At 46.2% G+C, this 57,671-nt stretch carries 54 protein-coding genes (2 of these 54 only partly in view); 1 reads left to right on the forward strand and 53 read right to left on the reverse strand.

What is annotated here, in order from left to right; translation table 11 throughout:
- The 7 genes from MHH56_RS30865 to MHH56_RS30895 all read right to left on the reverse strand — a co-directional run.
- On the reverse strand, positions 1-723 hold the 5' portion of the coding sequence (locus MHH56_RS30865) for an MraY family glycosyltransferase (protein ID WP_339205378.1). The gene continues 420 nt to the left of window position 1, outside the view; only the first 723 of its 1,143 coding nucleotides appear in the window; it begins with the start codon at positions 721-723; the stop codon falls past the left edge of the window.
- 103 nt (positions 724-826) lie between these two features.
- Positions 827-1,531, reverse strand: coding sequence for a WecB/TagA/CpsF family glycosyltransferase (locus tag MHH56_RS30870; protein WP_339209776.1), 705 nt, complete (start codon positions 1,529-1,531; stop codon positions 827-829).
- Between the two features lie 64 nt (positions 1,532-1,595).
- Positions 1,596-2,744 carry a polysaccharide pyruvyl transferase CsaB gene (gene csaB / locus MHH56_RS30875; RefSeq protein WP_339205379.1) on the reverse strand — a complete coding sequence of 383 codons (1,149 nt, stop codon included), beginning with the start codon at positions 2,742-2,744 and terminating at the stop codon, positions 1,596-1,598.
- The gene (locus MHH56_RS30880; RefSeq protein WP_339205380.1) at positions 2,708-4,852 is read right to left on the reverse strand and encodes a DUF5693 family protein; all 2,145 of its coding nucleotides are present in this window, start codon (positions 4,850-4,852) and stop codon (positions 2,708-2,710) included. Before MHH56_RS30880 ends, csaB begins: the two co-directional genes overlap by 37 nt.
- Before the next feature lie 35 nt (positions 4,853-4,887).
- A complete protein-coding gene (locus MHH56_RS30885; RefSeq protein WP_339205381.1) occupies positions 4,888-6,615 on the reverse strand; it encodes a phospho-sugar mutase in 1,728 nt (575 codons plus the stop codon).
- Between the two features lie 33 nt (positions 6,616-6,648).
- Positions 6,649-7,080 (reverse strand): 3-hydroxyacyl-ACP dehydratase FabZ, encoded by a 432-nt coding sequence (fabZ, locus tag MHH56_RS30890; protein ID WP_056631018.1) that lies wholly within the window; start codon positions 7,078-7,080, stop codon positions 6,649-6,651.
- 175 nt (positions 7,081-7,255) lie between these two features.
- Complete coding sequence (locus MHH56_RS30895; RefSeq protein ID WP_339205382.1) at positions 7,256-7,789, reverse strand: CDP-alcohol phosphatidyltransferase family protein; 534 nt, start codon at positions 7,787-7,789, stop codon at positions 7,256-7,258.
- A gap of 262 nt (positions 7,790-8,051) precedes the next feature.
- Between MHH56_RS30895 and MHH56_RS30900 the strand changes: the two genes are divergently transcribed.
- The gene (locus MHH56_RS30900; protein ID WP_339205383.1) at positions 8,052-10,238 is read left to right on the forward strand and encodes an Ig-like domain-containing protein; all 2,187 of its coding nucleotides are present in this window, start codon (positions 8,052-8,054) and stop codon (positions 10,236-10,238) included.
- Positions 10,239-10,384: 146 nt separating this feature from the next.
- Here the strand turns inward: MHH56_RS30900 and MHH56_RS30905 are convergent, their stop codons facing one another.
- The 46 genes from MHH56_RS30905 to MHH56_RS31130 form a co-directional block, all read right to left on the reverse strand.
- Positions 10,385-10,702 carry a DNA-directed RNA polymerase subunit beta gene (locus MHH56_RS30905; RefSeq protein WP_083681610.1) on the reverse strand — a complete coding sequence of 106 codons (318 nt, stop codon included), beginning with the start codon at positions 10,700-10,702 and terminating at the stop codon, positions 10,385-10,387.
- Between the two features lie 16 nt (positions 10,703-10,718).
- Positions 10,719-11,561: a flagellar hook-basal body protein gene (locus MHH56_RS30910; protein WP_076266220.1), complete on the reverse strand. Its 843-nt coding sequence runs from the start codon at positions 11,559-11,561 to the stop codon at positions 10,719-10,721.
- A gap of 32 nt (positions 11,562-11,593) precedes the next feature.
- A complete protein-coding gene (locus tag MHH56_RS30915; protein ID WP_076266221.1) occupies positions 11,594-12,457 on the reverse strand; it encodes a flagellar hook-basal body protein in 864 nt (287 codons plus the stop codon).
- A 175-nt stretch (positions 12,458-12,632) separates the two neighbouring features.
- Positions 12,633-13,625, reverse strand: coding sequence for a rod shape-determining protein MreB (gene mreB / locus MHH56_RS30920; RefSeq protein ID WP_076266222.1), 993 nt, complete (start codon positions 13,623-13,625; stop codon positions 12,633-12,635).
- A gap of 124 nt (positions 13,626-13,749) precedes the next feature.
- The gene (spoIIID, locus tag MHH56_RS30925) at positions 13,750-14,037 is read right to left on the reverse strand and encodes a sporulation transcriptional regulator SpoIIID (protein WP_054025430.1); all 288 of its coding nucleotides are present in this window, start codon (positions 14,035-14,037) and stop codon (positions 13,750-13,752) included.
- Positions 14,038-14,229: 192 nt separating this feature from the next.
- On the reverse strand, positions 14,230-14,976 hold the full coding sequence (locus tag MHH56_RS30930; RefSeq protein WP_339205384.1) for a M23 family metallopeptidase: 747 nt from the start codon (positions 14,974-14,976) through the stop codon (positions 14,230-14,232).
- A gap of 82 nt (positions 14,977-15,058) precedes the next feature.
- On the reverse strand, positions 15,059-16,213 hold the full coding sequence (gene spoIID, locus MHH56_RS30935) for a stage II sporulation protein D (protein ID WP_339205385.1): 1,155 nt from the start codon (positions 16,211-16,213) through the stop codon (positions 15,059-15,061).
- Between the two features lie 160 nt (positions 16,214-16,373).
- Positions 16,374-17,564 carry an ABC transporter permease gene (locus tag MHH56_RS30940; RefSeq protein ID WP_339205386.1) on the reverse strand — a complete coding sequence of 397 codons (1,191 nt, stop codon included), beginning with the start codon at positions 17,562-17,564 and terminating at the stop codon, positions 16,374-16,376.
- The gene (locus tag MHH56_RS30945; RefSeq protein WP_339205387.1) at positions 17,506-18,273 is read right to left on the reverse strand and encodes an ABC transporter ATP-binding protein; all 768 of its coding nucleotides are present in this window, start codon (positions 18,271-18,273) and stop codon (positions 17,506-17,508) included. The genes MHH56_RS30940 and MHH56_RS30945 overlap by 59 nt, the downstream gene beginning before the upstream one ends.
- Positions 18,270-19,775 (reverse strand): efflux RND transporter periplasmic adaptor subunit, encoded by a 1,506-nt coding sequence (locus MHH56_RS30950; RefSeq protein ID WP_339205388.1) that lies wholly within the window; start codon positions 19,773-19,775, stop codon positions 18,270-18,272. The genes MHH56_RS30945 and MHH56_RS30950 overlap by 4 nt, the downstream gene beginning before the upstream one ends.
- Before the next feature lie 234 nt (positions 19,776-20,009).
- On the reverse strand, positions 20,010-20,390 hold the full coding sequence (locus MHH56_RS30955; RefSeq protein WP_339205389.1) for a hypothetical protein: 381 nt from the start codon (positions 20,388-20,390) through the stop codon (positions 20,010-20,012).
- Between the two features lie 208 nt (positions 20,391-20,598).
- Positions 20,599-21,549, reverse strand: a complete 951-nt coding sequence (locus MHH56_RS30960) for a carbohydrate kinase (protein ID WP_339209777.1) — start codon at positions 21,547-21,549, stop codon at positions 20,599-20,601.
- Between the two features lie 11 nt (positions 21,550-21,560).
- The gene (locus MHH56_RS30965) at positions 21,561-23,018 is read right to left on the reverse strand and encodes a glycoside hydrolase family 32 protein (RefSeq protein ID WP_339205390.1); all 1,458 of its coding nucleotides are present in this window, start codon (positions 23,016-23,018) and stop codon (positions 21,561-21,563) included.
- A gap of 24 nt (positions 23,019-23,042) precedes the next feature.
- The gene (locus MHH56_RS30970; RefSeq protein WP_339209778.1) at positions 23,043-23,870 is read right to left on the reverse strand and encodes a carbohydrate ABC transporter permease; all 828 of its coding nucleotides are present in this window, start codon (positions 23,868-23,870) and stop codon (positions 23,043-23,045) included.
- Positions 23,870-24,754 carry a sugar ABC transporter permease gene (locus MHH56_RS30975; RefSeq protein ID WP_076266231.1) on the reverse strand — a complete coding sequence of 295 codons (885 nt, stop codon included), beginning with the start codon at positions 24,752-24,754 and terminating at the stop codon, positions 23,870-23,872. The genes MHH56_RS30970 and MHH56_RS30975 overlap by 1 nt, the downstream gene beginning before the upstream one ends.
- Before the next feature lie 106 nt (positions 24,755-24,860).
- A complete protein-coding gene (locus tag MHH56_RS30980; RefSeq protein ID WP_339205391.1) occupies positions 24,861-26,168 on the reverse strand; it encodes an ABC transporter substrate-binding protein in 1,308 nt (435 codons plus the stop codon).
- Between the two features lie 190 nt (positions 26,169-26,358).
- Positions 26,359-27,336, reverse strand: coding sequence for a LacI family DNA-binding transcriptional regulator (locus tag MHH56_RS30985; protein WP_339205392.1), 978 nt, complete (start codon positions 27,334-27,336; stop codon positions 26,359-26,361).
- Between the two features lie 173 nt (positions 27,337-27,509).
- A complete protein-coding gene (gene murA / locus MHH56_RS30990; RefSeq protein ID WP_339205393.1) occupies positions 27,510-28,946 on the reverse strand; it encodes a UDP-N-acetylglucosamine 1-carboxyvinyltransferase in 1,437 nt (478 codons plus the stop codon).
- 300 nt (positions 28,947-29,246) lie between these two features.
- A complete protein-coding gene (locus tag MHH56_RS30995) occupies positions 29,247-29,513 on the reverse strand; it encodes a DUF1146 domain-containing protein (protein ID WP_076266234.1) in 267 nt (88 codons plus the stop codon).
- 116 nt (positions 29,514-29,629) lie between these two features.
- Positions 29,630-32,788, reverse strand: coding sequence for a S8 family serine peptidase (locus MHH56_RS31000; RefSeq protein ID WP_339205394.1), 3,159 nt, complete (start codon positions 32,786-32,788; stop codon positions 29,630-29,632).
- Between the two features lie 705 nt (positions 32,789-33,493).
- Positions 33,494-35,047: an NADH-quinone oxidoreductase subunit N gene (locus tag MHH56_RS31005; protein WP_339205395.1), complete on the reverse strand. Its 1,554-nt coding sequence runs from the start codon at positions 35,045-35,047 to the stop codon at positions 33,494-33,496.
- Positions 35,048-35,050: 3 nt separating this feature from the next.
- Positions 35,051-36,682: an NADH-quinone oxidoreductase subunit M gene (locus MHH56_RS31010; RefSeq protein WP_339205396.1), complete on the reverse strand. Its 1,632-nt coding sequence runs from the start codon at positions 36,680-36,682 to the stop codon at positions 35,051-35,053.
- Positions 36,679-38,550: an NADH-quinone oxidoreductase subunit L gene (gene nuoL, locus MHH56_RS31015; protein WP_339205397.1), complete on the reverse strand. Its 1,872-nt coding sequence runs from the start codon at positions 38,548-38,550 to the stop codon at positions 36,679-36,681. Before nuoL ends, MHH56_RS31010 begins: the two co-directional genes overlap by 4 nt.
- A gap of 8 nt (positions 38,551-38,558) precedes the next feature.
- On the reverse strand, positions 38,559-38,861 hold the full coding sequence (nuoK, locus tag MHH56_RS31020; protein ID WP_339205398.1) for an NADH-quinone oxidoreductase subunit NuoK: 303 nt from the start codon (positions 38,859-38,861) through the stop codon (positions 38,559-38,561).
- A gap of 4 nt (positions 38,862-38,865) precedes the next feature.
- On the reverse strand, positions 38,866-39,381 hold the full coding sequence (locus MHH56_RS31025; RefSeq protein WP_076266240.1) for an NADH-quinone oxidoreductase subunit J: 516 nt from the start codon (positions 39,379-39,381) through the stop codon (positions 38,866-38,868).
- Positions 39,382-39,831 carry an NADH-quinone oxidoreductase subunit NuoI gene (gene nuoI / locus MHH56_RS31030; protein ID WP_054025448.1) on the reverse strand — a complete coding sequence of 150 codons (450 nt, stop codon included), beginning with the start codon at positions 39,829-39,831 and terminating at the stop codon, positions 39,382-39,384.
- Between the two features lie 16 nt (positions 39,832-39,847).
- Entirely contained in the window at positions 39,848-40,864 is a 1,017-nt protein-coding gene (gene nuoH / locus MHH56_RS31035; protein WP_339205400.1) for an NADH-quinone oxidoreductase subunit NuoH, read from the reverse strand.
- The gene (locus MHH56_RS31040) at positions 40,864-41,964 is read right to left on the reverse strand and encodes an NADH-quinone oxidoreductase subunit D (protein ID WP_339205401.1); all 1,101 of its coding nucleotides are present in this window, start codon (positions 41,962-41,964) and stop codon (positions 40,864-40,866) included. The genes nuoH and MHH56_RS31040 overlap by 1 nt, the downstream gene beginning before the upstream one ends.
- Positions 41,965-41,971: 7 nt before the next feature.
- Complete coding sequence (locus MHH56_RS31045) at positions 41,972-42,613, reverse strand: NADH-quinone oxidoreductase subunit C (protein WP_339205402.1); 642 nt, start codon at positions 42,611-42,613, stop codon at positions 41,972-41,974.
- Entirely contained in the window at positions 42,610-43,128 is a 519-nt protein-coding gene (locus tag MHH56_RS31050) for an NADH-quinone oxidoreductase subunit B (RefSeq protein ID WP_076266244.1), read from the reverse strand. The genes MHH56_RS31045 and MHH56_RS31050 overlap by 4 nt, the downstream gene beginning before the upstream one ends.
- Positions 43,113-43,427 carry an NADH-quinone oxidoreductase subunit A gene (locus tag MHH56_RS31055; protein ID WP_256710814.1) on the reverse strand — a complete coding sequence of 105 codons (315 nt, stop codon included), beginning with the start codon at positions 43,425-43,427 and terminating at the stop codon, positions 43,113-43,115. Before MHH56_RS31055 ends, MHH56_RS31050 begins: the two co-directional genes overlap by 16 nt.
- 136 nt (positions 43,428-43,563) lie before the next feature.
- Positions 43,564-44,799 (reverse strand): endospore germination permease, encoded by a 1,236-nt coding sequence (locus MHH56_RS31060; RefSeq protein ID WP_339205403.1) that lies wholly within the window; start codon positions 44,797-44,799, stop codon positions 43,564-43,566.
- A gap of 5 nt (positions 44,800-44,804) precedes the next feature.
- Positions 44,805-45,056, reverse strand: coding sequence for a hypothetical protein (locus MHH56_RS31065; RefSeq protein ID WP_339205404.1), 252 nt, complete (start codon positions 45,054-45,056; stop codon positions 44,805-44,807).
- On the reverse strand, positions 45,057-46,313 hold the full coding sequence (locus tag MHH56_RS31070; protein ID WP_339205405.1) for a Ger(x)C family spore germination protein: 1,257 nt from the start codon (positions 46,311-46,313) through the stop codon (positions 45,057-45,059). It abuts the gene before it with no gap.
- On the reverse strand, positions 46,310-47,923 hold the full coding sequence (locus MHH56_RS31075; protein WP_339205406.1) for a spore germination protein: 1,614 nt from the start codon (positions 47,921-47,923) through the stop codon (positions 46,310-46,312). The genes MHH56_RS31070 and MHH56_RS31075 overlap by 4 nt, the downstream gene beginning before the upstream one ends.
- A 161-nt stretch (positions 47,924-48,084) precedes the next feature.
- Positions 48,085-50,307 (reverse strand): methyl-accepting chemotaxis protein, encoded by a 2,223-nt coding sequence (locus tag MHH56_RS31080; RefSeq protein WP_339205407.1) that lies wholly within the window; start codon positions 50,305-50,307, stop codon positions 48,085-48,087.
- 302 nt (positions 50,308-50,609) lie between these two features.
- A complete protein-coding gene (locus MHH56_RS31085) occupies positions 50,610-51,008 on the reverse strand; it encodes a F0F1 ATP synthase subunit epsilon (protein WP_076266251.1) in 399 nt (132 codons plus the stop codon).
- Positions 51,009-51,032: 24 nt separating this feature from the next.
- Positions 51,033-52,436, reverse strand: coding sequence for a F0F1 ATP synthase subunit beta (atpD, locus tag MHH56_RS31090; RefSeq protein ID WP_076266252.1), 1,404 nt, complete (start codon positions 52,434-52,436; stop codon positions 51,033-51,035).
- A gap of 78 nt (positions 52,437-52,514) precedes the next feature.
- On the reverse strand, positions 52,515-53,375 hold the full coding sequence (atpG, locus tag MHH56_RS31095; RefSeq protein WP_054025458.1) for an ATP synthase F1 subunit gamma: 861 nt from the start codon (positions 53,373-53,375) through the stop codon (positions 52,515-52,517).
- A 143-nt stretch (positions 53,376-53,518) separates the two neighbouring features.
- Entirely contained in the window at positions 53,519-55,033 is a 1,515-nt protein-coding gene (gene atpA, locus MHH56_RS31100; protein WP_076266254.1) for a F0F1 ATP synthase subunit alpha, read from the reverse strand.
- 25 nt (positions 55,034-55,058) lie between these two features.
- Complete coding sequence (locus MHH56_RS31105) at positions 55,059-55,598, reverse strand: F0F1 ATP synthase subunit delta (RefSeq protein WP_339205408.1); 540 nt, start codon at positions 55,596-55,598, stop codon at positions 55,059-55,061.
- Positions 55,595-56,077, reverse strand: a complete 483-nt coding sequence (atpF, locus tag MHH56_RS31110; RefSeq protein WP_339205409.1) for a F0F1 ATP synthase subunit B — start codon at positions 56,075-56,077, stop codon at positions 55,595-55,597. Before atpF ends, MHH56_RS31105 begins: the two co-directional genes overlap by 4 nt.
- 85 nt (positions 56,078-56,162) lie before the next feature.
- Positions 56,163-56,378: a F0F1 ATP synthase subunit C gene (atpE, locus tag MHH56_RS31115; protein ID WP_053373757.1), complete on the reverse strand. Its 216-nt coding sequence runs from the start codon at positions 56,376-56,378 to the stop codon at positions 56,163-56,165.
- A 76-nt stretch (positions 56,379-56,454) separates the two neighbouring features.
- Positions 56,455-57,219: a F0F1 ATP synthase subunit A gene (atpB, locus tag MHH56_RS31120; RefSeq protein WP_339205410.1), complete on the reverse strand. Its 765-nt coding sequence runs from the start codon at positions 57,217-57,219 to the stop codon at positions 56,455-56,457.
- Positions 57,220-57,241: 22 nt separating this feature from the next.
- The gene (locus tag MHH56_RS31125; protein WP_076266258.1) at positions 57,242-57,610 is read right to left on the reverse strand and encodes an ATP synthase subunit I; all 369 of its coding nucleotides are present in this window, start codon (positions 57,608-57,610) and stop codon (positions 57,242-57,244) included.
- Positions 57,603-57,671 carry the 3' portion of an AtpZ/AtpI family protein gene (locus MHH56_RS31130; protein ID WP_076266259.1) on the reverse strand. Its footprint extends 165 nt past the window's final position, so only the last 69 of its 234 coding nucleotides appear in the window; the start codon falls outside the window, past its right edge — the gene reads right to left on this strand; the stop codon is at positions 57,603-57,605. Before MHH56_RS31130 ends, MHH56_RS31125 begins: the two co-directional genes overlap by 8 nt.

Here is a 57,671-nt window from a genome sequence, read left to right on the forward strand (position 1 = left end):
AAGCATCGAAAGCGTTGCTAGACTGAAGCCGAGAAACAGTGAGCCTGAGTCACCCATAAATATTTTTGCAGGATGAAAGTTGAAAACGAGAAAGCCGACAATTCCGCCCAGCAGCAATGTGCTCAGTAAGATAACTGGTTGGAAGCCCATCAGTGATGCCATCACAACAATCGTTGCAATCGCGATGCCTGACACGCCGGCTGCAAGCCCGTCCAAGCCGTCGATCAAATTAATGGCATTCGTTACACCGACGATCCAGAGAATCGTAAGTGGAATGCTGATCCATCCAGCAATTGGCTGCATCGTTTCACCGAACGGAATGTTCAGCAAGTCGATCTTTACGTCGAAGACGAAAACGACTACGCATGCCGCCGCGATTTGACCGAGCAGCTTCACTTTAGCTGAAAGCTCGAAGCGGTCATCGAAAGCACCTAAAATAATAATCATCGTACCGCCGACTAGCAGCGCGTTGATCATATTGGAATCTTGCGGACGGAGCAAGCCGTCTGGTATAAATGGCGATAAAATAAAGAATGCGCCAACGAATGCAATATAAATAGCTAGACCGCCAAGACGCGGCATAATGCGCGTGTGTACCTTGCGGTGATTTGGTTTGTCTATTGCGCCTACTTTGAAAGCAAATTTCTTAACAAGCGGCGTCATCGCAATGGCTAGAACAAGAGCGATTATGAACCCAATTGAATACAGCAAGCCTACCGGCATGTGTGCAACTCCCCTTTTCTTTCTACCGAAGTGAATTATACTCCGATTGGAAAGGAAACTCCAACCCCGTTTTCAACCAATTTTCATGGTTTTAACGAGAATTTCACGGTGTAGGTCGAGGTTTTGTAACGTTTTCTTTGTCGCGAACCACTTTCACTACGAATTTCGGCAAAACAAGCATTCTTTTGTAGCGTTTAGGCTCTTGCAGCAAGCGATAAAACCATTCGAGCCGAAGTTTTTGGAAAATATTCGGAGCCCGCTTTAGTTTACCCGAAACAACATCGAAGCTTCCGCCAACGCCCATAATCAATGGTACGCCCAGCTTTTGCTTGTATTTCACAATCCACGGCTCCTGTGTATCCGCACCTCGTGCCACAAACAATAAATCAGGAGCAGCCGCACGGATTTCTTCGATGACTTCCTCATCCTGATCAGGGCCAAAAAATCCGTTCCGATAACCTACAATTTTCACTTGAGGATATTGCAGCTGCAGCTTCTCTGCCGCCGCTTCAATAATTTCCTGTGAGGTGCCAAGCAGGTAGGCCTTCCATCTACGCTTTTCACCCTCATGCAGCAAGCGGTGAAGGAGATCAAACCCCGTCACACGTTCTGCAACAGGCTGTCCTACGTATTTGGCCGCCCATACAACTCCTGCACCATCAGGCACAATAAGGTCTGCACGCCGCATCATCGCACTATACTTGGGGTCCTCGACGGCAGACATAATCATGATCGGATTAGCGGTAATCACATGGGTTACGCGTCTTTCTTCGATCGCTTCTATTAAGTAATTGACTGTGTCATCCATGCCCACTTTGGAGAATGGTATGCCGTATAACGGCACAGTTGGTAGTTGTTTCGACAAGAGGAACTCACCTCGATAATGTATGACGCAGCAAATGTACAATTTGTTGCGCCGGTCTTTGCGATTGTTGTTTTAAAAGGTCGATTGCTGGCTTGTGCTTTGCCTGCCATCCTTCTTTGTCAGACAGCAGCAAACCTGCTGCATCTGCGAATTTTTCGGCATCGAGCTGCTCCGTCGTGCCGATGGCTTTGATGCCAAGACGACCCAGAAATTGGTCGATCTTCGGGTCGTACGAGAGGCCAAGCATAGGAACCCTTTGGCCGGCGGCATAAATAAGCGCATGGAGGCGCATGCCGAACAAAGCGTCGCACCGGCTGACCTCAAGCAGCATTTGCTGGGGGTCGTCGCCGGGCGCGGCCAGCTCGGCGGTGGAACCGTCGCCGAGCCTGCCGCGCAGCCGTTCCAGCACCTGCTCCGACGCTACAATGTCGGAGGGTGTGTGGAACGGCAGGAAGCGCAGCCGGACAGGCATGCGCTTCGACAGCGCGACTAGCGCATCGGCGGCGCGTTCGAGATCGGCCCCGTCACTGCGCCAGGGGCGCAGCGATACACCGACCAGCGGCGCAGCAGCAGGGTCGGAAGCTTGTCCAGCCGCTGATGAATCCACAGGGAGCGGCAAGCCCATGACCGGATCAGGAACAACATCGATCCGATCACTAGGCACGCCGATTCGTCCAAGCAAAGCAGCGGATTCCCCATCCCTAACGGATACATATGCGCTTTGCTTCATCACTCCGCGAATCATAGGGTCCATCCAGCGCCGAATCACAGGGCCAATCCCTTGCGAATAAGCGAATGTAGGCTTACCCAGCAATTGGGCCAGCTTCATGACGCCAGTATAGTAAGGAATCGTTTTGGCGCTTGTAACATCCTGCAGGAGGCTTCCGCCTCCGCTTATTAGACCGTCGCTGCCTTTCAATGCTTTCCATAGATCTCCTGGATGCATGCGGCGGACAGCTTCAACGCCGTACATACGGCTTGTCCAATCTGGATCACCTGATAAAACGATCGGCTGAATTTGTACGCCCTGCGCTTTGCCTTCTTCTTCTAGTGCTAGCAATATCGATTTGAGTACCGCTTCATCACCGCTGTTGTAGAAGCCATAATAGCCTGAAATTACTATTCGACGAACTTGCGGATGATGGCTGGTGCCCATTTACGAATTGCTCCTTCCACGATCTGCCATGCCAAAATCAAGATACATCCGATTATGATACCTGTACCCAAGCCGAGCGCTACACGAATCATCGAAATGTGAAGTGGTGTATGAAGATGTGCAAACGTATCAACCATCGTCAACTGACCAATCGAACCAATGATAACAAGCAGCCATGCCGCGCGATAACGAAGTGCAAGGAACAAGCCAAGCAGCAGCGGCGGATGACCAAGCATGAACTCTTTAAAGCGCGGTCGTACGCCGAATGTATTTTCCAGCCAGCCGCGAATTAGCAGCTCAATAGCAGGTGCTTGTCCACCATTCCCTGTACGAGACAAGTAATAGAAGCCGATTATGCCAATGACTCCAGCTACTATAATCCACGTTAAGGTAATAGGTTGAGAAAGCAGCTTGCGCAGCTTTCCAATTGATGTTTGACCGTTATAGAAAAACACATAAATGGCCACAAGGATAATCGGAGCCAAATGCAGCACACTCACGCCGCGGAATTGTTCCAATACAAGATTGTACGTAATATTGTTCAACAATCCGAATATCATCGGCGCTCCCATAAGAGAGATGAGCGTCGCCACTATAAACCAATTCAGAGCAAGGCCAAAACGTCTTCCCGTAGATATGGCAGGGAATATCCATTTCATACGATTGCCGTTCTCATATACAGCACCTGGCTGCTGAGGAGTCTGCCCTTGCTGGCTTCTTCCTACTGACCAATTCGTTCCGCCAATAACACGACGCTCGCCAACGGTACGGGAATAAATCCGATTCATTACCCATATAAGAGCCAGCGTAGGAGCTGCAATTGAAGCACCTAATGCAAGTCCTTGCTCCATAAGCGAGCTGTTTAGCTTGTACAAGCCTGCGCTTCCAACTAAGCCAATCGCATAAACGGGTATATAAACGCCTGGAATAAATGCGCCGATTAACAAAGTAATCAGTGCTACTGCAGCCGCAGCAACGATTGCACGTAGCGGTTTATTCCAAGAAGGCTGCTCATGATCAAACGGTTTTGGCTTGCCTGGCGTAAAGCCGGCGTCCGAGAGCTTATCTACGATTCCGCCCTCTTCACTCATTGCCTCAGCAATGCGGTCCAAGGAGTGAACCACCTTTGCTTTATCCGTATTGGACTGAGCTGTCCCGTTCAAGAAAAACATCCGGATATTACGATCCTTCGCCGCTAAAAGAAAACGATCAGCAATAGCTTCCGGCGTCATCGTCATACCGTCGTTCTCCGACAATGAATATAATCTGACTACATTATAATTTGTAATATAAGCTAATTTATTTATGCCTTGTTGCGGTTTTTTCAAATTTTCTATGGTCGCTACGCCCATATCGTATTTTTTGAGTAGTTCTCCGAACTGATAAAGGCTGTTATCCATCGCTTGATCGGATGCACCCTTTACTTTGTCACCGTCGAACAATACGCGGTCTACATCGTATTCCTTTAATTTCGCAAGCATAGCATCTGTTGCCTGCTGATCATAAGGCTTAATACGGTCAGATAAGCGAGGCAATATTTGAATTCCGGCATTATGAATTGTTTCAAGTGAAATCGGATCAAAATCCATCGTCTTCATAACTGCCTCTGCAATTGGCATCTCAACGACTAAGCCATTTCGGCCACCGTACGACCAATTGCTATACACAGCCTCGGAACGATCAAGCGCTTCGCGAACAATCGGACCAATCATTTCTTCTTCTTTGGGCCCATTGAACAAAATATAAGTAAAGTTTTGGCCTACCGGCTCAAATTTACTTTGAAGTAGTGCAGCATCTCTGGAGCTGTAGAAAGTAAGTCTGCCGGAGATTTGCAGATCCTTCAGAGAGCTCTCATAAACAGCCATTGTAGTGACGCCAGCTTCCTTGAGCATCTCCAGCTTCTCCGTTAAAAATTGTTGCGGGCGAGCCTGACGCTCCGCCACCTCAATAATATCCCGATAATCAAATACATATTCCACTTGCTTCGACGATTTTTCCATTTCCATACGAACGGCACCGAGCGGCAATGCTGCCGCCACCCCGATAATTGCAATGATCCATAATGCGAATCTTGCACGCCGATTCCATTGCTGCCAACGTAAAAACACACAATTCCTCCGTTCTAAACAGGTTAATTATTGTACTATTCGGTAGAGTCTACCCGTTCCATAACGGAGGCTTGCAATGTTTGCAGCGCCTCAACAGCAGCATCCTTCGACTCACTTTTAACCGCAAAATAAACTTTGATTTTTGGCTCCGTGCCAGATGGACGAAGGCAGAACCATGAGCCATCCGCGCGCAAATATTTCAATACGTTTTCCGGACGCAAGCCATCTTGGCCTTTGCCGTAATCAAGCACACGCTCCACTTTGACGCCGCCGATTTCTGTAGGCGGGTTTTGACGCCAGTCATCCATAATAGCGCCTATTTTTTGCACGCCATCAAGTCCCTTAAGTGTACGCGACTCCAGGCCTTCCAAATAGAAGCCATGCTCAGCGTATAACTCTAAAAGAACATCATATAGCGTTTTCCCTTGACTGCTATAATAAGCTGCAGCTTCAGCAATTAATAGCGCAGCAACGATCGCATCTTTATCACGCGCATAAGTTCCTGTTAAATAACCGTAGCTTTCCTCATAGCCAAATAGGAAGGTATGCTCTCCTGTTTGCTCATAACGAGTCATTTTTTCACCAATATATTTGAAGCCGGTCAACGTGTTCTCAACCGCTACTCCATAGGAACGGGCAATATCTGCGCCTAGTTCACTTGTTACGATCGTTTTGATCACTACGCCATTGTCTGGCAGCTGTCCACGTTCCTTCAACTGGCTTAGCACATAATGAACCATTAGCGCACCCGATTGGTTGCCAGTGAGTACCACGTACTCGCCCTCATTGTTTTTCACAACCGCACCCATACGGTCTGCGTCAGGATCAGTACCGATAATGATATCAGCATTCACCTGCTGCGCCAGCTTAATCGCAAGCGTGAATGCTTCGCGCTCTTCCGGGTTAGGAGACTTTACCGTGCTAAAATATCCATCCGGCTGCTCTTGCTCCGGTACGATATGCACATTTTTAAAACCAACCTTTTTCAACACTTCGCGAACAGGCATGTTGCCAGTGCCATGTAGAGGTGTGAAGACAACACTAATTTTTTCTCCAACTTCACCTTTAATAAGGTCAGCATTCAAGCTCTGAGCAACAACCGTATCAATAAATTGTTGATCGGCGTCATCTCCAAGCCAGCGCAGCAATCCTTTTCCTTCCGCTTCTTCGCGGCAAACCCGTTTCACTTCATCGAAACCCGCGATTTGACTGATAGCAGAAATAACTTGTTCAGCTTCCTCAGGAATAAGCTGGCAGCCGTCAGCGCCATATGCTTTGTAACCATTATATTCTGGCGGATTGTGGCTTGCCGTAATGACAATTCCACTTGCTGCATTCAGCGCACGTACCGCAAAAGAAAGCTGTGGTGTTGGACGAAGCGCCGTGAACAAATAAGTAGTGATGCCGTTGCCCGCAAGCACAAGCGCTGCATCTAGTGCAAACTCAGGTGAATTATTGCGGGAATCGTGAGCGATAACAACAGAAGGAGCCGCTCCATCCGCCGATTTTCCAGCAAGTAGCCAATTTGCAAGTCCCTGTGTTGCTTTACCAACCGTATAAGTATTCAAACGATTCGTTCCTGCACCCATAACGCCGCGCAAGCCGCCCGTACCAAATTCAAGGTCGCGATAAAAGCGATCCGTAATTTCTTTTTCTTGTCCTTCAATACTGCGAAGCTCGTCCTTTGTTCCTGCATCAATCAACGGATCATTAAGCCACGCCTCATATTTAGCAATAACATTAGCATTCGTTTCGTTCGTCATATTTAGCAGCCTCTTTCATTCATGAATTTTAATTTATGAAGGATTAGATAAAGCAAACATAAGCTCGCCTTCGGCAACGATTTGATCGCCAACCCGTGCTGTTCCTTGTCCTTTTCCAATAGAGCCCTTCAGCCTTGTAATTTGGACCTCTAGCGTCAACGTATCGCCAGGCTTAACTTGACCGCGAAAGCGGAAGCCGTCGATGCCTGCAAAAAAACCAAGCTTTCCACGATTGGCTTCAATCATCAGCATCGCTACAGTACCTACTTGCGCAAGCGCTTCTACTATAAGCACGCCTGGCATAACCGGATAACCAGGAAAATGACCAACAAAGTAAGGTTCATTCATCGTAACATTTTTAAGACCGACTGCGCGTACGCCTGGCTCAACCTCCAAAATACGGTCGATTAGCAGAAACGGCGGGCGGTGCGGAATGATTTCTTGAATTTGGTTAATATCCAACATGAAAAAAAGCCCCTCTCAATTGTTAAGTTAGGTAGTATAAAAAGTGTCATTCTGTACGACACTATACATATCCCTCATAAACTGCAGTTTATGAAGGTTAAGATAAGAGGCTTGGCTGCTTGGACCCGAAGTGTCCTCCGCCAAGCCTCTTTGTTCATATGTAGTGACTTGATGATCACGAATGTCCAGTAGGTGTTTCTGTTATGTGTTTATTCAGCGCTTTAAACATGACGATATACATCATTGAAGTAATGAATGAAAAGCCAATAACGCCCCACAAATAAACATGAGCATTCGGCGCTTCAAAGAAAATGAGCATTATCGCTACATAAAAGAGCACAGTTGTCAGCTTTCCCATCCAGTTGGCAGGCACCGTCTTTTTCCCTCGGAAGTGAAAATAGAATCCCCCCGCTATCATGCCCAAATCGCGCAAAAACATCGCTGCAGCCGCAGCCCAGGAAATATGGCCGGATACGAGCAGCGATACAATAACAGTGATCAGCATCATCTTGTCCGCAAGCGGATCAAGCATCATTCCAGCCGTTGTAATCTGACCAGTTCTGCGCGCGATATAACCATCAAGAACATCGGTAATGCCGGCAGCAACCATAATCAAAAAGGCAGGAATCATATGTCCTTCCGCAAAAATCACGATGTAGACAGGGATTAATAAAAAACGCAATGATGTTAATAGATTCGGCAGATTCAACTATTCACGCTCCTCTACCTATAACTGACGGTCCACCATGGTTCCCAACTATTATACAACTACCTCCCGTAAAAATAAAACTATCCGCTGTTCCTAATAAGCAAAGCAAATTGCAAAAGTTAGTTCTAACTGACTATTTGCAATTTTTTAAGTATACATTTTGCGATCGTTATTCATTTTCACCACCTTCTTACCGTTATAAATAGAATACCAATTACTTTAAACAAGAAAGGACAGGGATGTAGTGAATTTTAGTTTACGCTTGAATAAGTCGTTGAAAATAACTCGCAGGTGGCTTGCAGCTACAATTGCAATCGTAATGGTTATGACTTCCATGACCGGCATTGTCAACGCCGCAGAAGATACGGTTACCGGCCTTGATTTCACCTATGACCCATCGGATTACAACAGCAACACATCATCACTGGAAACATTTGTTGAAGATGATAAGGTTAATCTAGCCGTTTTCGCAACAGGTTCAGGCACTAGAAAAGAAGTTACTGCCGATGCGACATGGAAATCATCGAATACCGCTTTCGTCAAAGTGGAAAAAGGCGTTTTAACGGGTGTGGGCAAGGGAACCGCAACGATAAGCGCTACTTATAAAGGCTTCACCATTTCTATCAAAGCTTCATCTGACTATATCTATGATTCCGTAAGCCTCATGCAGAACGGAGTAACCGCTCCAACAACGCTGGATATCGAGATTGGTCAAAATCTAGCCTTCACACTAAACGGCTTGAAAGCAAACAAAGAGCCGCAAAATGTAACAGGTGACGCTGTCTGGACAACATCGAACGCAGCGATCGCAACCGTGGATGAAGGTGCTATTAAGCTGCTAGGTGTTGGAGCTGTTACAATTACCTCCAAGCTTAAAGGTAAATCCGATGCGATTACATTAAATGTAACCTCTCCTTACAAATCAATTACGATTGATTCAGGAACTTCTGGCAAGCTAGTCGAAATCGACATCGGCAATGATGATAAAGTATTAACCGCATCCGTCAATCCAAAGATCGGTTCGATTCTTGATGTAACAAAAGATGCAAAATGGGTTAGTGCTAATGAAAAAGTTGCTACAGTTAAACAAGGCGTAGTATCTGCAGTAAGCGCCGGAAAAACGACGATCACCGTATCTCATAAAGGCGTTAGTACAACGATCGATGTGGTCATACGTACGCCTTACCAATCAATCAGGCTCTCTCCAGAGAAGGAATATCATCTGCAGCTTCAGGACACAAATCTTCAAGTAACAGCAGATGTGCTCGACAATAAAAATGTCGCTTCTCCAGTAACTACCTTGGCCGATTGGACATCTTCAAACGTTGTAGTCGCTACTGTATCAAATGGATTGGTTAGCCCTAAATCCGTCGGTACAGCTAGAATTACAGCCAGCTACAAAGGTGTAAGCCGCAGCATCGAGATTACAGTGTATCCGAGCATAACTGAACTTAGTATTGAAACGGAAACTATCGATGGTTATACCGATATTAGCGAGGATCTTCCTAGAGTCATGGCAACAACATTTGATGGCTCGAAGGTAGATGTATCCAAAATCGTAAAATGGTCATCCGCAGATGAGAAGATTGCAACGATTAAAGATGGTCAATGGACAGCCAAAACACTCGGAGAGTCCGTTCTTACAGCATCTCTTCAAAACTATAAAGCGGATGTAAAATTAGTCGTTCACATGAAGCCGTTAAAGCTGATTGCCGACGTTAAGGAACTTAGCATTATTTTAGGAAAAGAAACGCCTTTCCCTTCCGTAACCGTTATTAATGAAGACGGAGAAGAAGAGAATATTTCAAGCAGAGTGAAATGGAAGGCTTCATCAGACGATATCGTATTGAAGGAAACGACGATGAAGGGCTTAGATGTGACAAGCATCACGCTCACTGCGACTTACCTGACTAAGAGCGTAACGGTACGTGTAAGAATAGAGGAAGAAATCGTCAAGCTTGTTGTTGACCCTATCTCTCTAGATCTTTACCCTGGTAAATCCAAATCCGTTAAGGTTACAGGTTATTACAAGAGCGGCAAGCAGGTTTCACTAGGTTCAAAAATGAACTGGGAGTCTGGCAATCCTAATATCGCAACCGTTAGCAGCACCTCGGTTAAAGGAATTGCCGTAGGAACAACTAAAATTACTGGTTCATACCAAGGCAAAACAGTCATTGTCCCGGTTGTGGTTTCACCTAAACTGAAATCACTTGTTCTATCCAGCAAATCGGTTCAGCTCAGCCCGGGAGGAAGCTATTCGGCTAAGCTGCAAGCTAACTTTACGACTGGAAACCCGGCTGACGTTACCGACAATGCCGTTTGGACATCCTCCAAAGCGAGTGTCGCAACCGTGGTTAATGGTAAAATCATTGCAGTTAGCAAAGGTTCCGCCTCTATTAAAGCAACCTATGCAGGTAAAAGCGTTACGATTAGAGTAAGTGTAAAATAGTTCAAAAATGCAGCAAGTGAGAAGCTCGTTACCTCTTTACATTACGAGTTTTTCACTTGCACAAATAAAGTATTGATCATCAAAAAAGGGATGCCCGCTGCGCAGCATACACTGCAAAGCGGGCATCCCTTCTTCTATTTAATTGATTACGATTCAGCAAACACTAAGTCATAGAGATGCTGCCATGTTGCCCAGCTAAAAACCTCATCCTCAGGCTGCTTGCCTATTACAGCGTAACCAATGTACAAGCCTGCCACAAGCATAATGATCATTATGAGCGGTACGATGCTTTTGCGCAAAAGCCACAGCAGCATGCTTACCCCTTTGGGCCGTTGCTTCTTATTGGAGCTCTTCTCTTCAGCCTTCACGCGACTGGCGCGCTTCTGCCTCCCTGAGCTTTTCTCTTCCGCTTTACTCCCGGATCCGCTTGCTTCGTGGTCCATTCGCTCATCGGCCATACTCATTCACATCATCCTATCCTTATGCGCGCAGCCCGTTGGTAAGACTCATCATCGTATCACTTGACGATAACGCTCTAGCTGCCAATTGATAAGCGCGCTGCACATTAATAAGCTCGGTGATCTCGTCCGTCAGCTCGACATTTGACTGCTCCAAGTAACCTTGACGCAGCACAATGTTATTTTCCGAGTTCGGCACGGTCTGCTGCACGACATCACCAGCATTAATTCCGTTTGCAACGACAAACAGGTTATCAGAAACAGCAGTTAGTGCCGCAGGACGCGAAGCTTGGAGCAGCTTAATGCTGCCAAGCGGAATTGTGCGCTCGGAAGATACTCCTAGCACCGTTCCATCTGGATTAACCCGCAAACTGTACCCTTGTGGTACTACGATATTGCCCTCAACCACGTTTCCTGTCACAGCATTTCTTACATTAGCTACGACTGGATATCCGTCTTCCGTTGCCAAAATCGTATCACCGTTTGCGCCGACCGTCAACTGAAACGCTCCATTGCGTGTATAAGCACGGTTGCCAGCGTTGTCCACTTCCACCTCGAACAATGCATTTCCCTCGATCGCAATATCCGTGTCCTTATCGGTTCCCTGCATTGGACCTTGGGACAAATTAGGCTGAACCATTGTCATTCTTGAGCCCCAGCCTTGTGTGAAATCCATCGGCGTTTTACGGCCAGGCTGATTGAAAGCTTCAGGCTGAGTTCTTAAGTTCGTAAGAAGATCCTCAAAGGTAGCTTCCTTCTTTTTGTAACCAACCGTATTCACATTAGCTATGTTATCCGCTAGAAGATCCAGCTTTTGTTGAAGACCATTCATCGATACCATAGCGTTAATCATTGAACTGTTCATGTTTCGTGCACCTCCGCTACTTCAACCTGTTGTTACACGCGACCGACTTCGTTGACGGCTTTGCTTAAGCTTTGATCATAAAATTGGATAACCTTCTGGTTAGCTTCATAAGCACGAAGCGCCGACATAAGGTCAATAGCTGCTTGCGCGGTATCAACATTAGAACGTTCTATGTAGCCCTGTCTCACTTCCACGCGTTCATTCGGAGCGATAGCGACAGCTTCGCCGCCCTCTCCCGAGAATCGGAAGCTTCCGTTTCCTTCGCGCACAAGCATATTCGGATTATCAACACGGCTAATTAGCAGTTGAACGCCGATATCTTGCCCATTGGCATCAACGAAGCGCTGATTATCAGTCAGTACAAGTCTGTCTAGACCTACACCGGCAGGCATCCGAATCGGCTGACCATTCGTTCCAAGCACGCTCGAGCCGTCACTACCCATAAGAAAGCCATCCTCGGTCAGCGTAAACTTCCCGCCCCGCGTATACCGAACCTCGCCATTTTGATCCTGCAGTGTAAAAAAGGCTTGAGGCTGAAAAGTAATCTCTCCGTCCGGGCTTATATTTTTACCGGAAGCGTCAAAGGACAACCCGTCTACTTCAATGTTGGAGATCAAAGCAAAGTCAGACGAGTTGTTCGTCTGTGTCAGATCGCCCTGCAAATGAATAGACAAGCTTTCTTCCGCAAATACACCGTTAGTCAGTTTACCGATCTTGGTGAAATTCTCCGGACCAGCGCCTGTCAATGACAGCATCATCTCCGGAAACGAACGAGTTACAGCGTTTGTCTGCTTATAACCAGGCGTATTAATATTCGAAATATTGTTCGTCACCGTATCATGTCTGCGCTGCTGAGAAATCATGCCTGACGCCGCGGTGTACAATCCTCTTAACATCCGTTGTTACCCCCTTAGTGCTTCCAATCGATCCTAGCTATATATGTTATCGGTTGAAAGCAAGGCTGCCTGAATAGCTTGTCCATGCGACCTATGACTCATTTACGCCTCGGCTACGCCCCCCTAAGGCTCCCTACCCGCGCAAATCATCTATTATATAGGCCGCATACGGTCTTTACTTCTTCCCGAGCTTGTCCAAGTTATCTAGAAGGATTCCCGTTCCCTTAACGACGCAGTGCATCGGATCTTCCGCAATAAGCACAGGCACTTTAAGCTCTTCTGCTAAAAGCGAATCTAGTCCGCCAAGCAAAGCGCCTCCACCTGTCAAAATAACACCACGGTCAATAATGTCCGCTGACAGCTCAGGCGGCGTGCGTTCCAGCACAGCCTTAGCAGCCGATACGATGGACATTACGGAATCCCATAGCGCCTCACGAACTTCTCCTGAACGAATCGTTAATGTGAGAGGAAGGCCTGAAACCATGTCGCGACCACGAATATCAATCTCTTCCTGTTTTCCGCCCTCTAGCACAGTACCAATTTTAATTTTGATATCCTCGCTTGTTCTTTCACCGATTAGAAGCTTGTATTTGTTCTTGATAAACTTCATAATCGCATCGTCAAACTTGTCACCTGCGACTTTAATGGAGGAGGCAGTGACAACGTCGCCCATAGAAAGAACGGCTACATCTGTCGTGCCTCCGCCAATGTCAACGACCATATTGCCGCTAGGCTGGAAGATATCCATTCCAGCCCCTATCGCAGCGGCTTTTGGTTCATCCTCAAGAAATACTTCTTTTGCTCCGCTGCGTTCTGCAGCTTCACGAATAGCCTTCTGCTCCACAGAAGTAATGTTGGTTGGAGCACAGATAAGAATACGGGGACGGCTAAACCATTTCCGTCCCTCCACGCGATCAATAAATGCTTTAAGCATAATTTCCGTAATTTCAAAATCCGCAATAACTCCATCACGCAGCGGACGAATCGCAATAATATTGCCCGGCGTTCTGCCTACCATGCGATGCGCTTCCTCGCCTACTGCCAGCACGCGTTTCGAATCACTCTCAATGGCAACTACAGAAGGCTCATCGAGAACAACGCCTCTTCCTTTTACATGTATGGATACATTAGCAGTACCAAGATCAATCCCAATATCCTTGCTCAACATAAGGCTTAAGTCCCCCAACGAATAATAATTACAAAACGTACATTTGGTTCCCTTGACACAGAAACCGCTAACGTTTATTATTCGCCAAAAAAGACAAAATTCCTCTATAATTCGTGAAAAAACTTCAATGCTTTCCTGCTGCGAGCACTTCACGCTTTTTTGTACTCGTTTTTTTATATTTAATTTTGGTCGCTTCTCCTCCCCTCAGATGCCTAATCGATTTGTGGTACTCGAGAATGTGCTTTACCTGATCGGCCAAATCGGGGTTTATTTCAGGAAGCCGCTCAGTTAAATCCTTGTGCACAGTGCTTTTAGACACACCAAACTCCTTGGCGATCGTCCGCACCGTATGCTTCGTTTCCACGATGCAGCGGCCTATTTTAATGGTTCGCTCCTTAATGTAATCGTGCACGTTCCCGCCTCCCTACTCGAGATAGTTTGGTACATTATATGAGTAGGCACCGTATATATTCGTTGTGGCCAAGCTTGACAGGCAGGAATGTGAATAAATTTTCATAAAAACGTAAAACAGGCAGGGAATTGCTCCCCGCCTGTACGACTAAAGTCCTATTTTCACTAACCTGACGTTATGGTTTAACTTGTATTACTCTTGCACTAACGAGCTTGGGTTTATCGCCTTGCCATTGCTTCTTGTTTCATAATGAAGGTGGATGCCCAAATCGCGTTCCAAATCATTGCGACCGGCTTTTGCGATTACTGTACCTTGCGTAACATCATCGCCTTCTTTAACTGTTACATCCGCTAAGCTTTGGTAAACAGTCACTAGACCGCCCTCATGTGTGATTTCGACGGAGTTGCCGTTAGTTGGATGCTGCTCCACATAAGTAACCTTGCCTGATAATGCTGCAAGCACATCAAACGTTTTTCCATTTGGGTCAACAAAGTCGATACCCATATGAGGAGAGAACTTGTCACCCGTTTGGATCAATGCAGCTTCGCGTTCTGCGTCACTTGCTTTTGCATCGTAGAATGGAAGCTCTTCTTTAAGCACTGTTTTGTCAGCTAGCGGCCAATGGATCGATTCGTTGGCAGCAATAACTTCTTGCACTTCTTCATCCTTGCCTTGCGTTCCTGACGCTTCCCCTTGTGTAACTTCAGAAGGCTCGGTTTTTCCTGTTGTCGCTGTCGGTTTCGTATCCGCCCCCTGATAGATCCACATTAAGGTTACGATAATTGCTGCCGCGGCCATGAAGATTGCTGGAGATACCCATCGCTTTGCAAAAAGGTTCTTCCATCCACTGCTAGATTTGGCGGCAGACGTTCCTCCCAGAACAGTTTTGGGAGTTTCTTCTGGTCTTTGCTTCGGTTTACTTTGATTTTGATCATTCATTTTCTATCACCTCACTAGCCATTGTTACCAGATCTGCTAGGTTTATACGTGAGGTGAATACGAAATATTGAAAGAGTTCAAATTACGAGCGAGCTCTCAGCTCTTCCGATAGCTTCGAAGCTTGTTCCACTTGAACGCTAGAATAATAATGAGCCAGAATAGCTTCGGCTTTTGCCCCTGATTGCGCCATTCCATTGGCTCCCCACTGGCTCATGCCGACGCCATGCCCATAACCAAAAGTCGTTATGGATATCGATTTATCTTTTATATTCCAAATAAATTGAGAGGAAGCAAGTCCTAGCAGCTCTCTCACTTCTCGGCCTGTGAACGTTTTGTCTCCGATAATCATCTTGCTGATTCGTTTTCCTTCTGTCTTCTCTATTACACGAATGGAAGGTTTGGCAGAGTCCTTCTTCGCTACTCCTAGCTTACTGTAAAACTCGTTAAGCGACAGCTTGACCGTTTCTTTATATTTCGGCGACAGATCTTTGTCCCATGGGCTTGCCACGCTGCGCAAATATGGAATTTCTTGCGTCCAATAGTCCTCCGAGTTTTCGGTGAATCCATTGCTGGTAGAGAAGAAAGCGGCATCTATCGGTTCGCCTTTATAAGTGATAACCTTGCCCTTCGTCTGAATGATCACTTCATTGAGCTTGCTCATATTGTTTTTCTGCTCATTCTTTGGCCATTTGGCTGCGAGCTCTGCAACGGAAATATACACTTGATGATCGGTCGTGTCCGTCACATCCGCTCCTTTTACCGGAACTCCGCTGTCATTGCCAAGAAAAATTCTACGAATCATATACGTACGTGCTGCAATGGCTTGCGCCTTTAACGCCTCAAGCTCGAATCCGATTGGCATTTCCGCAGCTACTACACCGCGAACATACGCTTCAAGCGGAACTCGCTCTATCCGCTTTTCCTTCGTCAAATAAACACGAATAACGAGACGATCAATCGCATCCAGCGTTTCTCCATGCTTCCCATCACCAGCCGTTGGCCGTTTTAAAAGATCATTTTCAGAAGATGGAATGAGCGCATCCACATCATCCAATATGCCCGTTTTCGGCATCGTTTGATTACCCGCTTTAATAGATGCGTTGTCTGTTAAAGGCCTAGCAGCCTTCGCATCGTGAAGCTCGTCAACTGAAAGCCTTACTAGAATGACAGATGCGCCAAGCATCGCTCCGATTGCAAACAAGGCCATCGGTCTGCTTGTCCGTATACGATCGATCATCGAAACTATTGAAAACGTCCCTCTTCTTCGCCTCATGAGCTCTCCTTCCATCTTGGCCGGAAAAAGGAAGCAGGAAGCAGCCACTGCCGCCCCCTCTCTCTTAATACGGGTCCTGATGGTTCATTCTATGAGCACAAATAATAGGGTAGAACCTTAAAGTCTAATCATGGCGAAGCGCGTCAACCGGCCGCAGACCAGCCGCTTTATTTGCAGGCAAATAGCCAAATATAACGCCTACGAGGGCAGAAAAGACAAAAGCTAGCCATACAGTATCTAAAGGTACTTCCGTTTCCGTCTTCATAATCATTCCAATAGTAAAAGAGGCGATATATCCAAGTCCAATTCCTAGTGCGCCTCCCAAACCGCTGATGCACACCGCCTCTACTAGAAATTGAAACATAATATCCCGCTTTTTTGCTCCCAATGATTTACGAATGCCAATCTCTCGCGTTCGCTCTGTTACAGACACTAGCATAATATTCATGATGCCGATTCCACCTACGATAAGAGAAATGATCGCTACATAAATGAGCTGCCTGTTCATCGTTTCATTAACGGAATTTAATGTTTTCATCGCTTCCTCTTGATTAAACACCCTGTAGGCATTCTCATTGCCTCGGAATTTCTCATAGAGAACAGCTTCTACGGCAGTAACCGTCGCAGCCATACGATCTATATCCGAGACAATTAAGTTAATAGTAGAAACGCCGCTTGTTTGAAATATTTTCTGAGCTGTCGTTATCGGAATTAATATTTTCTCGTCATTTGAGCCGCTGAGTGAGCTTCCTTGCGATTCCAGCAATCCAACAATCGTGAAATTATAACCGTTTATAGTTATCTTTTTCCCTACTGCCGCCGCAGGGTCCACTCTCTCATCCTCAAATAAATCCTTCGCGGTCTCCACACCAATAAGCGCAACCTTGGTGTTGTTTGTTATATCTGGAGAGGCGATATATCTGCCATCCTGTACGGGAAAGCTTTTCACTTCCTCATAAGCGGCGGTTATTCCTTCTACGGTAACGGATACCTGCGTCTTGCCGTATTTCGCATATCCTGTTGTGCTCGTCACAGGCGCAACACCCGCAATATTCATAACATCACCAAGCTCATTCGCTTCATCGACTGACAGCGTCGTAACTGTTCCACGTCCAAGAATATTAACGGAAAGCGAGTTAGGGCTGCCAAGGGAAGATACCTGCTTAGCCACTTCATTGGAGGAAGCCTTTCCCATAGCAACAAGCGCAATGACCGTTGCAACACCAATCAATATACCGAGCATCGATAATATTGTTCTAAGCTTGTTGGATAAGACGCTCTTGACTGCCATCCTGAGACCTTGCGTAAGCTTCATCGCTGTCCCTCCTCTCTTGCTCCCGCTCCGTCAACACCCCATCCCGAATAATGACCGTACGGCTTGCTCGTTTGGCTACTTCCATATCATGTGTAATCAAAACGATAGTCTGACCTGCGCGATGCAGTTCATCCATCATATTGAGCACTTCCATGCCTGTCTTAGAATCAAGCGCGCCTGTTGGTTCATCGGCAAGCAGTATAGGCGGATTAGTCGCCAGAGCGCGCGCAATGCCAACACGCTGCTGCTGCCCGCCCGACAGCTCGTTTTGGCGATGGTTCATTCGATCACCGAGCCCTACTCTATCCAGCGCTTCCATCGCGCGCATACGTCTCTCCTTGCCCGGCAGCCCCCGATAAATAAGCGGAAGCTCGCAGTTCTCAAGTGCTGTGAGCTTCGGAAGCAAATGATACCCTTGAAAAATAAATCCAATTTTTTTATTTCGTATTTCTGTCAGTTTATTATCGCTTTGTCCAGTCACCTCAAGCCCCTCAAGCTTGTAGCTTCCTTCGCTCGGCAAATCAAGACAGCCAATAATATTCATAAGCGTCGATTTTCCAGAGCCGGATGGACCCACGATCGCTAGAAAATCACCACGTGCAACCGTAAGAGAGACCTCATGGAGCACTGTCATTTTTTCACGCGCCATCGTATAAAACTTCGTGATCTTGTTCATTTCTATTAATGATGCATTCAGCGTTGAACTCATCGTGGACCACCTGTTCCAGTCCGCATTCCTCCGCCCATGCCTCCTGGGAAGACCATTACGTCGCCAGCAAAGCCGCCCTGCCGCATTGTCATCTCCGCAGAGCTGCTGCCCATGCCAGCCGTTCCTTGGGCAATCGGAACAAGCACACTGTCCCCTTCTTTTAGCCCTGAGACAATTTCCACAAAATTTTCATTGCTGAGTCCTGTGGTCACCTCAACCAGCTGGCCGCCAAGCGCATCCGGCTTGCGGCCGCCACGACCGCCAGCTGCAAATCCGCCACCAGCGGCTGCACGACCTGCTCCCGATTGTCCTGCTGAAGCCGAACCATCAGCTGCAATGGATTGACCTGTGCCTGCTCTTGCACCATTACCTTGCGCACCCTGAGCACCTTGCCTCACAGCTCCTGTTCCCGTTCCCCCCGTCGGAGCTTTCTGTGCTCCGCTTGTTGTAGTGCCTTGTCCCATCGCCGTTCCTTGTTTCCCGTCTGCAGATCCACCAGGAGCACCTGCCCCTTCTTGCTGCTGCCCAGCCTGTCCAGCGCCTGCCGATGTACCCGCTCCGCCATTTTCGGACGGAATACGAACGAAAGATCTTGTGCCCATTTCGACGACGGCATTTACCGGAACAAGAATGATGTTTTCCTTAGACGCAATCGTAATGGCTGCTTCACCAGACATCCCCGCCTTCACGCCTTCGATGTTTTTTAGCAACAAATTCACTTCAAATGAAGATGAACCGTTATTGGAAGTACCCTCCATCGCAATATCCGATACGGTTGCATTGATCTTCTTGTCAGTCAGCGCGCTTAAGGACAAATCTGCCGATTGATTAACCTTTAAAGCAGATATATCAAGCTCATCCACAGATGTAACAAATTCCAGCTTCGTATAATCTACAATTGTAGCTATTGCCGTATTGGCATTCACCTCATCGCCTACCTCAATAGACATTTCGGTAACTTCGCCATCTATGGAGGCTGTCACTACTTTTTCCTCTTTTTCTTGTGCTTCATAGATATCTTGCAGTTGATCTTGGTAGTCTGCGATCTCATCGTTTGCATTTTCAATATTCTTTTGAAGCGATGCCTTCGTGGCCTCTTCGTTTTCACTGCCTGTAGCTTCCTTATAGCTTTGTTGGTATTCAGTAATCGTTTCTTGTAGTTTTGTGATGCTTTTATTGATCGATTTTATTTTGTCATCATTGTCGTCCGCAGACTCAAAGGTAACAAGAATTTGTCCCGCTTTAATTTTATCTCCTTTTTTGACATTCACAGTAGCTATGGTGCCGCTCTTGCCAGCAGTCACCGATTCCCTCGAATTAGCTGCTACCAAACCTGTCCCGGTAATTTGTTTTACGATTGACCCCTTTGTCGCCTGCACCGTCAGAGACGTAGGCATTACACCTGCTGCTTCCTTATCCTTAGCAAAATAAAAATAATAGGCACCTGCTCCAGCTGCGGCTAAAATAATTAAAATGCCGAGCCCTATCGTCCACTTCTTCATCTGCTTTAATCCACCTTCCATTGGTCTTAGTGAGATCGACTATAGCATTCAAAAATGAACGGAAGATGAACAAGCTTGACGACAAAAAGCCCCCATCTAGTGTTCATTTGGGAGCAGGCGTATGATGTAAAAGATTACGTAAGGCGGCAAAAGTTCAGTAATAATAGGGTTCCTACTGAATAACGATATAAATGGAATAATAAAAGAGCGGAAATCCCTCTCCGCCCTCATTCTTTATATTCTAGTGAATTGGTGGTATGTTTTGCGGTCAATGAAGTTACTCATGACAGCCTTAATTTCATCCTCCGTCAATCCAACGGGCTCGCCATCTTCATCTGTTCCAGTGAAAATAGCATTTCCAATAACCGATACTTTAGGCTCGTATTCTTCTTGGTTTCTGATTCGCGATTTCTCGGTCAGATGGAAATTGAATGCTGACCCATCGGACTGCAAATCCATGTTAAACCATAAAACAACGTCATTCCATATCGTGATTGATTCTACGTTACCTTCAGCTATTTCATCTAATGCGTCATAGATGTTTCCCTTTATCTCTATTTCTTTTACTTCTAATTCTTTTTCGATTTCTGCAACAATGACTTTCATCGTAGCCAATGGACAACACACCCTTCGTTCTGCCAAAACCATTATTTTAATTCATTCTATGACAAGTACTTACCCAATTACAAACTTTCACTTGCATGCACATTTATTAACGTTTGCGAGGACTTATAGCCATTCAGTCGTTCATTCAAAAAAGAGTATGTTTCATTCTCCCGAATTGGCGAGAAAAAACATACTCTCTAAATAGATACAGCTTTGATTACAAAGGAGGAAGCTCCTGCAAAACAGGCAGCGACGAAATCGCGCCTGCTCTTGTTGTCGTAAGAGCAGCGGCGGCGTTAGCAAACGAAACCAAACGTTTAACCGTATCAGCATTCATTTCGCTTAACGCCTCTTCACTTCGCTGCATCTGATACAGCAGCGCTCCAATAAAAGCATCGCCAGCCCCAGTCGTATCCACAACGGCTACTTTCTGGCCAGGAGTAGATACTTCGTAGGAAGACGTATACCACACCGCACCCTCCGCTCCCTTTGTGTATACAACAGCTTGAACGTCTCCGACAAACAAAGAAGCAATAGCCTCTTTCTCGTCTTCAATTCCCGTCACAAAAGCAAGCTCATCCGAGCTTATTTTGACAAGATGGCTCAAAGGAATGAATTGCAGTATCGTTTGTCTGCACTGCTCGTGATCTTCCCATAGCGGCAGGCGCACGTTAGGATCAAAGCTGATGAGTCCTCCTGCTGCTTTCATCCCAGCAATCGCTTTAAGATGCGCATATTTCACAGGAGCTTCAATAAGATCTACTGAGCAATAGTGCAAAATATCTCCCTTAGCGAACCACTCTTCGTTAATCTCATCCTCTGAAAGCAGCATATCGGCACTTGGATTTCGGTAGAAAGAAAAATCGCGGTCACCGTCGGCTTTTAAGCTTACAAACGCAAGAGCAGTATTTGCTTCATTCGTTTGGAGCACATGCTGGGTATCAACACCTGTCGCTTTCATCGTTTCCAAGAGAAAGTCACCGAAAGCATCTTTACCCAGCTTGCCTATGAAGGCACTGCTGCCGCCTAGCTTCGCAACCGCACAAGCAACATTAGCTGGAGCGCCGCCTGCTTCCTTCGTGAAACCAACGACATCTTTGAGCTCAATGCCGCGAGTATCCGGAATAAAATCAATTAATGCTTCACCAATCGTATATAGTTTAGACAGATTAAGCCCCCCTAGCTGATGTCCCATTTTTTAAAGGATACCATAGTACAAGCACCTTCTGCGTAAGCGAATATGCCGAGAGATTCAGCACCTGGGTAAATACGGCCTGTCATCACCTTCTCGCCGCCTTGAATGAACACCTCGACGGAGGATTTATCGACGAAGATGCGCAAAGCAAGCAAACCATCCTTCAGTTCAACACTCGTCCTGCGCTCACCGCCAAGACCGATCCCTGACTTATCGCGATTAAAACGGAATTTGCCTTCTGCTTGCTGATAAGACAATACGGTTTCTTCCTCGCCGTGCACCCTCAGCTTCAAACCAAATTCCTTGGCTTGATCTGCCTGGAATACGACCTCAAGCTCATAACAATCGCCGCTAACTCCCATATCTTTAACAATATCTGATAAGTTAATATCGCTTGCCTCATAAGCATTTTTCCGGTAATTTTTCATTTCCTCAAGCGGCTTGAACAATAACGACTCACCCTGCAAAATAACTTCACGCGGCAAAGTCATAGCGCCGGCCCAGTAATGCCCAAGCTGCGTCGGAATTTCTTGTTCCCATGCCTCCATCCAACCGATGATAATGCGTCTGCCTCTTTCATCAACTGTTGTCTGCGGAGCATAAAAATCAAAGCCGCAGTCAACCGGCTCATACCGATCATACTGAAAGCTGCTTTGCTTAATATCCAAGTGTCCAATCATATAGGTAGTGGAATGCAGATTACGATAGTCATCTCCTTGCGCTGGCATACGCTGCGGCGACATTACCAGCACATCACGCCCTCCGAGCTCAAACAGATCAGGACACTCCCAGTTGTCGCCAAGCTTCCCATCACTGCGCGCGATTTCCCCACTAAAACTCCAACTCACAAGGTCTGTTGAACGATATAGCAAAATCAGTCCGCTGCCCCGTCCATCATTTGACCCTAAAACGGCATAATAAACACCGTCGCGCTCGAATACCTTCGGATCTCGGAAATCCTTCTGGCTGAATCCTGACGGTATTTGGTCTGAACCAATGACAGGATTGCTAGCCAGTTTCTCAAAATGGATGCCATCGTCGGAAACAGCGATATTTTGATTTTGACTATAATCAAGCTCCCTATTAGGCCCCGTTATCAAATGTCCCGTATACATCAAATACAACTTGCCATCCCGCTCAACAGCACTGCCAGAGAAGCAGCCGTCACGGTCATAGTCCTGATCGGGCGCAAGTGCAACCGGGAGGTACTTCCACTTGATGAGATCATGGCTAACCGCATGTCCCCAGTGCATAGGCCCCCATACGGGCTGATAGGGATAATGCTGATAGAACATATGGTATTCACCGTTATAATAAACAAAACCATTCGGATCATTCATCCACCCAAACTCGCTCATTAAATGATAAGCAAGGCGGTATTCCTCTTTCAACAAATACTTGCGTTCTGCAATAAATGTGTCGGCATTTTCTCTTGTATACAAAATAAAGCATCCAACCCTTACTTATTATTTAATTGAGCCTTGCATGACCCCTTGGATAATATATTTCTGCGCAAACAAGTAGACAACAAGCACAGGCAATATGGTCAGCATAAGCCCTGCCATTAATGGTCCATAATCAACCGAATACGTACCGAAGAAATAGAAAGTAGACAACGGCAGTGTCCGCTCATCCGGCGAAATCAACACGAGGGAAGGCAATAAAAAGTCATTCCAAATCCATAATACATTCAAAATGGCAATCGTAACCGTCGTCGGAGCAAGCACCGGAAATACGATACGGAAGAAAGTTTGCGTCCGCGTGCAGCCATCGATAAGCGCCGCTTCTTCCAGCTCGGCTGGTATGCTTTTTACAAACCCATGATAAATAAAGACGGCCAGCGGACTGCCAAATCCGACATACATATAAATAAGGGCCCATTTGCTATTAAGAAGACCAATGGTTCCGTATATTTTGACGAGAGGGATCATAATGGCTTGGAAAGGTATGATCATAGCCGCAACCATAAGGAAAAACATATATTGGTTCGTTTTTGTTTGGTTTCGCACAAAATAATGAGCCGTCATTGCCGCTAAAATAGAGATAAGCACAACGCTAAGCACAGTTATGACTACAGAGTTCATAAATGCCGATATGAAGTTCATTTTTTCAAATGCATTTGTGTAGTTCGTGAAGCTTAGGCTATCCGGCAAGGAAAGCGGACTTGATGTGATTGCCTTGTTTTCCTTAAATGAGTTGATGAACAGCATAAAGAAAGGAACGACGAACAGAACTAAAATAACGAAGAGGGCGATGAACTTTGTCCATGCGAGCCATTGGTTCTTTTTCTCCATCACGCCTCAACCTCCAGCTTCTTGCTAAAATAAACCTGTGCTATGGTAATCGTCGCCACCAGCAGGAACAGAACAAATGCTTCTGCTTGGCCTACGCCATAATCCCGCGATAGAAATGCCTTCTCGTAAACATGCATCGATACCATTTCCGTACTTTTGAACGGTCCGCCTTTTGTGAGTGAAACGTTCAGGTCATAAACCATAAAGCATCTTTGCAGTGATAGGAAAACACAGACGATAAACGATGGAACCATCAGCGGCAAAATCATTTTGCGCATTTTCGTCCATAGGCTCGCACCATCAATACTTGCTGCCTCCAAAATATCCTTAGGCACATTCATAAGCCCAGCTACATAAATAACCATCATATAACCGGCATATTGCCATACCGTGACGATAATCATCGACCAGAAGGCTTTGTCCGGGTCAGCCAGCCATGAGGAGCTGAATAACGGAATACCCCATTCTTTGCCTAGATACACGAGTACATTTGAGAAAATAAATTGCCATACAAAGCCGAGTACAATGCCGCCTACCAAGTTGGGAATAAAGAAGCCAGCTCTAAAAATACTTTGCCCCTTCAATCCTCTCGTTAATACGTAGGCTAGCAAAAACGCAACTACATTAATAAGAGCAACTGAAATAAAAACATATTTTAACGTAAGCAAAAATGATTTCCAAAAAACAGCATCCTTGAATACCGCTACGTAATTCTCAAATCCAACCAAACTGCTTGTCGTCGATATGCCATCCCAATTCGTAAAGGTCAAATAAATCCCATACAAGAATGGAATAATCATTACAGCAAGAAAAGCAAACAAAGTCGGTCCGGTAAACAGCAGCCGCAATCGCAATCGATTCCACAGCCCTTTTTCCGTTATCATCATGATCCCTCACATTCAAGCATGGTTTTGTAAGTCAAAATACGATAAAGAGTAAACAGCTTACCCCGTCGTTTGGCGGGGTAAGCCTTCTATACGCTATTAAGGATTATTTAACCGTCTTCCAATACTCCACAATATCTTTCGTCAACTCCGCACGATCCGAAGCACCTGCTAAATATTTCTGCATCGATGCGCCAAGCTTAGCCCAGTGGTCAGCTGGCAGCGTGCTGATGGAATCCTCTGTTTTGCCGTTTGCGATATGTTCAGATATGGACTTTGCAAGCGGATCTTTGGCTTCAAGTGTAATGTTCTTGAACGCTGGAATAATATTCGCTTTGTTTACGAGGAAGTCTTGACCCTTCTCGCTGTATACCATCCACTCCAAAAACGTTTTTGCAGCAGCCTGCTGCTCCGCCGTATTTTTTTCCTTGTCGATGACCAAACGCTTCGAAACCGCAGAAGACACTTGTGTATTGCCAAAATCATCTGGATTGTTGCTTATAGGGACAGGTAGAAAGCCGTATTGCCCGCTTGCCGTATCAAAGCTGCTAATTTGCGGCCAAGCCCAGTTCCCTTGGAACCAGATGCCTACCTCGCCTTTACCAAGCACCTCTGGACCACGCTCATAAGTTCCAGACAATGGGGAGGCTTTGTCGATATTGTATTTTGTCATGATGTCGAACGTATCCATTAGTCCATTGAAAACCTTATTGCTAGCTAAATCGATTGTTCCAGCCTTCAAATCGTCTATAAACTTTGCAACTGCAACCGTATCAGCAGATTGACCCGCGTAAGCCAGCGGCAAATAGTGTGCTCCCAGCGACCAATCCATTGGAGAGATAATAAGCGGCGCTTTTCCCGAAGCTTCGATTTTCTTGAACAGCTCTTCAAGTGCGCTTGTTGTGTTGATCGTTGCTGGATCAAATGTTCCGCCTACCGCTTGATCTACAACCGCTTTGTTATAAATAAAACCATAACCTTCAACTGCAAGCGGGAAAGCGTAGTTTTTACCATCAAATGTCGTTAGCGCCGTGCTGCGGTCAACGGCATCCGCCATCCACTTCTCACCGCTAAGATCAAGAACACGATCCTTGAATTTCTCAACATCTCCTGTATCGAGCATCGTAATGGTAGCCGGGTTTCCTGATGCATAAAGCGCAGACGCTTTCTCAAAAGGCGACTGTCCTGCAGGTACCGGTATAATTTCAAGCGTAATGTTAGGATTATCCTCTTTAAATACTTTCGCAGCCTCTTCGAGCTGGGCTTGAATCTCGCCCTTCGAGTTAAGCAACGATATCTTTACTTCAGAACCTCCATTAGACGATCCCGCGTTATTCGAATTGCCACATGCCGTTACAACCATAACTACCATTAGCGATAATACTATCGCTTGCATCCATTTCAATGATTTCATTTGATTGCCCCCAATTTTTTGAGATTGAAAAAGATTGAAAGACGATTTACCGATCGTGTAAACCGCTTACAAAACGTATTATATAATTGTGAATAAGAGTATGTCAATCGTTTGACATGTTAAACGATTGACATAACTTTTGAAAAAATAAAAAACCCTTGCTACGCTTGGGTTTTTTACGTTTTTTAATCTATGTAGAAGCTCGTTTAATCAGTTCAACCGGTAAAATATTTACGAATTCGAAAGCTTCCTCGTTTATCTGCTTCATAATCAAATCAATCGCCATTTTCCCAATTTCTGCAATCGGCTGTTTCACCGTTGTCAGCTCCGGCGTAAGCCATCTGGCTGCGCTAATATCGTCGTAACCGATAATTTTCACATCCTCCGGGATTCGTTTGCCAGCGATCACACACTCCTTAACTGCAAAAGCAGCAATAATATCACTCGTTGCGAAAATGCCATCCAGATCGGGATGATCCTGAAACAGCTGATGTATAATTTGCTCGTACTGGAGTTGATCAAACACATTCATATCAGTCTGAATGATCACATGCTCGATCCCCTTCTCCTTCATCACGGCTTGAAACGCTTCTGTACGCTGATTTGCGAGCAAATGCAGCTCCAAATTACCGCAAATATGCGCAATTTTTTTGCAGCCTTCACCAACCAGCAATTGTGCCGCAAGGCTCCCGCCTGCATAATTATCGGAAGAGATATACGGAATTTCACTGCTGATCTGACGATCAATCGTGACAATTGGCGAGTTCAAATGTTTGTACTCATCGACCTGAAGCGTATGGCTGCCCATAATAATGCCATCCACACGATTGCGCTTCAGCATTTCGATATAATCCTTTTCTTTCTGAGGGTCAAGCTGGGAATTGCAAAGCAGCATTTTGAAGCCGAGCTCATAAGCATAGTTTTCTATGTGATTCGCGAGCTCGCTAAAAAAAGGATGAGCTACACTAGGTATAATAAGACCAATAACGTTAGATTGTTTTCTTAGTAATGAGCGGGCAATCTCGTTAGGCTGGTAATTCAATTGCTCCATCGTTTGATAAACCTTCATTCTCGTTGCTTCACTAATATAACCCCGATTGTTTAAAACGCGGGAAACCGTCGTCACGGATACGTTCGCTATTTTTGCCACATCGTGTATCGTTGCCATGGCCGCCCCTTTGCTTATTCCAGTAGTAGTAACCATTATAGCTAAATGGTTAGCCTTATTATACTTAATAAATATTTCAAAAGTATAGATTGTCCAAACAAAAAGAAGCTGTTTCAGATAAGCCCTTTGCGACTTATTTGAAACAGCTTCTTTATCTTGTTCTTATCGGAAAATTAAGCCCACGTCGGCTGAACTTTTAGAACCGCAACTTCTTTCTCACGCTTAAAGGAAGAAGCTGTATCCACATCAGAAGACGTTGAAGAGATCGCCACTACAGCAGCTGTATCACGTACTGCCGATGTTACTTGGACCGAAACGGATGGCTTGCTTGCCGCCGTGTCTTCCTCGCTAATCAGCTCAATACGATGAATATCAGCCCCAAGAGCTGCAAGCTTGCCTGTAATGTTAACATAACCGCGATCCACATGATGCAGACCTGTTACTTCAGTCTCGCCTTCCGCCCGCAAAGCCGCACAAATAAGTGCTGCTCCTGCTCTTAAATCGGTAGCGCATACCTTTGCACCCGTTAGCGGCATACCGCCATTAACGATAGCTGTACGTCCATCGACTTTAATTTGAGCGTTCATCTTCTGGAATTCCTCGACATGCATAAAACGATTTTCGAAAACCGTTTCCGTCACAACGCTTGTTCCCTCAGATACGAGGAGAAGAGCCATCATTTGAGATTGCATATCTGTTGGGAAACCTGGATGCGGCAATGTTTTCACATCAACCGATTTCAATTGCTTGCTCGATTGTACACGAATTCCGTTATCGCTCTCCGTAATTTCTACGCCCATTTCCTGCAGCTTAGAGATTACCGGCGTCAAATGATCAGAAATTGCACCTTCAACGAAAACGTCACCGCCTGTAATAGCGGCCGCAATCATGTACGTGCCTGCTTCAACACGGTCAGGAATTACATTATGGGCTGCGCCATACATCCGGTCCACGCCTTCAATACGAATAACTCCTGTACCAGCGCCACGAACTTTGCCGCCCATAGCATTGATATAGTTGGCCAAATCCACGATTTCCGGTTCTTTGGCTGCATTCTCAAGAATCGTTATGCCATCTGCTAAAGCAGCTGCCATCATAATATTTTCCGTTGCGCCTACGCTGGCTACGTCTAGGTAAATTTTCGCACCCTTAAGACGCGTCTTTGTGCTGGCTTCGATAAAGCCCTGCCCAAGCGTAATTTCAGCGCCCATCGCTTCAAAGCCCTTCAAATGCTGATCAATCGGACGAGTGCCGATCGCACAGCCGCCAGGCAATGAAATTCTTACCTTGCCTATCCGACCAAGAAGAGGACCCATAACTAAGAAGGATGCCCGCATTTTTCGAATAAGCTCATAAGGAGCTTCATAAGTCGTAATGGTCTGCGCTGTAATACGCATCGTTTCATTATTATAGGATAATTGTGCGCCTAAAGAGGCAAGCACCTTCTGAATCGTCATAACGTCGTCGAGGAGGGGTACGTCATAGATGACGCTGTCTCCTTCTGTCGCCAATAATGAGGCCGCTAAAATGGGGAGTACTGCATTTTTTGCTCCGCTAACACGGACCGTTCCCTTCAAACGCTGGCCTCCGCGGACGATAATTTTGGTCATCTTTTGGTTCCCTCCGCGAACTGCATTTTCTATTTCCTATTTGTGAAAAAAAAGGTTTATCTCACTTTACCCAACCTTCATCTTATCACTCAATTACACCAATCGACAAGCGTTATATTATTACCATTTTTTACATGTCATTCCCAGCGCATTTTATGACTTTTTTCTCCAAAAACGTCTCTTTTTCACGAAAAAACTACGTTTCCGGTTCGATTACGGGTCCTGATTTATACCTATTCGCAAGCCAACTGCTTTTTGAGACCGTCATGTATTACCCATTGTTGACATGTTTCGCTTTTGTTATTCGACAAACGATTTGAGAAGAACGGTGTAGCCCCAATATTCCAAGATGAATTTTGCTAACAAATGACCCATTATAATTGCAACAAATACTTGAAACAAACGAGCCTTTGGACTCTTTGGAAAACGAAAAAAAGCTTCCCATTTCACCTCTTGCAGTACAAACCACACCAAAATAATGCTAAGAATAACAATGATAATAGAAAACAACCCGGTCATTCCGGTGTAGTTTTGCAAACCATTTATAAGACCGTAATTTACGTCCATGATGCCTCCTGAGCTTTTTCATGTTTTAAGCTTCAAACTCAAGCAGCTTTAAAAGCAGCATTTATCTTGCTTCATATTATTAACGTAACTGGAAGTCATTTTGTTTGATGAAAATATTAGGCGATAAATCGGTGGAGCAGCACCGTATAATCTGCACGGCTAGCCTGCAGGCTAGGTTTATACAGATTTGACTCTATCCCTTCAATTTGTTTGTTCAACTTCATGGCATACAGCATGGGTGCTGACCAATGAGACTTTGGTACATCGGCGAACGGATCAATGACAGGCAGCTTAGGCCGTACACCTTCCGCATAACCGATAATCATTGCCATTTCCGCCCTTGTAATCGGCTGATCCGGCTTGAACTCGCCATTCGGGAATCCTTTTACCCAGCCTTGCTCTACAGCCCTCGTAATCGCATCATTAGCCCAATGTTTTAATGGGACGTCTTTGAATCGCTTCCCTTGCACGCGACTTGATGAAGCTGGCTTATATGCCTTCACAACCATGGAAACGGCCTCAGCTCGCGTTATGGAGCGTCTAGGCTCAAAGCGATTTTGTCCTGTTCCGTTAATAATGCCTTTTTTGTTTAACGCGACGATTTCATTTTGAGCCCAATGGCCTTTAATATCACGGAATCCAGCAATCAACTCCTCTGATTTCACCTTTAAGCGATAATACTGCTTGTCAAAAGGAGCATCTGCTTCCAGCTTCACGTAATACACTCCAGGCTGCAGCAGCTTTTCTTCGGTTTGCAGCTTCCCGCTTGCTTTTGTTTTGGATGCCGTAAGCTGCTTCATCCGTTTATCATAGAGCAAGAGGCTCAAATCAACATCAAGCGGTACACCGTTTACCGTCATGCTGATAATGCTGGCGTTTGAAACCCGGATTTGAAACCAATCTACGTCGGAGTAGCTGCTAATTACACCAAGGTACTCCGTACCTGGATTAATCATGAACGCCTCGTACGATTTATTGTTTGGTTCATTCGGATCATCATATTTTGGCATATAATCCATCTTCAATATGTAGGTGCCTATGGTCGGACTAGCTTCTGAGGAGATTGCATTGTGAACACGAATATAATATTTACCAGGAGTCACAGTTATGACTGGTGACTGCTCAGTCTCCCCTTCACCCTCATCATCGTACACCATTAATTGCTGACCTGCCTTCTGTATAGCAAGCCCTGGATCAATACGTGCCGTATTCGTACTAAGCGTCAGACTTAGCTTTCCGCTCTGAGTAAAGGTTACCGTAAACCAGTCGCGATCGGCGGTTTGATGAAAGTTGCCCGTAATCGACTGCGTACGAGGCTGCAATGTATAAGCTTCAAAAGATTTATCATTTTTTTCGTAATCGTCCGGCTTCATCGTAAAAGTAGACGTGAGCAGATAAGGCAATTCATCGTTGCTGCTCTGATTGATGAGCTCCAGATGAATGAGCTGCCGCCCTTTTTTAACCTCAAGATCAATGGACCTGCTTGCAAGCTTCGTATCGCTCGTACTTTGCTTCACGCCATTCATGTAATGGGTGAGCCTAACAGGCGGAACAATCTTTCCGCTAGGAACAAGTCCTTCATATTGTATGGTCAACGTGCCATCATACGGCGCATCGATTTGATACCAATCATGGTCGGATACGCCCTGCAGCAAAGCCGAAATTTGGCTGTTCAGCGGAAACCTTGCAGCAGTTGATTGGGTGTCATTTGGTTCGAAGCCGTCTGGTTTCAAGGTTGAACGTACCGCTTGGTCGATCTGCAGCACACCGTAACCTGACGTGCTGTCCGCACCTGGCGGCCCAATATCCTTAGCTGTTTGGCGCAGCAGCTCGCGTATCTGGTAAGGCTTCATGTCCTTGTAGCGAGCCCATATGAGCGCTGCAGCAGCTGCGGCTTGCGGAGCCGCCATTGAAGTTCCTTCTTCTTTCTTATAGAGTCCACCAATGGCTGTTGTATATACATTCCAAGGTGCGACAAGGTCAAGCTCAGTCCCTCGATTCGATCGACTATCGACCGTATTATTCGACTTGACGCCACCGACAGCGAGTACCGTCGGATAAGCTGCCGGGTATTTTACCGCAGCTTTCTCTCCAAAGGTGACGCCGTCATTGCCTGCCGCTGCTACAAGCAGTACGTTTTTGCTTTCCGCATATTGTACAATGTCGAGCATGTACGGAGAATATCGATGAAGGCCAACCGACAGCACAACGATGCTTGCTCCGCTGCGAACGGCGTACAATATGGCTTCGCCGAGCTCCTGCTCTGTTCCGTCACCTCGGTGATCCAGCGCTTTTATCGGCATGATTTTGGCTTTCCACAGTATGCCTGATACGCCAATGCCGTTATTTCCTACAGCTGCGATAACACCCGCTACACTTGTACCGTGCCCATTGTCATCATCGGGCGACTCACCAGGGCTCACTAGATTAGCGCCTGGAACAAGATTAGGCTTCAAATCCGGATGTTCCAAATCAACACCTGTATCCACGATCGCTATCGTAAGCTGCTGCTGCTCGCGAACGGTTTCCCACGCCTTTTGCGCGCCGATCTGACTGAGATAAAGCTCCTTAGACAACTCAGGATCATTTGCTTTCAGTACTGTTGCCGCTGCCGCAATCTTCGCTGTGGAAGCAGCCTCAGACTCCTGCGGCGCCGCTGGCGGTGTCGATGGAGTCTCTGGAGGCGCTGCTTCGGTAGGTACAGAAGCTGCCGGTGATACATTGGATGGTGAAGAGCCTGTAGGCCGCGCATTGCTGCGCGCGGCCTCTGAGCCTGCCGAGGCTGCGTCCTCCGACTCGCCGGCAGGCAGAGCAAGCATATGCACCCTATTGTTCGGGTGCACGTACTCTACGCCCGGCAGGCTTCGCAGCCGGTCGAGCCATTCCTGTACGTCCGCGCCTTCAGCGGCCGGACGTACGAGCATGACCGCCGCCTCATTCTGGCGGCGGAGCACCTCTGTCCCGCGCAGCTCATGTGCTAGCGCGGGGTCACGCCATTTGAGCAGCCAGCTTTGCGGCTGCTCTGCATCGGCGCCTTCGGCGCCCTCAGCCGCATGGGATGCTGCGGCCAGCGCCGTAGGCGCCGCTCCGAGAGCGAACCCTGCGGGGGCTATGCCCCCGAGGGTGATGCTCCCGATCAGCAGCGCGGGCAGCGCGCGACGAAGGAGCTTGCGCGCGGCGAGCGTGGCAATGGCGATTGCTTGCAAAGACAAGCGAGCTTTATGCTTTTTGAGCGCAGAGCCCAGTCGATCATCAGATGGGCTCTGACTAATCATTTGTGAATTTCGTAATCGCTTTGGTTCTTTTTGAGTGCTCATCATTTTCTGCCTTTTCGTATGAAACGGGTTATGGTTTGTTCCCACTTTCAATTGGATATTCCTTAACTACAATTTCTCTTTGCAGGTATCAATTCCCTTGTTTCTGTAAGACAAAAAGGACAAAAGTCCTACAACTATCCCGCTCCATAGCTCGGAACGTCAGTATTCGGCACAAACTATTATTTCCCGGTAAATATAGACGAGCGGCAACACTGGTCCACATAGATAGAATAGTACTTCATGTCTACCTATACGATGAACCTATACTCCCCCTGCTGCACATTACCCGCAACATTCTCCGCTGAAACACCGAATTATATTTCTGCTCGTAATTCCTGATTAAAACAGCGTTAGACAGCTTCTTCTCTTCTTGCTATATGCAAGGAAAATAAATATAGAAATAACTATAGTCCATCCATTACTATCATCATATCTAAAACTGCCGCTACAGTCTGTGTCCTTAACAGTAACTTTAACTATGATGCTGCTTTTTAGCTTATAAACTACTTTCTATTTCCCCTGTGCCACCTCGAAAATCCCATTCATCGAGTAAACAAAAAAATAGATCGTTTAAATAGACATCATTTCCTCATCTACTTAAACGACCTATTATTTTCACACCTTTAGAATACGAATGCTTCGCATCACTCTACTACAATCTGCTCATCCCATTATCATTAAATCGCCCTTGATCGAGAATATGGCATCAATCCATTGCATTAACGGTCCTGGGAAAATACCTAGTGCAACCGTTGCTGCTGCACACAGCCAGATCACAACTCCCGTTGCTCCAGATATTCGCACTTCATTATTTTCTTCTCCGCTGCGCATGAACATTTGACGAACAATGCCAAAGTAGAAATAGTAAGAAATGACGCTGCTCACGACGATAACAGCTACGAGCCAATAAGCTTTCGCATTCGCTGCTCCGAGCAAGATAAACAGCTTCCCAAAAAATCCACCAGAAATCGGCAAGCCCGATAAAGACAAGATAAATACCACCATAGCCGCTGCCGTCCAAGGCGCTCGGTAGTACATACCCGCGAAGCTTTTCAGCTCCTCATGCCCCGATGCGCGGCTAACTACCGTAAAGACAGCAAACGCGCCTATCGTCATAAACAAGTACGCAACCAAATAATAAACAAATTCAGAGAAGTTGCTGCTATGAACCATCGTTATCGAAATACCGATAGGCACCAGCATGTAACCCGCATTGGCTACTCCTGACAGGGCCAGCAATCGCTTTACGTTCCTTTGTTTAAGCGCAGCTGTCGTTCCGACGAGCATCGCTGCGGCAGCCAGCACCAGCAGGACCAGGAAGAGATCATTTGATATTTTTGCCGCTTCTCCCGCTGCGCTGAATAAACTAGTACTAAACATAACTCTAAATATAGCAGCCAGCGCAGCACCTTTGGCAATGACCGCTAGAAAAGCCGACACAGGCGTTGGAGCCCCTTGATATACATCAGGCGCCCATGCGTGAAACGGAGCCGCTGCAATCTTAATACCGAATCCAGCAATCATAAACAGGAAGCCCACATAGGCAAGCGCTTTGAAATCCTGCATCGCCCGCGGCAAAGCATCCCCAATTACACCCAAATCGACTGATCCGGTTATGCCGTAAATGTACGACATGCCGAACAACACCATCGCCGAGGAAATCCCGCCCGTAATGACATACTTGAATGCCGCTTCAGCAGACAAAGTTGATTTGCGCCTAATGCCAACCAATACATAACTTGTAATACTAAGAAGCTCTAATCCGATATACAACGTAACCAGGTTTCCTGATGAAGCCATCATCATCGCGCCCATAAGCGCGGGAAGCACCAAATAGAAATACTCTGATTTGTCTGTTATCTCCTCTTCATCCCGATCCGATCCAATTGCGAGCAGGATGATAAGCGCAGTACCTGTTAAAAATACAATTTTCAGCAGGCTGGCGAAATCATCAATGCGGTAGCTGTTGCTTAGCAGATGGATAGAGTCGGCAGATGCTCCGCCCTGATTCATATCCAACATCCGGAGCATGACTAGCAGCAGCGATGCAAGAATGCCCGCTAACGTCAGCCACCCTGTAAATTTTCTATTCATGCGCTTTGGCAAGAACAAATCCAATACAACAAGAAACAAAAACATGGCGGCCAGCATAAACTCAGGGGCAAGGTAGCGCATATCCGTCCATGTCAGTGGTATAAATGAAACGCCTTCGTACATGGTTTATCCCCCCGCCCTTGATGCAAGTAATTGTCCGAACAGCTTATCCATGCCATGCTGCACAGTATCCGTAAGGACGGAAGGAAAACAGCCGAGAAGCACAATGAATGCAAGCAGCACAATCATGGGAGCCGCCTCAATTAGCCTTGCGTCCTTAAATGCTCCAAACGCCTCACGCTGTGGACCAAATGTAATCTTTAGTACAGCGCGAAGCATATAGACAGCGGTCAAAATAATGCCAAGCGCCGCAGCCGCAGTCAACCAGCGATTCGACTCGAATAGGCCGAGCAGCGATAGAAACTCCCCAATAAAACCGGATAAGCCCGGCAAACCGAGTGAAGCGAGCCCCGCAGTCAGCAGTACGCCGCTTATAAATGGCATAGAGCGCGCTAACCCACCCAGCTCTTGCAGCTCGGTCGTTCCCGTTCGTTCATAGATGCTGCCTACGATCAGAAATAACAAGGCAGATATGAGTCCGTGCGATACGAGCTGGTATACAGCTCCCTGCAAGCCAATCTCATTTATTGCTGCTATCCCTAGCAATACGATACCCATATGGCTGATGGAGGAATAAGCAAGCACTAGTTTAAACTCACGCTGCCTGAAGGCTAGCAGCGCTCCATACAATATATTTATGACGCCAAGCACAGCGAGCACTGTCGCAAATTGTCGCGCTTGATCAGGGAAAAGCATAATCCCAAATCGCAGTAATCCGTAAGCGCCCATTTTCAGCAATATCCCGGAGTGAATCATGACAATCGAGGTCGGAGCTTCCGTGTGCACCTTAAGCATCCAAGTATGGAATGGAAATATTGGAAGCTTTATGCCGAAGGCAACTAGCAGCATAATAAACAGCACCCATTGCATCGTATCCGTCAACTGGAATGGATTAATTGAACCAAGCTGCTCATTAGTCAGGTTAACCCAAGCGGATGCGTCCGCCATGTTGCGGAAAATGTCTGTATAGCTGCCGCTGTAAATAAAGCTAACTTGTTCGCCTACTTGATCTACGTGGAAGCCAGCCGTGTTCACGAGAATAACGAACGCAATCAGCATAATGGCTGAACCAATTCCGTTATAGATTAAAAACTGATTGGCTGCACGCTCGCGATTGAAGTAACCCCAAATTCCGATTAAGAAATACATCGCAACAAGCGTAATCTCGAAAAATACAAAAAACAAAAATAAATCACGAGCTAGAAACACGCCAAGCATTCCGAGCTCCAGCAGCAAAAACCATATAAAAAAAGATTTCCACCTTTTCTTGATATGAACTGCTGCAAGTGCAGCCATTGCAGATACGAGCGTTGCGAGAAGCAGAAGCGGAAGCGACAGGCCGTCAATGCCTAGCTCATATTGAAACGTAAACTTAAATTCAGATACGCCCGATGGCACCTCTTTATTTAGCGGCACATCCACCCAGCTATATTGCTCGTCATATGCCGCCCCGCCCTGCTGCTTATTATAATCAGCATAAAGCCACAAGGAGAGCAGCAAAGGAACTAATGTGGTTACGACAACCGTTGTCTTCATCCAGCTGCTGCGCTGCTTCGGAAGCAGCAGCAGAACGATTATACCAAGCAGCGGTGCCAGTAATATAAGTGATAATATCGGAATGTCACTCAGGATGCTCATGGCAGGAACCTCCTTCCAACGATAGCAGCCACAAGAATGACGAACCCGATAACAGCTGCCAAACCGTAGGTTTGTACTTGACCGTTCTGCAGACGAGCAGCCACTCTTCCAGCCGAGGTAACAGCCGTGCCTGTCAACCTCACAATCCCGCCTATGACATAAGAATCAAACGCCATAAGCGCAGAACCAATCATCTTCAGCGGTTTCACTATGATAACGGCATAAAGCTCATCGATGTAATAACTATTTTCCAGCAATTTGACTAGCTTAGGCATTTTTTCTTGCAGTACATCTTTGTTCACACTGTTTTTCCCATAGATGAGCCAGCCGATATAGATACCTAGAAGGCCAACCGCAATGGATGCAACAATGGCAATGCCGCTTTTATGCAGCGACTCTCCCTCATCGGTGATCCATGAGCCAAATGCTCCGTTCCATGGCGTCTCAATAAACCCGACAACAATGGCGAGAGCAGCCAGCACGATCATCGGCAGCGTCATCGAAACTGGTGATTCTTTCGCATGTGAAGAGGCCTCGTTTGGTTTTCCCATAAATACAAGAAAGAACAACCGAGACATATAAAGCGCCGTACAGAAAGCGGCTGCCAAACCTACAATAAATAGTAGTGGATTCGTCTCCCAAGCAACCGTCAAAATTAAATCCTTAGACCAAAAGCCGGATAATGGCGGAATGCCAGCAAGCGCTAAAGCGCCGATCGCGAACGTCCATGTCGTCACTTTCATTTTCGAGGCAAGTCCGCCCATCTCATGAATGTTCTGTGTATGTACCGCATGAATGATGCTGCCAGCACCAAGGAAGAGCAGCGCTTTGAAGAAAGCGTGCGTGAACAGGTGGAAGATGCCGCCTGTTAAGGAACCCAGACCGAGCGCCATCATCATATAACCCAACTGGCTGACCGTGGAATAGGCTAATATCCGTTTAATATCCTTTTGTACGAGTGCAATCGTCGCAGCGAATATAGCTGTAAAACCGCCTACATATGCGATGGTCTCCATAGCAGCTGCAGAATCCTGAAAAATATCATACGTTCGTGCAATAAGGAATACGCCTGCCGCAACCATAGTAGCAGCATGAATCAGTGCACTGATCGGTGTCGGGCCCTCCATTGCATCAGGAAGCCACACATGAAGCGGAAACTGGCCTGATTTGCCGATCGCGCCTACAAAAATAAGCAAAGCAATCAACGTCGTAATCCCGTTCGTAATTGCACCTGATTGCCCATCAAATACGCTTTGAATCGTAGTGAAATCAAGGGCATGATCCGGCATATACCAGAAAAGGAGCAAAATAGCGATCAGCAAGCCAACATCGCCGATTCTTGTCACAATAAATGCCTTCTTGGCCGCCGCTCGCGCTTTGGGCAATGTAAACCAGAAGCCAATTAGCAAGAACGAGCATACGCCAACTAGTTCCCAGAAAATATAAAGCGATAATAAATTATCGGATAATACAAGTCCCAGCATAGAAAATGTGAACAAGGCAACATAACCAAAAAACACAGTTATTCGCTCATCATTTTTCATATAGCCGGCCGAGTATACATTCACGAGAAAACTGACGAGTGTCACGACCACCAGCATAAGCGCTGTCAGGTTGGTCACCTCGAAACCAATCTTCAACGTATAATCTCCGATAGCAATCCAATCAAAGGAATAATTATAATCCACTTCATTGGTACCAAGTCGATCAATCATAATAAGCAAGGATAGAACGAAGGCGCCAAATGATCCAAGCGAGCCGATGATAACGCCCGCTCGTCGATAGCTGCGACCGAGCGCCGTCAAAACGAGGAATGCTGCCAGCGGAAACAGCGGAATTAACCAAGCCGTCTGTGAGTACATATTCATACGCCGCGCTACCTCCTCATTTTGTCAAACTCATCGACATTAACTGTCCCGCGCAATCTGAACAATGCTATTAATATAGCTACCCCAATCGCCGCTTCTGCCGCTGCAACTGTAATTGTAAATAATGAAAAAATTTGCCCCGTCAATGACGGAACAACACCGTATTTGGAGAAGGCAATAAGATTCAAGTTGACCGCGTTCAACATTAGCTCAAGCGAGAGCAGTACGACGACTGCATTTCTTTTCACTAATGCGCCATATAGCCCAATGCAAAACAAAATAGCCGCCATCGTTAAATAGGAAGGAAGCATGTAATTATTCCTCCTCCTTTTTGGCAAGTACGATTGCTCCAATAAATGCTACCGTCAGCAGCACCGAGAGCAGCTCGAACGGTATCACATACCCTGTATATAATAGCTCGCCAATTGCCATCGTATTGTCTTCTCCAGCTTGAAAAGACTGCGGCTCTGGAAAAGTTGTTGAACGGATCGCATAAAACAATAGGCCAAACAAGCTGAGCGCGCCTACGGCGGCAAGCGTTTCATGGAGCGGCTTCACCGGCTCACGCTCTCCTGGCTGATGCTTCGTCATCATAATGCCGAATATCATCAGAATCGAGACTGCTCCAGCATAGATAAGCACCTGAACAAATGCGACAAACTCAGCTTCCAGAAGCACGAACATTCCGGCTAAGCCTAGAAATACAGCAGCCATAGAGATGACCATATGTACGACCTTCTCTAAGCTGATCATTAGGACAGCGCCGCATATCATGATGGCTGAGAAGATAAAAAAAGCGACAAATTCGCCTGTAAAATCAATATTGAACAACTATTTTGCGCCCCCTTTGGCCGGCGCTCCGATATTGTTATTGTCCTGCCGAGTAAGTGTATTATTGTCTGTCAGCCATTCTGCATCCTTGAACAAATCATCGCGGCTGAACGTTGCCAGCTCGAAATGATTGGACATAACGATCGCTTCGGTCGGACAAACCTCGGTGCACAGATCACATAAGATGCATATTTCAAAATTAATATCAAAAGTATCGATTACCTTGCCCTTTTTATCAGGGTCCGGGTTCGGTTTGCCGGTCAGCGTAATGCAGTCGGTTGGACAAATGCGTGCGCATTGGTTGCAAACGATACATAAATCCGGGATAAAGTGCTGGATACCGCGGAAGCGATCCGGCATGACAAAGGGTACATCAGGATAGGAGGTGGTCACTTTTGGAGCCGTCATTGATTTGAGCGTTACACCCAGTCCTTGCAGCATTCCTTTCATTTCCTTCTCCCCTTTGCTAGTTCTTGATAAACAGCTCTAAATATACAGCCGTTAAAAACACATTAAGCAGCGACACCGGCAGCAGCACCTTCCAGCCAAGACCCATAAGCTGATCTACTCGTATGCGCGGCAGTGTAGCACGAATCCAAAATAAGAAAAACACAATAAACGCAAACTTGAGCAAAAACCATATAATGCCCGGTACAAAATCAAGAAATGGCGCCGGTGCGTGCCAGCCGCCCAGAAACAATACTGTTGTTAATGCAGCAATGGCATAAACGTATACGTATTCCGAGAGCATAAAAAATGCAAACCGAAAGCCGCTATATTCAACGTGATAACCTGCAACAAGCTCAGATTCCGCCTCCGGCAAATCGAAGGGCGTACGATTGAGCTCGGACACAGCTGCAATAATAAAGACAATGAAACCGATTATTTGAGGAATGAAGTTCCAATTCCAAAACCAGCCGCCTTCCTGCGCCGCAACAATATCACGCAGATTCAAGCTTCCGCTAAGCAAAATAACGCCTACTACCGAAATAACAAGCGGTACCTCATAGCTTATCATTTGTGCCGCCGAGCGCATACCCCCAAGGAGTGCATACTTATTATTGGAAGCCCAGCCGCCAAGCACGATGGCAAGCGTCGAGATGCCTGAAAGGGCTACATAATAGAGCAAACCGACATTCAGATCTGCGAAATATAAGTTTTGTGTATAAGGCAGTACAGCGAGTACGGAGAATGCCGGTATGTATGCTAGGGCAGGTGCAAGAATGAACAATGCCCGATCTGCCTTGCGCGGAATTGTGTCCTCTTTAATGAGCAGCTTAAAAATATCTGCTACCGTCTGCAGCAAGCCAAAGGGCCCTACGCGATTGGGACCGATGCGAAGCTGCATCCACCCGATTACCTTACGCTCGAAATAAATGGCGTACGTGACGAAACCAAGCACAATGAATAAAAATACGACAGCCCAAAGGAACAGCACAAGTGCATTTCCCCAAGTTAGCGATTGGTTAAGCCATGACTGCATTAGCAATCGACCTCCCCGACGACAATATCAATGCCGCCTAATATCGTAATGAGGTTTGTCATCGTTTCGCCTACGAGCAGCTTCGGCAGTATTTGCAAATTAACGAATGACGGTCTTCTGAATTTGAGCCTATAAGGTTCTGCTTTGCCTTTGGATACGATATGGCAGCCAATTTCGCCGCGCGGCGATTCGATCCGCACATACACCTCGCCAGCAGGGGGCCTTATTGCGCGCGGAACCTTCCCCATCGTCTCCCCGCCAGAAGGGAATTGCTCGAGCGCCTGCTTCAAAATACGCAAGCTTTGGCGGATTTCTTCCAGCCGAATCCGATAGCGATCATAACAATCTCCCACTTTTCCAAGCGGCACGTCAAATTCAAATTGGCTGTACAAGCTGTAGGGCTCCGCCTTGCGAATATCAAAGTCTACACCTGTACAACGCAAGTTGGCTCCAGATAAGCCATAATCAATCGCTGTTGCCGCATCATATTTTCCTATCCCTTTAATGCGGGCAAGGAAAATTTCGTTGCCGCTGACGAGCTTATCATACTCTTGCAGCTTATTCTCCATATAAGGAATAAAGTCGCGCACTTTGTCCAGCCAGCCTGGAGGCGCATCCCACTTCACTCCGCCAACTCGCATGTAATTGTAAGTTAATCTTGCGCCGCACAGCTCATTAAATAAAACGATAATGATTTCCCTGTCACGGAATGCGTAAAGAAACGGACTCATTGCCCCAATATCAAGCAGATAAGTTCCCCACCATACTAGATGGCTAGCTATACGCTGCAGTTCCATAACGAGAAGCCTGAGATACTCCGCCCGCTGCGGTACTTCAAGCCCCATCATCGTTTCCACTGCATGCACGAGAACATAATTATTAGTCATTGCAGAGACGTAATCCATTCGATCGGTGTAGGGGATGATTTGCGTGAAATTCAAGTTTTCCGCGATCTTCTCGGTGCCTCGGTGCAAATAACCCATAACAGGTGTCGCTTCGGTTATGACTTCACCATCGAGCTTAACGATAATCCGGAATACGCCATGCGTGCTTGGATGCTGAGGACCTACATTTAAGAGCAGTTCTTCTGTACGAATCAAGGGCTGCCTACACCTCCGAATCTATCGACTCATAATCTTTGCGCAGCGGATGGCCCACCCAATCATCAGGCATCATAATCCGCCGCATATCGGGGTGTCCAGGAAAATCAACTCCCAGTAAATCGTAAATTTCACGTTCATTCCAATTCGCTGTTGCCCAGACTGGTGTTGCCGAATAGACGGCTGATGCTTCCCGCTCTGTCTTTATCTTAATTCCGACCTCTCTTTTGATTCCAAGCGAGATCATATGATATACCACTTCTATGTGGGTCTCGTAATCGACACCTGACACATTACGTAAATAATTAAATTGAAGCTGCTCGTGCTCCTTAAGCAGCTTTGCAGCTTCCCGCCAGTGTTCATTGCGTAAGATAATCATCGGCATATCGCCATTCAGTTCATTTACATAGGCATCCTCAACCGCTGCTTCTGCTACCTCCTGCTTCAGAAGCGCGACTATGGCATCAAGCTCAGGCTGCCTTGGCGAAGGTGCTTTCGGCTGCTCCGGCTCTGCTTCACTCGCTTCCGCTTCGGCCTTAGCTTTTGCTGCCGCTCTCGCAGCGCGTGCTTCCGCAGCTGCCTTCAGCTTGGCTTCCTTCTCCGGGTCTACGGGAGGCGTCTCTGCGACCGGTTTATCCTCTTCGCTCATCGACTGGTCACCCGCTTCCCAGTCTTCGCTTCATAGCGAATTTTCTCCTGCAGTTTATTAATGCCATAGATCAGCGCGGCCGGATTAGGCGGACAGCCCGGAATATACACATCAACAGGTACGATCTGATCGACGCCTTTAATGACTGAATAGGATTTAATATAAGGTCCGCCAGCCGTTGCGCAGGATCCCATTGCAATAACCCACTTCGGCTCTGGCATTTGATCATAAAGCCTGCGTAAAAGGGGACCCATCTTCTTCGTCACTGTACCGGCCACAATCATCACGTCAGACTGTCGCGGCGAGGTTCGGAACATCACTCCAAAACGATCCAGATCATAATGCGATGCGCCCGTTCCCATCATTTCAATCGCACAGCAAGCAAGACCGAATGTGAGCGGCCATAACGAGTTGCTTCTTGCCCAAGCCTTCAATTGCTCCAAGGTGCCCATAAATACATTGCGTTCCAGCTCTTTGCGTTCCTCTAACGAAATTGATTCTAAACTGAATTCCATTTCAGCACCTTCTTTTTCCAGGCATATAGAAGACCAATAAGCAGCATTCCCGCAAAAATCAACATTTCGACTAGCACAAATAAGCCGAGCTTATTATATGCGACGGCCCAAGGATATAAGAAAACGGTTTCTACATCAAAGATGACAAACATTAGTGCAAACAAGTAATAGCGGATGTTAAAACGGACCTGTCCCTCACCTACCGGCTCATTTCCGCTTTCATAGGTGGTTTGTTTGAGCTCACTTGGCTTATTCGGCCTTAGCAGTCTTCCTACAGTTAATGCAACGACGGGAAGCATAATGCCAAGCACGATAAAAATAGCCACGACGACATAATTATTGGAGTAGTGTTCCACACGATCGCCTCCGTAAATTTGAGTAGGTAGCCGCTTGGTCAATTTTCCTCACAATTATAACAAATGCTTCCACCGCCGTCTATGATGGAGTTGTGCCCAAGGCAGGTTCCTTGTTCGTTATATCGGATTCCCCTTCTGCTGCGTCATTCCCTTTTTGCCTGCGGCTGCTGGACTTCTGTTCATCTTGAAACCGTCCGTCGCTCGTATCTTTTTTTCCTCTAACAACGGCTACCACGAGCAGCAATAACGGTATAGCACAACCATGCAGCAAGCTGTAAACCGTCCATACTCCTATGCCAAACTCATGCGCATGAGCCGCATTTCGATATATCATGAGCGATATAGGCACAATGACAAATGCATAGGGAATGACCAATGGACGATAGGTAGATAGCTTAAGCATTTGAGCCGTTAAGACCGTCAGTACATAAACGCAAAGTGCAAGCTTCATGAAGACCGTTCCAATCCAAACCATCGCAACTAATATTTCAACACGCACCAATATCTCTTCGATATTAATGTTTTTCGCCATATCATAGACGGCAAACGGACTTCTACCCGCTTCTTGCACCCCCATTACAGCAACCAAAAAAATCGTAATCAGCGTACTTACAAAAGTAATGGCGGAAACAGAAAGCTTCAGTTTTTTTCTTAATTTTTTGCGGTCCTCCTGACGTACAAGCGGGAAAATCGTCGTTATAAACACGAATTCCGCAATAGGGAACCCGAGAATCGGATAGATCCCCTTAATCGGCCTTACCCAGCCGTCGTACAAGAAAGGCTCAAAGTTTTGAAAATTAAATTGATTGAACAAAGCAAGGAGAACAATCCCAATAACTAAGGCAGCCCATCCAAATAAAATCTCACCCGTTCTCGCAATCGTCTCAATGCCTAAAAGAACACCATATACAACAACAATCATAAAAGTGAGGTTGATGAACCACTCCGGTGTCTCGGGCAATACAGATAAATTCAAAAAATCGGATATATTGCGCAGTACCAATGCGCTTAACAATAAGAAATAAAAAATATATAGGGTAGTCAATACCTTTCCGAGCCAAACCCCCAGCAGCTTTTCTGAGTATTGCGCTAAGGTCAGCTTTGGAAAACGATCAGCAAGCGCTAGATAAATGAGCAGTATGAAATAATTAAACGGTCCTGCGAGCAGCATTGAAATCCAACCATCCTGCTTGGCAATCGACGTCACCATTGTTGGCAATATGAGCGCTGCACTTCCGAGTGCAAATAAAAACAATATTTTGGCGCATTGCCCCGATGTGATTTCGGCATTGTTTATTCCCGCAAATTTGCTCATCTATGCTATGCCCCCTGCTCGATCCACTTTAATATAGGTTTATACACGGGTGAGAATATAGCTGTAATCCAATCTGCCGGATTAGGTATCGGTAGATGCATTTGCTTTGCCGTCATAATTACCACCCCTATGATCAAAATAACCAAAGCCCAGCCCCCTTCACGCTGGCGGTTATTTTTGCTGTTCCTTCTCCATATTGCCGTTCCAACCATAACGGAAAATAAGAAGAGGACAATGAGAGAAATCATACTACCCACTCATTTCGATATAGATTCGCCCCGTACACCTGAGCCTGTTATTTGAGTCGTACAGATAACTTCGCTTTTCACTTGAGGGAATATATCTTCCCAGTCCGCTTCGATTTTCCTCCAAATATTCGGCTCTTGAAAATAAACCTCTTTTCCCCACCCTAATACATCCGTGTGGAATTTCTTCTGTACGCTATTGATCGTGCCCGCTACCTCTTCCTCGATCGCTTTATCTGTCATTTTGCCGATCTTGATCAGTACACTTTCCTCCGTGATGTTGACGCCGTGGCACATGATTTCTTGAATTCCGCCCACTACACTGATATGGACCTGTATAATTGGATGACCATCCGGATCTTGTTTAACCTTATACACGGTCGCCGTATCCTGTACCTCAACAATGAGCTCCCCTTCTGACTCCGGGCATCCAAGCTTTACGACAGTGCTCTCCACTTTATTTTGAAGCCAAGATAGACCTCTTGAATCCTTGGACTTCAAATAACCAACAAGCTTGCCATCGCTAAAAACGGCCATCGTCGACAGCACTGGAATCGCTTTTGCAGGAATGCTATTTAAATTATCATTGGAATGGCCCTCCGCCTTACTCCCTTCTATTTGAATAGCGGGCAATACGGGTTGTTGCTTCCCTCTTCCCAATAGTCTCGTTATATCTTTGACTAATACGACATAGTTCGATGCATAAGCAGACTGATTCACTTCAATCATTTCCCGAAGCTGATTAACAGGAATAGACTCCATTTGAGTCGTTAATTGAAGCAAATCCTCCGCTCTCACGCCTCGTGTAACAAGAACCGAAATATCAGTGCGTATATCCGGGTTTCTCTCAATTAAGTCAACTAAGGGGTAGATGCCTTTTCTAGCCATACTCTCACTAATAATCAGCATTTGTGTGTGGGAGAAAAAAAGCCGTCTAGATGTTTTTGTCGACATTTTTCTTATCGCCTCAAACAGGGTATCCCCTTTTTCCGTAAACGTCGTCACCGCGGTGCCGCCAATGGCCCCTTTGGTTTCCGCTGCAACGTTTTGGGGCAATACGACCTGAACGGTCAACTGAAGCTTGTTTTTTCCTGTTGGGTCATCGTCAACTCCTATGGCGTATACGACGCCAAGCTTGTCCAAATAGCGCAAATCCCAACAGCCGTTTAATAGCGCCAGCATACATGCTGTCCATACAAGAATAAGCTTCCGTCCTATTTTCCTAATTGAAAATATCCGTTTCCTTGCATTGACGCTGCCATGGCTCATTGCTGCGGCTCCTTCCTATGCTCCGTTTCAATGTCTTGTCTAACTCTATTACTCGAAGCAAGCTTCTCTGGCCGTTCCCGCATCATCCAAAGTGGCGCCCTAACCAGCGTATCCTTCATATCCTTTAAATACATCGGGGCGAATGGTTTAATATAGGGCATGCCAAACGATCTTAAATTGCTCAAATGCAGCAGAAGCAGCAGCACAACTAATCCAATTCCATAAAAACCGAGTGTCGACGCTGCTAGAAGCAGCAGAAAGCGCAGCAGCCTAGCCGCAATTCCAAGACTGTAGTTAGGAGATACGAAACTGGCAATCGCTGTGAAGGAAACGACGATAACGACGGCTGGCGAGACGATTCCCGCCTCTACGACCGACTGTCCGATAACAAGACCTCCAACGATTGATATCGTGTTACCCGCAGCACTAGGCATTCGTACAACGGCTTCCCGTAATATTTCAAATACAAATTCCATAATAAAAGCTTCCAAATAAGCGGGAAAAGGCACGCCCTCTCGCTGTGCTGCAAGCTTGAGCAGCAGCTGAGTCGGTATCATCTCCTGGTGATATCCAACGATTGCGACATATATCGACGGCATAAGCAATGCGATTAAAAAGGATACAAAACGAAGCAGCCGCAGAAAAGTCGCGATATCAAACCGCTGATAATAATCTTCTGAAGCCTGAAAAAACATATTTAAAATTGTAGGTACAATCAGAACAAATGGCGTCCCGTCAACAAAAATTGCTATTCGTCCTTCAAGCAAATTGCCTGCTACAGCATCCGGCCGCTCTACGCTCATGATGGTAGGAAACGGCGACCACTTCTGATCCGTAATTAATTCCTCGATATAACCGGATTCAAGTATGCCGTCAATTTGTATTTCTTCCAGACGTTCTCTTAAATCCTTAAGCACATTCTCATCCGCCAAATCTTTGACATACATGATGCATACGGGAGTTTGTGAAATTTCTCCGATCGTCCATTGCTCCATCCACAGCTTCGGACTTCGTATCTTCCTGCGAATCAGCGATGTATTTGTTCTAATCGACTCCGTAAACCCTTCCCTAGGACCACGTATGGCCATCTCGGTTTTCGGTTCTTCTACGCTTCTTCTTGCTCCCCCTACTACATTGGTTCCTATTGCCTGAGTTGCACCCTCTATCATGATGACGCAATAGCCCATAAACAATTTTTGAAACAATAGCTTCCAATCGCATAAATCATTAATAATACCGGTTGAGAGCAAATTGTTTTTCATAAATGCAAGCAGCTCAGCAGGCTCTAAATTAGCCTCCTCCGGGTATTTGCCTCCATGCATCGGTTGAATGACAAAATGGTCAAGGCGTTCATCGTCAACCATCCCTTGTACATAAACAACTAGCGCCTTCGTGTGGCCTCTATCCGTTAACGTCAGCTCACGATAAATAATATCCTGACTCTCACCCAACTCACGCTTCATGGTCTCCATATTTTGCTCCAGGGAAGTGGAAAGGGCCTTCTCCGCAAAAGGCTGAAGCTGCTCCTTTTCATGCATCTCCGCTTTGGTTATGCGCTTATCAGCCTTGTTGCCAGCGCTGCCATTGCCCTGCTTATAGGTTCGGAACATTTACCCATCTCCTTTCTGTTGCATAATCGGATTGATGCTTAGGATAACTCTTCCATGGCATAATTATGTATTGAGTCTTAGTTGATTAAAGAATACATCGCATAAAAAAAAAGAGCCGCAGCTCCGTTTTACACGGACTTCTGCAACCCTATCTCGTTCACTTATCTTTTTCGCGACTCCGTCAGCTTAAACTGGCCAACAAGCTGCTGAAGCAGCGTCGTTATAGACTCCACACTCTGAGAGGTTTGTCTCACATTTTTCATTTCGCCAATGAGCTCTTGCACTTTGCTCTCTACATCGGAAGAAATCTTTCGATTTTCTCTGCTTACCAGTGCGATTTTCTCCATTAGCTGCACGACCTCATCAACGACCTGCGTCTTGCGATGATCCTCGGCATGTGCTGAAGCAAGCGTACTGGCAGCGGCTGCTACAAGCTGATTGCCCTCCTCAACTACGCGAGTACCTTCATCCATAGAGGCATAAGCTTGTTTCGCTTCATCATAAATGTGACGAGTAATTTCATGCACTTCCTCGGTCGATTTTTTGGTCATATCGGCAAGCTTGCGAATTTCCGATGCCACAACGGCAAAACCTCTGCCTTGCTCGCCAACCCTCGCTGCCTCGATTGATGCATTAAGCGCTAATAAATTCGTTTGTGCAGATATTTCTTCAATGACATGCAAGACCCCTTGTATTTCTTGTACCGTATCCATAAATTTATGGATGGTTCCGTTGGTTTCCCCTACCTTGGCAGAAATGTGAAACATCTTGTCCCCGATGCGATCAACCTCGGTTTTGGCTACCTCAATTTGTCCAGCTGCCTGCTCTTCAATCTGTTTCAGCGTAGCCTGCATATCGCCTGCAGCATCCTTCGCCATATCAATATCCTTCAATTGCAATCTAATGCTTCCAATCATATCAGATACTTTTCCGCTGACTCGTTCCGTTGAAGCTGAAGTGACAGCCGCTGATTCGTTTAGGACAAACTGGCTTGATAGAACATCTGAGGAGGCAAGCTTAACCTGCAGCATAATGCCTTCCAAGGAATCTATCATATTATTTATCCATTTTGCTAATTCTTTTGATTCATCATTATCAAAATGATTAAGCTGCAAGCGCTGCGTCAAATCTCCCTTTCCTTCTGCATTTATGCGAATAAAACGATTAATTTGGCGCAGATGCGATACGACACGCTTCGATTCCCTATTTTGAAAGGCAAAACTGAATAACAATCCAAATACAAGATTGAATAAACCTGCCGCTGTTGCAGTCACCCAGATTGGAGCATGAACGGCAATAAATAACATAAGCAATGCCGACAAAATACTAACACTTGTAATCGATATAAGCTGCAGCTTGCGTTGTCTCCAGCCTATACTGCGAATGCGGTATACTTCCTCTAAGTCACCCTCGCACATCATCCCCCATTTATCCGGACAATGCGGCAGCTGAAAGGTCACTCCCTTGCCAATAACCGATATATGCCTATAATCCGAATAACCTGGATATTCAACGAATAGATTGCTGTCGCTTGCAATGGTATTCGCAACCCCAGGATGAAGCTGTCCAGTTGCCGGATCATTAAAGACAATTTCAAGCTCTGTATGCTCCTTGATCGAAACTTTGCCCCAATCGGTTGTTACGCCATCCTTGAGATTTTCGCCATGTGTGAAGGTTCGATCCTCGAACCTGCTTCGAGATAAAGCCGTCCCTGGCGCTATATGAGTATTCAAGCCTGCCTTCGCCATAAAGATATAATTATCACCCGAATCTGGATAGACATGGCCCGATTCCCGCTGAATTAAATCTCCTAATACATCATTCGGCACACGCGCACACAACGTCCCAGCAAAGCTGCCATTTACCGTAATTGGAAGCATAAATAATAGAGTCATTTTGTCATGAAAAGAGGAGGAACGAGCTCCTAGCTTTAAGGTGAGAGAATCACTATAAGGCCCAAACAAGCATCGACGAGGGCTGCTCAACTGCTTAGTGTAGCTCAGTCCAAGCTGCAAGCTGCTATCTTCCTGATAGATTGTCCCAATATGCGGCCTATGTGTGGAACTGATAACAGTTTGCTTCACATCGAGTAAAAACAGCTCGGTTATATCGATCGCTCGAGCATATGTTCTTTCAAATAATCGTTCTATATGCGACTGTTCAGTAGAAGTAGTAAAATCTTTGTTTGGAGCGAGGAGCTCCGTCAGTTGGCCGCCCAATTGATCGATGTAATTCCAATACTCCATTGCCCATGAAGTTAGCAATTCCTTACGCGTCTCCGCAATCCCCTCAAAGCTTTGCTCGACATCTGTTTTCATATCTTTATTCAATTGCCATGAAACCCAGAGCGGAAACCCTACTTTCATACCTAGCCAATCAAACATATGATTCTCCCCCCGCTATTCTCATCGTCTATGATGTTAACTATATTAACATATGTTAGGGGGAATTATATACAAATAATTAGTTTTTTTGTCGAAAATACGCATATTTCAGAATACATAACACCAATTAGGGGGTGAAACACGAATATTCGAATCAACCTGACATTCGAATTCAGCACTCACTTTCATTTAGACAAGAATATGTTACATATAAGCTATCTTTATATCTAACCTCTCTATTCCTATAAAAAAAAGCACCGCCAGCGCCTTAAAGGCGCTGACAGTGCTTTGGTGGTTGTTGCTTATTTGTGTTTAATATGCAGACGATTCATCGCACGCTGCAAAGCAAGCTCTGCACGGCGGAAATCAACTTGGTCTTGCTTCGCAGCAAGACGCTGCTGAGCACGCTGTTTAGCGGCTTCTGCACGTTCAACGTTAATATCAGTTGCAAGCTCAGCGCTCTCAGCAAGAATAACGATCTTATCCTTGCGTACTTCGATGAAGCCTCCATTAACTGCTACTACATCTACTTGATTACCGCGTTTGATAACGACAGGTGCAATACGAAGCGGTGTGACAAGTGGAATGTGATTTGGCAATATGCCAAGCTCACCTTCAACGCCTGTTACACTAACCATATTAGCAGTCTCTGCGTATACTTTACGCTCAGGTGTTACAATCTCTACTAAAAAAGAACTCATGTGGATTCCTCCCGCCTTTCGCTATTAAAGCGTTTTGGCTTTCTCCACGGCTTCTTCAATCACACCAACATATCGGAAAGCTTCTTCCGGAAGGTCGTCATGTTTGCCCTCGAGAATTTCTTTAAAGCTGCGAACCGATTCTTTTACAGGTACATACTTACCTTTAGTTCCTGTGAACGGCTCAGCAACGTGGAACGGTTGAGAAAGGAATAGTTGAATTTTACGTGCGCGAGACACGGTCAATTTATCTTCTTCACTTAGCTCATCCATACCAAGGATTGCGATAATATCTTGAAGCTCTTTGTAGCGCTGAAGAATTTTCTTAACGCCTTGAGCTACGTTATAGTGTTCTGCACCCAAAACAGATGGGCTTAGGATACGTGAAGAAGACGCGAGTGGATCAACCGCTGGGAAGATACCCATCTCGGAAATTTTACGCTCCAAGTTCGTTGTAGCATCCAAGTGGGCAAACGTCGTTGCTGGAGCTGGATCCGTATAGTCATCGGCAGGTACATAGATCGCTTGGATCGAAGTAACCGAACCTTTTTTCGTAGACGTAATACGCTCTTGCAATTGACCCATTTCAGTTGCCAATGTTGGCTGGTAACCTACCGCGGAAGGCATACGGCCTAGAAGGGCCGAAACCTCGGAGCCTGCTTGTGTGAAACGGAAGATGTTATCGACGAACAATAGTACGTCTTTTCCTTCTTCGTCACGGAAATACTCAGCCATTGTCAGACCAGTCAAAGCAACGCGTTGACGTGCGCCTGGCGGCTCATTCATTTGTCCGAATACCATCGCTGTTTTGCTTAGTACGCCGGAATCTTTCATCTCGTGGTAAAGGTCATTACCTTCACGAGTACGCTCACCAACACCCGCGAATACGGAGATACCGCCGTGCTCTTGTGCGATGTTGTTGATAAGCTCTTGAATCGTAACCGTTTTACCTACGCCCGCACCGCCGAAGAGGCCGATTTTACCGCCTTTTGCGTATGGAGCGAGAAGATCGATTACTTTAATTCCTGTTTCAAGAATTTCCGCTTGCGTGGACAATTCGTCGAAAGCAGGTGCTGCGCGGTGAATCGGAAGGTTAACTACCGATGAAGCATCGCCAGCTTCGTCAATCGGTTGGCCTAGCACGTTAAATACGCGACCAAGCGTAGAAGCACCAACCGGAATAGTAATAGGTGCGCCTGTATCTACGGCAATCATACCGCGTACAAGACCGTCTGTCGTACTCATAGCTACGGCACGTACCTTATTGTCACCGAGGTGAACGGCTACTTCAAGCGTCAAGTTAATATCAATGCCGCCTGCTTCGCCCTTTTGCTCGATTTTGACAGCGTTCAAAATTTCCGGCAAATTGCCGCGTTCGAACTCTAAGTCTACGACCGGACCCATGACGGATACAACATGTCCTTTTTTCATGGTTTTCCCTCCTGGTTCCTTCTTGTAACTGCACGCCGGTCAGCTTATCGCAAGCGCCTGGCCCTTGCAGTGTATATATTAAGATTGAGCATTTGCCCCAGCAACGATCTCGGAAATTTCTTGTGTAATCGCTGCTTGACGCGCCCTATTGTAAGTGAGCGTCAATTGGTTGATGATTTTCGTCGCGTTTTTCGTCGCGCTTCCCATGGCAGTCATACGTGCCCCGAACTCACTTGCTTTTCCGTCTAGAACTGCGCTGTAAATGAGCGTTTCCGCATATTTAGGCAGCAGCACTTCAAGCACGCCCTCCGGTGATGGCTCGTATTCATACGATGTGACAGCCGTGTTCCCGCCTACTTCTGCAAGAGGCAGCAAACGTACGTCTGTCGGCACTTGAGTAATCGCATTAACGAATTCGTTATAGTACAAATACAACTCATCATAAGCGCCTTCTGAGAACATATTAACGGCTGAATAAGCAACCGATTTAATGTCTGCGAATGTAGGAGCATCCGGCAAGCCGATAACTTCCTCAACGATTGTCATATTGCGGCGGCGGAAATAGTCGCGACCTTTCCGTCCGATAACGAACAATACATATTCATCCGTCGACTTATGATTCTCTCGAATCGTTTGCGTTACTTTACGAAGAATATTCGCATTGTAGCCGCCCGCTAGTCCACGGTCCGATGTAATAACGAGATAACCCGTTTTTTTCACTGGACGCTTCTCTAGCATCGGATGCTTCACATCTTTAGTGCCAGCTGCGATGCTTGCTACAACTTCCTTCAGCTTCTCAGCATATGGGCGTGATGCTTGCGCTGCTTCTTGTGCCTTTCTTAGGCGGGAAGCGGCAACCATCTCCATTGCTTTCGTAATCTGCTTCGTATTTTGTTTACTCTTGATTTCGCGTTTAATATCGCGCATACCTTTTGCCATTTGGTTTCACCCGCCTTTGTTGCTTTGGACCTGCTCCAAAGCCTGGTGTTGGTGGAGAAAGTTATCTAGGCCCGAACATAAAGAACGGGCTTCGATTTATATTGGATTATAAGAAGGTATAAGTTTCACCCGTATATGCTTAATTATGCCGATACAGAGAAGCTTTTCTTAAATTTATTGATAGCTTCAACGAGAGCTTTCTCGTTGTCAGCAACAAGATCCTTAGTATCGCGGATCGATTGGCCAATTTCAGGGCTGTTCGAATCGAGGTACGCGTGGAACTCTTCCTCAAAGCGAAGGATATCGCCAACTGGAATCTCATCCAAATGACCTTTAACAGCAGAGAAGATTGAGATAACTTGCTTCTCAACAGGCATCGGCTTGTTAACGTCTTGTTTAAGGATTTCCATCGTGCGCGCACCGCGGTTAAGGCGAGCTAGCGTCGATTTGTCAAGGTCGGAACCGAACTGCGAGAACGCTTGAAGCTCACGGTAAGCCGCAAGATCCAGGCGAAGCGTACCAGCAACCTTTTTCATTGCTTTGATTTGAGCGGAACCGCCTACACGGGATACAGAGATACCAACGTTAACCGCTGGACGCTGACCGGAGTAGAACAGATCTGCTTCTAGGAAGATTTGACCGTCTGTAATCGAGATAACATTCGTAGGAATGTATGCCGATACGTCTGATGCTTGCGTCTCAATGAATGGCAATGCCGTCATTGAACCGCCGCCTCTAGCGTCGCTTAGTTTAGCCGCACGCTCTAGCAAACGGGAGTGAAGGTAGAATACATCACCTGGGTATGCTTCACGACCCGGTGGACGACGAAGCAATAGGGAAAGCTCACGGTAAGCAGCGGCTTGTTTCGATAGATCATCGTAGATAACAAGAACGTGCTCGCCTTTGTACATGAAGTACTCACCCATTGTACAACCAGCATAAGGAGCTAGGAAGAGCAATGGAGCCGGCTCAGATGCACCAGCAGTTACTACGATCGTGTATTCAAGAGCACCGTGGCGACGAAGTGTTTCCACTACGTTTGCAACAGTGGATTGCTTTTGACCAACAGCAACGTAAATACATTTTACGCCGTTGCCTTTTTGGTTGATGATTGCATCGATTGCAATGGATGTTTTACCCGTTTGACGGTCACCGATGATAAGCTCACGTTGTCCGCGGCCTACTGGTACCATTGCGTCGATAGCTTTCATACCTGTTTGCATAGGCTCATGAACCGATTTACGGTCAATTACGCCTGGTGCTGGAGATTCAATCGCGCGGAATTGAGTGGTGTTGATTGGACCTTTACCATCTAGTGGCTGTCCAAGTGGATTTACTACGCGGCCAAGAAGCTCTTCGCCGACAGGTACTTCCATGATACGGCCTGTACGTTTAACTTGATCGCCTTCGCGAATATCCGTGTATGGTCCAAGGATAACGACACCGACGTTGCTTTCTTCGAGGTTCAAAGCCATACCGACTACACCGTTTGAGAATTCGAGCAATTCACCCTGCATCGCATTTTCCAAACCGTGTACGCGGGCGATACCGTCACCGACATTGATTACGGTGCCGACGTCTACGACTTGAATTTCGGATTTAAAATTTTCGATCTGTTGTTTAATCAGCGTGCTGATTTCATCAGGTCTGATACTCAATTCGTTCACCCCTATCTACAGTGCATTAGATTTTAAACGATTTTTGTAAACGTTCCAACTTGCCGGACAAGCTTCCATCATAAAGACGGTCGCCGATGCGTACTTGTACGCCACCTAGCAATGAAGGTTCTACTATTTGCTCAGCAATAATAGCTTTGCCAGTCAATTGTCCGAACTGCGCCGCTACGTTAGCAAGCTCAGCATCAGACAAAGCTTGTGCGGAATAAACCGTAGCATGTGCTTGACCGAGCGAATCTCCCGCAACCTTCGTATATGCTGCATAAACCTCAGCAATAATATCTTGGCGTCTGCGAGTAATAAGAATTTGTACGGTGTTGAATACCAGTGAAGATACACGATCACCGAATGCTGCTTTTAGAACGGCAATCTTTTGTTCTGGAGCAATACTTGGAACAGACAGGAACTTTTCAATGTCAGCGTCCTGCTCAAGAGCTTGCACGATCAGCTTAAGCTGCTCCTGAACCTCTGAAACAACCTTTTGCTGCTGTGCAACCTCGAACAGTGCTTTAGCGTAGCGCTTCGCTACGACTGCATCGCGGCTCATTTATTTCCAACTTCTTTCAAATATTGACCAACAAGCTGTTCTTGTGATTTCTCATCCACTTGCTTCTCAATAATTTTCGATGCGATTTTTACGGAGATGCCGCCAACTTCAGTACGAAGCGCTGCAATTGCTTTGTTTTTCTCGCTTTCGATATCTTTGAGAGCATCGTCTTTCAGACGGGATGCTTCTGTTTTTGCTGTTTGAACGATCTCGTCTGCTTGCTTCGAGCTCGTTGTTCTGGATTGTTCAATAATTTCGTAAGCTTCTTTGCGAGCTTGTTGGAGTGCAGCCTTCTGCTCTTCCATTTGCTGCTCAGCCGCTTTACGACTGTTCTCAGCTGTATTCATTTGTTCAAGCACAAGCTGTCTGCGCTTCTCCATTACTTCGAATAATGGGCCAAATGCGTACTTATTGAGTAACCAGTACAAAACACCAAACGCAACCATTGCGATTACTGTAGATTCCCAAACCCATGACATAGATGCCGCTCCTTTCTCACCACAATATTGTCTTAATCATAACGAAGGCGAAGAGGGCTAAGGCCTTCCCCGCCAATTTCAGTTATTAAGCTTGGAAGAAAGCCAAGAAGCCGATAACTACGCCGATGATAGGCACAACTTCGACGATACCTACACCGATGAACATTGTTGTTTGCAATTTACCTTGAAGTTCAGGCTGACGAGCGATACCTTCAACTGTTTTACTAACGATCATACCGTTACCTACACCCGCGCCAACTGCACCCAAACCTACTGCCAAAGCTGCTGCTAATAATTCCATTTTTAAAATCCTCCTCGAAAATTGTTGTTTTTTTGTATAACCAACCTCAATGTTGAATTAAGGCATAAAGCGAAAATTAATGTGCTTCCTCTTCATCGTGAATGGCAGCTTGTGAAATATATACCATCGTAAGAATCGTGAACAAGAAAGCTTGAATACCGCCTACAAAAAGACTGAAGCCCTGCCATGCAACCAGGAATGGCGTACCAATCCAGCCCATCATCAGGATTGTTGCAATCAGTACTTCACCTGCGAAGATGTTAGCGAACAACCGAAGCGCAAGTGTTACTGGCTTAGCGATTGTCTCAATAAGGTTAACTGGGAAGAATATTGGGTAAGGATGGAAATAATGTTTCAAGTAGTGCTTTCTATTCTGTTTCAGACCAAGGAAATGGACGATTACGAATACGATAAGCGCTAACCCTGCCGTTACTGAAATATCAGCAGTTGGCGATTTCCACCAAGCAAGTTCAACATGACCATGCTTCTCATCCAATAATTCCTGCGTAACACCGATATTTTCATTAACAGTACTAGTTTCGGTTACGATACCGAAAGGCAAACCGAGCAGGTTGGAGATGAAAATGAACATAATCAGCGTCATTCCTAAAGAAATGAACGGTCTGACTCGTTTTGCAGGCATTGTGCTTGAAATAAAGTTTTGAACGAAATCAACGACCCATTCCAAAAAGTTCTGCATCTTCGAAGGGTTGTCCACCGAAAGGTTGCGAACAGCCAGCTTAGCGATCAAGAACGTCACAATGACTGAAACCACAAGTGCTACCAAGGTCGAAATGTCAATATTAAACGGCCCCAGTGGCATCACCGGAAATTCATGCATCTAAAATTTTCACCCCTTTCCGCTAAGATTGTCGTTTATTGTGAATATATGCTGCTACCAAAAGAATAAACGGCATGACCATACAGCCAGCTAACGCGGCCGGCATGCTGAGATCCTCCGGAAAACGATAGGCGATCATGGCAACCAGCAACACTGTTGCGATGCGGTTTCCTAGACCAAGACCTCTCTTGCGTGGTCCAACCCCCGCTGCTCCTAGGGTGACCATTTCTACTCTGCGTCTTAGTAAAAACGCATTCATGGAACTTGCTGCCAATCCCACAAGAAGACCGAGAGACACCGTACGCCAGTCCGGCAAGAAAGCCCATACAATTAGGCATACCGCCATTGCATAAATAAGCGTACGTAATGCTGTCTTCATTATTTTATCCATCGGCGTCCTCCATAACCTTCTTAACAAGCAGAATGGCTGAGAGTAGTCCGACAGCCAGACC

The sequence above is a fragment of the Paenibacillus sp. FSL K6-3182 genome (assembly GCF_037976325.1).
GTDB lineage: Bacteria > Bacillota > Bacilli > Paenibacillales > Paenibacillaceae > Pristimantibacillus.

Coding starts and splice junctions, on each gene's coding strand:
- MHH56_RS30985 (WP_339205392.1), bottom strand. CDS start 27,336: ATGGCAACGATACACGATGTGGCAAAAATAGCGAACGTATCCGTGACG.
- MHH56_RS31005 (WP_339205395.1), bottom strand. CDS start 35,047: ATGTACGAAGGCGTTTCATTTATACCACTGACATGGACGGATATGCGC.
- MHH56_RS31045 (WP_339205402.1), bottom strand. CDS start 42,613: ATGAGCGAAGAGGATAAACCGGTCGCAGAGACGCCTCCCGTAGACCCG.
- MHH56_RS30980 (WP_339205391.1), bottom strand. CDS start 26,168: ATGAAATCATTGAAATGGATGCAAGCGATAGTATTATCGCTAATGGTA.
- MHH56_RS31105 (WP_339205408.1), bottom strand. CDS start 55,598: ATGAGCCGCGATGCAGTCGTAGCGAAGCGCTACGCTAAAGCACTGTTC.
- MHH56_RS30885 (WP_339205381.1), bottom strand. CDS start 6,615: ATGACGAACGAAACGAATGCTAATGTTATTGCTAAATATGAGGCGTGG.
- MHH56_RS31055 (WP_256710814.1), bottom strand. CDS start 43,427: ATGCTTCCCGTCGTTGCATTAACTGTAGGAAGACTGCTAAGGCCGAAT.
- atpB (WP_339205410.1), bottom strand. CDS start 57,219: ATGCATGAATTTCCGGTGATGCCACTGGGGCCGTTTAATATTGACATT.
- MHH56_RS31075 (WP_339205406.1), bottom strand. CDS start 47,923: ATGTTCCGAACCTATAAGCAGGGCAATGGCAGCGCTGGCAACAAGGCT.
- MHH56_RS30915 (WP_076266221.1), bottom strand. CDS start 12,457: ATGTTAAGAGGATTGTACACCGCGGCGTCAGGCATGATTTCTCAGCAG.
- nuoI (WP_054025448.1), bottom strand. CDS start 39,831: ATGAAAGGAATGCTGCAAGGACTGGGTGTAACGCTCAAATCAATGACG.
- mreB (WP_076266222.1), bottom strand. CDS start 13,625: ATGTTGAGCAAGGATATTGGGATTGATCTTGGTACTGCTAATGTATCC.
- MHH56_RS30905 (WP_083681610.1), bottom strand. CDS start 10,702: ATGAGTATGGCCGATGAGCGAATGGACCACGAAGCAAGCGGATCCGGG.
- MHH56_RS30870 (WP_339209776.1), bottom strand. CDS start 1,531: ATGGATGACACAGTCAATTACTTAATAGAAGCGATCGAAGAAAGACGC.
- MHH56_RS30930 (WP_339205384.1), bottom strand. CDS start 14,976: ATGAATGATCAAAATCAAAGTAAACCGAAGCAAAGACCAGAAGAAACT.
- fabZ (WP_056631018.1), bottom strand. CDS start 7,080: ATGTTGGATATTAACCAAATTCAAGAAATCATTCCGCACCGCCCGCCG.
- MHH56_RS30945 (WP_339205387.1), bottom strand. CDS start 18,273: ATGAGTTCAACGCTGAATGCATCATTAATAGAAATGAACAAGATCACG.
- csaB (WP_339205379.1), bottom strand. CDS start 2,744: ATGGGCACCAGCCATCATCCGCAAGTTCGTCGAATAGTAATTTCAGGC.
- nuoL (WP_339205397.1), bottom strand. CDS start 38,550: ATGAATATGTACTCACAGACGGCTTGGTTAATTCCGCTGTTTCCGCTG.
- MHH56_RS30975 (WP_076266231.1), bottom strand. CDS start 24,754: ATGATAACGGAAAAAGGGCTGTGGAATCGATTGCGATTGCGGCTGCTG.
- MHH56_RS30910 (WP_076266220.1), bottom strand. CDS start 11,561: ATGAACAGTTCAATGATTAACGCTATGGTATCGATGAATGGTCTTCAA.
- MHH56_RS31070 (WP_339205405.1), bottom strand. CDS start 46,313: ATGAGCCATGGCAGCGTCAATGCAAGGAAACGGATATTTTCAATTAGG.
- MHH56_RS31050 (WP_076266244.1), bottom strand. CDS start 43,128: ATGGAATTCAGTTTAGAATCAATTTCGTTAGAGGAACGCAAAGAGCTG.
- atpF (WP_339205409.1), bottom strand. CDS start 56,077: ATGTCATGGGTTTGGGAATCTACAGTAATCGCAATGGTTGCGTTTGGT.
- MHH56_RS31000 (WP_339205394.1), bottom strand. CDS start 32,788: ATGATTAGTCAGAGCCCATCTGATGATCGACTGGGCTCTGCGCTCAAA.
- MHH56_RS30995 (WP_076266234.1), bottom strand. CDS start 29,513: ATGGACGTAAATTACGGTCTTATAAATGGTTTGCAAAACTACACCGGA.
- MHH56_RS31010 (WP_339205396.1), bottom strand. CDS start 36,682: ATGAGCATCCTGAGTGACATTCCGATATTATCACTTATATTACTGGCA.
- atpD (WP_076266252.1), bottom strand. CDS start 52,436: ATGAAAAAAGGACATGTTGTATCCGTCATGGGTCCGGTCGTAGACTTA.
- nuoK (WP_339205398.1), bottom strand. CDS start 38,861: ATGCTTCCTTCCTATTTAACGATGGCGGCTATTTTGTTTTGCATTGGG.
- nuoH (WP_339205400.1), bottom strand. CDS start 40,864: ATGCAGTCATGGCTTAACCAATCGCTAACTTGGGGAAATGCACTTGTG.
- spoIID (WP_339205385.1), bottom strand. CDS start 16,213: ATGATCGATCGTATACGGACAAGCAGACCGATGGCCTTGTTTGCAATC.
- atpE (WP_053373757.1), bottom strand. CDS start 56,378: ATGGAATTATTAGCAGCAGCTTTGGCAGTAGGTTTGGGTGCAGTTGGC.
- MHH56_RS31125 (WP_076266258.1), bottom strand. CDS start 57,610: ATGGATAAAATAATGAAGACAGCATTACGTACGCTTATTTATGCAATG.
- MHH56_RS31060 (WP_339205403.1), bottom strand. CDS start 44,799: ATGAGCAAATTTGCGGGAATAAACAATGCCGAAATCACATCGGGGCAA.
- MHH56_RS31085 (WP_076266251.1), bottom strand. CDS start 51,008: ATGAGTTCTTTTTTAGTAGAGATTGTAACACCTGAGCGTAAAGTATAC.
- MHH56_RS30970 (WP_339209778.1), bottom strand. CDS start 23,870: ATGGAGAAAAAGAACCAATGGCTCGCATGGACAAAGTTCATCGCCCTC.
- MHH56_RS30940 (WP_339205386.1), bottom strand. CDS start 17,564: ATGAAGCTTACGCAAGGTCTCAGGATGGCAGTCAAGAGCGTCTTATCC.
- atpG (WP_054025458.1), bottom strand. CDS start 53,375: ATGGCAAAAGGTATGCGCGATATTAAACGCGAAATCAAGAGTAAACAA.
- murA (WP_339205393.1), bottom strand. CDS start 28,946: ATGACCAAAATTATCGTCCGCGGAGGCCAGCGTTTGAAGGGAACGGTC.
- MHH56_RS31080 (WP_339205407.1), bottom strand. CDS start 50,307: ATGTTTGATTGGCTAGGTATGAAAGTAGGGTTTCCGCTCTGGGTTTCA.
- MHH56_RS30950 (WP_339205388.1), bottom strand. CDS start 19,775: ATGAAGAAGTGGACGATAGGGCTCGGCATTTTAATTATTTTAGCCGCA.